Raw genomic sequence first — 54,390 nt, 5'->3', positions numbered from 1 at the left:
AGTGCGAACGTCAGCCGGCTTTCAAGGCGGCTGGCGGGGCAGGGTGCGGGTCGAGGCGCGCCGGGGAACGCGTCGGAGGGAATAAATGCGGGGCGATGCGCTGCCGCCCGGACCCGCAATTTTAAGCCCAGGCCTTGTCGCCGGCCATGACGGCTCAGGGCCGGCTCTCTGGTGCGAGCGCAGGCCTCAGGAACAGGGCGCCGCAGGCGGCCGCACCCAGCGCACACAGCGCCGCGGCAAACACCACGAAGCGAAACGCCCTGATCAGCGCCTCGGCCGAAGCGCCTTGCATCTGCCCGCCCAACGCCAGGGAAAAGACCACGCCCAACATGGCCACGGCCAGCAAACTCGCCACGCGCGCCACTGCATTGTTCACGCCCGAAGCAATGCCGGCATGCGACGAAGGCACGGCGTTCATCACGGTGGTGGTGAGCGGCGCCACAGCAATCGTCATGCCCAGGCCCAGCACCACCATGGCAGGAAAAAAACCCGCCCAATACGACCACCCCACGCTCGGCAGCGCCATCAGCGCCAGGCCAGCCGCTGCGATCACCGGGCCCCAGGTGAGCATGAACCTGGCGCCAAAGCGATGCATGGCCTTGCCGGCCGTTGATGACAGCAAACCCAAAATGATGGAAAAAGGCAGCAGCGTGGCGCCCGCTGCGGTAGCCGAATAACTGAAGGCGCGGATCAGCACAAAGGGCAGGAAAAACAGCACACCGGCCAGTGCAAAGTAAAGCAGCAATGTCAGCAGGTTGGCCCCCACAAAATCGCGCGACTTGAAAAGAGCCGGGGGCATCATGGGCGCATGCACCCGCGCCTGCGCCACGCCAAAAGCCGCCAGCGCGGCGACGCCGCACACCATGGGCCACAGCACGCTCGCGTGGCCCCATCCACGCCCGGGCGCCAGCGTCAGCCCATAGGTCAGGGTGCCCAGGCCAACGGCCACCAGCAGCACACCCAGCCAATCGAAATGCCGCGGCGCATCCGGGTCGCGGCTGTCAGGCACCGCATAGACGGCCAGCCAGATGGTGGCCACTGCCAGGGGCACATTGAGGAAAAAGATGGCACGCCACGACACGGCATCCACCAGCCAGCCGCCCAGCACCGGCCCCGCCGCCCCCGTGATGGCCGCCCACGCCGCCCAGGTGCCGATCGCCTTGCCACGCGCTTCGCCCTCGAAGACGTTGCCAATGATGGCCAGGCTGGCTGGCACCAGCAAGGCCGCGCCCACGCCCTGCAGCGCCCGCATGGCAATCAGTGCCTGCGTGCCGGAGGCCAGCCCGCAGGCCGCAGAGGCGGTGGTAAAGATGGCAATGCCGATGATGAAAATGGTTCGCCGCCCGTACCGGTCGCCGAGTGAGCCGCCCACCAGCAACAGGGATCCCAGCGCCAGCAGGTAGGCATTGATCACCCACTGCATGGCGGCCAGGTTGGCGCCTGCGCTGCCGGCAAAGTCGCGCTGGATGGCGGGCAGGGCGATGTTGACGACCGAGCCGTCAATAAAGGCCATGGAAGAGCCGAGGATGGTGGCGGCCAGGGCATGGCCTTTTCGGGGCGTTGGCGGCCCGGTGCAGGCGGGCTGTGCCTTGATGATTCCTTCATCGCAGGGGCATTGCACATTGGCCGGCATGAGTTATTTTCACTGCTTGGGGTGGTTCAGGCAAGGCATGGGGCCGCGTGGGCCGTTTTTCACGAGATGAGCCGGCGGGTCGAGCGACATGAAGGTGTCATGTCGCTCGTGCAGGATAAGCGTTCTTTCCGGCATTTTCCTGCGCCAGCTTTTAACGCACCATGATTCGCACCCACCCCATTTCCGCCAAGGAAGCTTCCATCATTGCCATTGGCGCGCTAGACAATCTGGTGATTGATCTTGTGAAGGCGAGTTGTCTCAGGATGTCACCTGCGTTCCTGGACTGGATCGCCGATGAGGCTACGCCGCTGGTGGAGCGGTGTGTGGCGCGCTCATTCAGCAAGCCGCGGTTTGTAGACAGCCTTCGGATGGGTGACCCGAGAATTGCACTGAGCCGCTGGGTTCGCCATTGGGTATGTCCATGGATAGTGGCCAACTTCGACGAACTGGCCGTGTACCTGCCAGAGTTTGCAGAAAGTCGCCCTGCAGGCTTGCCGCTTGGGGCAGCCGGGCCTGTGCATTCTTCGTCCAAAGCCCTGATGTCTCATCGCGCACATCCCCTGTTGAGCCCACAGCTGCGCAGCGCCAGCGCGGCATAGACCGGCAGGATCCATACCCCGGCGAATAGCGCCGCCTTTGTGCTTTGGGGAACTCACTGTGTTGCCGGCCATGCGCGTCAGCGTTGCTTCGGGTCAGCCGAAATGGCGCGCGCGGTCGGTTTGGAGCGATCGCTACGCCTCACTCCTGCACGGTCCACTGAGGATTCCACACGACCTCCCACAGATGCCGGTCAGGGTCTTGAAAGTAGCCGGCGTAGCCGCCCCAGAAGGTATCGTGAGCCTCCTTGACGATCGCGGCACCGGCCGTTCTGGCCTGTTGCATGACGGCGTCCACCTCGGCTTTCGAGGCCACGTTGTGCCCGAGCGTGAATTCGGTAGGGCTCAGGTTCCTGGGCGCGATGCCGGCGTCATGGGCAATCTCCTTGCGCGGCCAGATGGCCAGCTTCAGGCCCGCCTGCAATTCAAAAAAGGCCACGGCGCCATGCTCAAACTCAGTGCCCACGATGCCTTGGGTCGGGAACCCCAGGCCGTCGCGGTAAAACCGGAGTGACCTTTCCAGATCATCAACGCCAATCGTGATCACTGTGATGCGTGGCTTCATGCGGCAATTTTCCCTCATCCCCCGAAAACATGGCAACACGGCGAAAATCATGAGGCTTGGGGCTGGCCAGGCATTGATTAATCACAAAATCATCTAATCAGCCTATTTAATATTCTTTTGAGTTTTGTTTGATTTCCTTTAAATTCACACCTTGTTCAAAAAAGAGCCCAATACGTTTCCACAAAAAACGAGAGGCCATAAGCGGTTTACATGATCGAGCTCAAGGGTATTTTCCAAACATACAAGGGTCCTGCAGGCCCGGTCGAGGCGCTCAAGGGCGTCGATCTTCAAATTCAGCCAGGCGAGGTGTTCGGCATCATTGGTCGCAGCGGCGCGGGCAAGAGCTCCCTGGTGCGCGTGATCAACCTGCTGAACCGGCCCACCGCCGGGCTGGTAGCGGTGGGCGGGCGCGAACTGACCACGCTGGATGACGACGCGCTGCGTGTCGCGCGGCGCGACATTGGCATGGTGTTCCAGCATTTCAACCTGCTGTCGTCGCGCACGGTGTATGACAACGTGGCCTTGCCGCTGGAGATCGCCGGCCTTTCCGCGCAGGAAATCAAGAGCCGCGTCCAGCCTTTGCTGGAACTGGTGGGCCTGACGGCGCTGGCAGGCCGCTATCCCGCGCAGATCAGCGGCGGCCAAAAGCAGCGGGTGGGCATTGCGCGAGCGCTGGCCAACCGGCCCAAGGTGCTGCTGTCTGACGAAGCCACCTCGGCACTCGACCCGGAAACCACACGCTCCATTCTTGGCCTGCTCAGGCAGATCAACAAGGAATTCGGCCTCACGATTGTGCTGATCACGCATCAGATGCAGGTGATCAAGCAGGTGGCTGACCGCGTGGCGGTGATTGACGCCGGGCGTATTGTCGAAAGCGGCCCGGTGATTGAGGTGTTCACGCGTCCGCAGCACGAGACCACGCGCAGCCTGATTGCCGAGATCGTGCCGCAGGAGCTGCCCGACAGCGTGCTGGCGCGCATTCGCACGCTGATGAATGCCGAGCATCCCGAAGAAGGCCAGTTGCTGCGCCTGGCGTTTGCCGGCGACGAGTCGGACCGGCCCCTGCTGTCCGACGTGATTCGCCGCTTCGGCATCGATCTGTCCATCGTGCATGGCCAGGTCGACGAGATTCAGGGCAAGCCCTTTGGCACCCTGGCGGTGTTTGCACGCGGTGCGCGTGAGCAGCTCAATGCGGCGGTCGCCCATTTGCGCGGGGCCGGCGTGCATGTCGACCAGGTCAACAACCTGGCAACGGTGGAGGCTTAAGCCATGTTTGATAATTTTTCGCAAGCCCTGGTTGAGCTGTTCGTCACCTCGCTGTGGGAGACCCTCGTCATGGTCGGTATTTCGGGCCTGGTCGGCGCGCTGCTGGGCATTCCGCTGGGGGTGTTCCTGCGGCTGACGGACCAGGGCGGCGTGCTGCAAAGCCCGGTGTTCAACCGCGTGGTGGGCGGCATCGTGAACGCCGTGCGTTCCACGCCCTTCATCATCCTGCTGGTGGCCATCATTCCGCTGACCCGTTTGCTGACCGGCTCGTCCATCGGCACGGCGGCGGCCGTGGTGCCGCTCACGATTGCCGCGGCGCCCTTCATGGCGCGGCTGGTGGAAGCCTCCCTGCGCGAGGTGGATCACGGGCTGATCGAAGCGGCCCAGGCCATGGGCGCCACCACGCGGCAGATCGTGCTGAAGGTGCTGCTGCCCGAAGCGCTGCCCGGCATTGTGGCGGGGCTGACGATTTCCTTTGTCAGCCTGACCGGTTATTCGGCCATGGCCGGCGCCATTGGCGGCGGCGGGCTGGGCGATCTGGGCATTCGCTACGGTTACCAGCGCTTCCTGCCTGAAGTGATGCTGGCCGTGGTGCTGGTGCTGATCCTGTTTGTGCAGGCCGTGCAAAGCCTGGGCGACTGGGCCGTGCGGCGCCTCAGCCACCGTTAAAACGCTATTGATTTGTGAGCTACTGGCGCTTGACCATCAAGCGCCGGGAGCCGATTTGATCCTGAGTCCGGCCCCTGAGGCGGCCGAAACTGAACAACGTGGCGCTGGCGCCGAATTCTTGAACCCGAGATCCATTCCGGATCGATTATTTTTTTGTAAAGGAAGCATCCCATGAACAAACGCAATGCCCTCAAAAGCGCCATCGCACTGGCCATCGCCGTGCAAGCGGGCCTCGTACTGGCCCAGGACAAGCCCATCAAGGTCGGTGTGACGGGCGGCCCGCACGCGCAGATTTTCGAGCAAGTGAAGAAAGTCGCCGCCAGGGACGGCCTGCAGATCCAGGTGATCGAGTTCAGTGATTACGTGCAGCCCAACGCCGCCCTGGCGGCCGGTGACCTGGACGCCAACGCCTACCAGCACAAGCCTTACCTCGATGCCCAGATCAAGGATCGCGGCTACAAGCTCACCTCGGTGGGCTACACCGTCAACTTCCCCATGGGCCTGTATTCCAAGAAGGTCAAGAGCCTGAGCGAGCTCAAGGAAGGCGCGCGCTTTGGCTTGCCCAACGACCCCACCAACGGCGGCCGCGCGCTGCTGTTGTTGCAGGACAAGGGCCTGATCAAGCTGAAGGAGGGCGCTGGCCTGAAGGCCACGCCACTCGATGTGGTGCAAAACCCCAAGAAGCTGAAGTTTGTGGAACTGGACGCAGCCCAGTTGCCGCGCTCACTCGACGACCTTGACGCCTCGGCGGTCAACACCAACTTCGCCATTTCCGCTGGCCTGAATCCTGTCAAGGATGCCATCGCCCTGGAGAATCCGAAGGGACCCTACGTCAACCTGATCGCCGTGCGCGAAGCCGACAAGGACAAGCCTTGGGTGGCCAAGCTGGTCAAGGCCTACCATTCCGAAGAAATCCGCAAGTTCATCCAGACCGAGTTCAAGGGCTCGGTGCTGCCAGGCTTCTAAGCGGCGGCGTGCGGCTGGCCTGAAAAGGGCGGCCGCTCTACCCGCGCTGCACGGGGCCATTCAAGCCGGCAACGGCCGCGTGGTATTCATGGGCGCAGCCGGAACTCTGCGCAAGGCGCATCGGCTTGCCAGCTCAGGAAATCACCCAGCGGTCCGCGGCGGCCCGGATGTGGGCCCGCATCGCCGACTCGGCGGCCAGAGGGTCGCGTAGCGACAGACAGCGCAAGATCTGCTCGTGTTCGGCCAGCGCGGCGCCCCAAGTCGGTTGCGCCTCCAGACGATTGCGCATGTGGGAGGCCAGGGGGCTGCGCCGTTCGTCGAACAGGGTGCCGACCAGGCTTACCAGCACCGAGTTGCCGCTCATTTCGGCGATGCAAATGTGGAACTGCCGGTCATGGTCCAGAACGTCGCGCCCTTGGGCAATGTCCTCCCGCATCGCATCGATAGCCTCCTGAACCCGCGCCAGACCTTCACGGGTGACGTTGGCAGAGGCCAGGGACGCGACCGCGCCTTCGACCGCGCTGCGCGCCTGCATCAACTCGGCCGGACTCTCGCCCATCGCCACGGCCAGGCCGGGTCGCCGCAGCGCGCGGCTGCAGACATAGACGCCGGACCCCATGCGAATCTCGACGCTGCCTTCGATTTCCAGCGCAATCAATGCCTCGCGCAGCGAGGGACGCGATACGCCCAATTGATGCGCCAGATCCCGTTCCGGGGGCAGGCGGCTACCGGTGGGGTAGTCGCCGCGCTGGATCAGTGCACGGACCCGATCGGCAATTTGCTGGTAAAGACGACGCGTTTCGACCAGCCGGCTGGGGTCCATGTTTTCCGTGATTTCCGTCATGCAGAGCACCTTTCAAGAAAGCGGGTGTTCAGATCTCTGTTTATTTGGCCTGACCGCATTGGCCTGACCGTCATCATGAATCCGCTGATCGTTCAGACTCTACATTACAGCGATTCTTGCCAATATTGTCGGTATCACCTATAGAAATGGCCTTTTAAGAAAATAAAAGTCCGGCATGCTTCCAATGTCGTCGGGTTTATTAGGGTTTCTACGGTAAGGCCAATCTTTGAATTGTTGCAAAATTGGCCTTACCAAAAATATCGCAGGTAAGGGGCGCCGGTGCAGACCCAGGCCCCGCCCGCGAGCGGAGAACCCACTTGCACTATTCCCTTGATTTCAGCGCACCGCTGGCTTACTGGCCGGACTTGCTGGCTGGCGCCTGGACCACGCTGGCCCTGTCGCTGTCGGCCACGGTTTTCGGCTTTCTGCTGGGCGTTTTTTGCGCCCTCACGAAGACCGGGCGTTCGGTCTGGCTGGCCCGTGTCGCAAGCGGCTATGTCGAGCTGATTCGCAACACGCCACTGCTGGTTCAGATCTTTATCGTCTATTTCGGTGTTTCCTCCCTGGGCCTGCCGGTGGGCGCCTTCACGGCCGCCACCATCGCGCTGGTCATCAACGTGGGCGCCTACACCAGCGAGATCGTGCGCGCCGGCATCGACTCCATTCCGCGCGGCCAGCTGGAGGCGGCCGAGTGCATCGCGCTGTCGCGCTGGCAGACCTTGCGCCATGTGGTTTTGCCGCCGGCCATAGAGCGCGTTTACCCGGCCCTCACCAGCCAGTACGTGCTGCTGATGCTGGCTTCTTCCATCTGCTCGCAGATTTCGGCCGAGGAGCTGACCGCCGTCGCCAACCGCATCCAGTCGGACACCTTCCGCTCGGTCGAAACCTATCTGATCGTGGCCGTGGCCTACCTGCTGATGTCCCTGGTGATGCGCGCCGTTTTCTGGCTGGTTGCGCAGCTCGCCTTCCCCCGGCGGCGGCGCCTGGGTACACCTCTGTAAGGGAAAGCATACGATGGGATTCCTGAATCTTGCGCATTTGAAGTTTTTGTTCGACGGCCTGCTCTGGACCGTGGGGCTGTCCGTGCTGGCCTTCGTGGGCGGCGGCCTGCTGGGCTTTGTCGTCGCGCTGGCACGTCTTTACGGTTCGCGTGCCACGCGCACGCTGATGTCGCTCTACATCAAGTTGATCCAGGGCCTGCCGCTGCTGGTGCTGCTGCCGCTGGCCTACTTCGGCCTGCCGTCCATCGGGATCGATGTGCAGCCCCTCACGGCGGCGGCTCTGGCGCTTTCCATTTATGTCTCGGCCTACCTGGGTGAAATCTGGCGCGGCTGCATCGAATCGGTGCCGCGTACCCAGTTTGAGGCCGCGGAGTGCCTGGCCCTGAAATGGCATCAGCAGATGCTGCATGTGATCCTGCCGCAGGCGGTGAAGATCGCGACGCCGCCCACCGTGGGCTTCATGGTGCAAATCGTCAAGAACACCTCGCTGGCTTCGGCCATCGGCTTTGTCGAGCTGGCACGCGCGGGCCAGATCATCAACAACTCGACCTTCGAGCCCTTTGTCATTTTCGTCATCGTCGCCGCGCTTTATTTCGCGTTGTGTTATCCGCTGTCCGTGCTGAGCCGCCGCCTTGAGAGGAGTTTTAATGTTGCCAATCGTTGAAGTCGAGAACGTTTTCAAGAGCTTTGGTTCGACCCGGGTGCTGGAGGATGTGTCCTTCTCTGTCAGCAAGGGTTCGGTGGTCGCCATCATTGGCCGCAGCGGATCGGGCAAGAGCACCGCGCTGCGCTGCATTGACCGGCTGGAAATCGTGGACAGCGGCCGCATCCGCGTGGCCGAGCATGAGGTGACCTCGTCCGGTCTGGATCTGCACCAGCTGCGCCGCGATGTCGGCATCGTGTTCCAGAGCTACAACCTGTTCCCGCACCTGACGGTCGAGGAAAACATCATGCTGGCGCCGCGCCTGGTGCAAAAGACCCGCCGTAGCGCGGCCCGCGAGAGCGCCATGCAGGTGCTCACGCAAGTCGGCCTGGCCGACAAGGCGACCTGCTACCCGTCGCAGCTCTCGGGCGGCCAGCAGCAGCGCGTGGCCATTGCACGCTCGCTGGCCATGGCGCCGCAGCTCATGCTTTTTGACGAGGTGACCTCGGCGCTGGATCCCCAGCTGACCGGCGAGGTCTTGCGCGTCATGGAAGGCCTGGCTACGGACGGCATGACCATGATTCTGGTGACGCACGAGATGGCGTTTGCGCGCAAGGTCGCCGACGAGATCATCTTCATGCACCAGGGCCGGGTCTGGGAGCGCGGCCCCGCCGAGATCCTGGACGCGCCAGCCACCGCCGAATTGCGCGACTTCATTGGCAATGGCCTCTAAAGCCGCGCGGCAATTTCCCACCCCAAGCACTTTTATTTCAACTGGAGACTTATCGATGAAACAGACTTCCCTTTTCCTGCGCGGTGTTCTGGCTTCGGCCGTCCTGTTTGCTTTTGCCAGCGGCGCCGCCCACGCGGACTTGCTCAAGGACATCCGTGAAGCCAAGAAGATCCGTATCGCCGTGGACACCGGCTCGCCGCCTTATGGTTTTGTCAACGACGCGCTCAAGCCCGTCGGCTCCGACGTCGAAACCGCCCAGCTGCTGGCCCAGGATCTGGGGGTGGCGCTGGAAATGGTGCAAACCACCAGCCCCAACCGCATTCCCTTTCTGCAGACCGGCAAGGCCGACATCGTCGTGGCTTCGCTGTCGGTGACGCCGGAGCGCGAGAAGGTCATTGATTTCTCCACGCCCTATGCCCAGATTCTGGCCGTGGTCGCCGGTCCCAAGGCCGCGGCCATCAAGAACTTCGACGACCTCAACGGCAAGCGCGTTGCCACCACCCGCGGCTCCAACAACGACCGCGTCGCCACGCAGGGCGCCAAGGGCGCGCAAATGGTCCGCTATGACGATGACGCCACCTTGGTGACCGCCGCCGTGAGCGGCCAGGCCGACATCGTCGCCACCTCGCCCGCCATCGTGAACGCGGTGCTCGCCAAGTCGCCGCAAAAAGACCTGGTCACCAAGTTCGTCATGCAGACCGTGCCGCTGGGCATTGGCGTGCGCAAGAACGAGCCCGAGTTCAAGACCTGGCTCAATGACTGGGTCACCAAGAACACCCAGAACGGCAAGCTGACCGCCATCTACAAGAAGTACCACGGCGGCTGATGCCTGGCCCTGTACGCCCGTTTTTCACCGCCTCCTTTTTTTGAAATCCTGCGAGAACCGACATGCTGACTGTGATCTGTGACACCCCTGGAACCCTGCGCGCGGAACAGCGCGAGCGCCCCGCGCGCGGCGACGGCGAAGTGCTGCTGCGCGTGCGGCGTGTCGGCGTCTGCGGCACCGACCTGCATATCTACACCGGCAACCAGCCGTTTCTGCAGTACCCGCGTGTCATGGGTCACGAGCTGTCGGGCGTGATCGAGGAGGCGGTGCCGGGGGGGCGTCTGGCGGCCGGCGATGAGGTCTATGTGATGCCTTATCTGTCCTGCGGAAAATGCGTGGCATGCCGACAGGGCAAGACCAATTGCTGCGTCAACATCCAGGTGCTGGGCGTGCACCGCGATGGCGCTTTCACCGAATACCTGTCGCTGCCCGAAGAGTTCGTGCACAAGGCCGAAGGCGTGACGCTGGACCAGGCCGCAATGATCGAATTCCTGGCCATTGGTGCGCATGCCGTGCGTCGCGGCGACGTGCAAGCCGGCCAGCGCGTGCTGGTGGTCGGTGCCGGGCCGATAGGAATGGCGGCCATGGTGTTTGCCCGGCTGCGCGGTGCGGTGGTGACGGCGCTGGACTCGCGCCGGGACCGGCTTGATTTTTGCCAGCGCGAACTGGGCGTTGCCGGCGCGGTCGCGCTGGGCACCGATGACGAAGCGCAACTCAGCGCCGCCACCGGCGGCGAGTTTTTTGACCTGGTCTTCGATGCCACGGGCAATGCCAAGGCCATCGAGCGCGGCTTCCAGTTTGTGGCCCACGGCGGCAAATACGTGCTGATCTCGGTGGTGCGCGACACCATTACCTTTTCCGACCCCGAATTTCACAAGCGCGAGACCACCCTGCTGGGCAGCCGCAATGCGACGGCCGAAGACTTTGAGACCGTGCTCGCCGCGATGCGCGCCGGCAAGGTTCCCACCACGGCGCTGAACACCCACAGGCTCAAGCTCGCCGATGTGCCGGCCGACTTCGTGCAGTTGCTCAATCCCGGCGCGGGCGTGGTCAAGGCCATCGTCGAGGTTTGAGCACCATGTCCCAGCCCATACTCCAGTTTGGCACCAGCCGTTTTCTGCAGGCTCATGTCGACCTGTTTGTCTCCGAGGCGCTGGCCCATGAGGGCGGCGCCGGTGCGGCCCTGGGCGGCATCACCGTGGTGCAGAGCACGAGCAGCCCCGACAGTACGGCCCGCGTCGCGGCGCTGGCCGGGGGCGCCGGCTACCCGGTGCGCATACGCGGGCTGGCGGCCGGCGAACGCATGGACCGGACCGTGCAATGCACGGCGGTGCGCGAGGCGCTGCAGGCCGGCACGCACTGGCCGCAACTGCGCCAGGCCGTCGCGCAGGATGTGCAGGTCATTGTCTCCAACACCGCCGACCGTGGTTACCAGCTCGACGAGGCCGATGAGGCCGAAGGCGCTGCGCTGCTGGCGCCTGGCCACGCGGCGCCGGCCAGTTTCCCGGCCAAGCTGCTGGTGTTGCTGCATGGCCGCTGGCAGCAGCGCCCCGACGCGCCGCTGACCCTGCTGCCCTGCGAACTGATAGAGCGCAATGGCGATGTGCTGCGTGACCTGGTCATTTCGCTGGCGCGGCGCTGGGGCCTTGCCGAGGCCTTCGCGCACTGGCTGCAAGCGCATTGCGTCTGGGCCAATTCACTGGTCGACCGCATCGTTTCGGAAGCGCTGCAGCCCGTGGGCGCGGTCGCCGAGCCCTATGCGCTGTGGGCCATAGAGCGCCAGGCCGGGCTGCTGCTGCCGTGCAGCCATCCGGCCATCGTGCTGACCGACGATCTGGCCCACCATGAACGCCTCAAGCTGTTTTTGCTGAATGCCGGCCACACCTACCTGGCCGAACGCTGGCAAGCGCTGGGCCGGCCGGCCGGGCAGACCGTGCGCGAGGCCATGGCCGATGCGGTGCAGCGCGCCGAACTGGAAGCCCTGTGGGCCGAGGAGATCGTGCCGGTCTTCGAGTCGCTGGGCCAGCGCGCCGACGCCGAGTTGTACCTGGTGCAGCTGCGCGAGCGATTTGAAAACCCCTTCCTGAACCATCGCATCGCCGACATCGCGCAAAACCATGCGCAGAAAAAGCAGCGCCGCCTGGGCCCCGTGCTGGCCCTTGCGCAGGAGCGCGGGCTTGAGCTTGCACAGCCTCGCCTGCGGGCCGCGCTGACGGCCGCCTGAGCCCGGCCGGAGTTTTTCATTTATTCATTCTTTTGCCATGACTTCTTCCTTGCCAACGCCGTCCGCCATCCAACTGTCCGCCGATGACAACGTCGCGGTGGCGCGTCAAACCCTCGAGGCCGGCACGCAAATAACGGTGGGCGCGGTCTCCCTGGGTATCCAGCAAACGATTCCCTCGGGCCACAAGCTGGCGCTGCAGGCCATCGCCGCGGGCTCCGTCGTGCGCAAGTACGGCCAGCCCATAGGCGTGGCCAGCACCGACATCGCGGCAGGGGACCATGTTCATGTGCATAACGTTGGCATGGTCTCGTCGGGGGGTGACTTGGCGGTCGGCGCGGCCTTTCGGCCCCAGCCTGCGCCGGATGCGTCGCTGAGTTTTCAGGGCTTTGTGCGCCCGGACGGGCGTGTGGCCACACGCAACTACCTGGGGGTGATCTCCAGCGTGAACTGCTCGGCGACCGTTTGCCGCCATATCGCTGATGCCTTCCGCGGCGATGCGCTGGCCGAGTTTCCCAACGTGGACGGCGTGGTGGCGATTACCCACGGCAGCGGCTGCGGCATGGGCGGCAATGGCGAAGGGCTGGAGCTGCTGCAGCGCACCCTGCGCGGCTATGCCGACCATCCCAACTTTGCCGGCGTGCTGATCATCGGCCTGGGCTGCGAGGTCAACCAGATCGCGCCGCTGGTCGAAACCCTGCGCGCCCGCGAACCGGGGCTGTTCGCCACGCTGACCATCCAGGAGCAGGGCGGCACGCGCGAAACCATAGAGCAGGGCAAGACCTTGCTGCAGGGCATGCTGGCAAGCGCCAACCAGGCGCGGCGCGTTCCGGTGCCCTTGCGCCACCTGGTCGTGGGCCTGCAGTGCGGCGGCTCGGACGGCTACTCCGGCATCAGCGCCAACCCGGCGCTGGGCGCGGCGGTGGATTTGCTGGTGCGCCACGGCGGCACCGCCATCCTGTCGGAAACGCCGGAGATCTACGGGGCCGAGCATTTGCTGACCCACCGCGCCGTGTCGCCCGCCGTGGCCGACAAGCTGATGCAGCGCCTGCAATGGTGGGAGCGCTATGCCGCGCTGCACGGCGGCGACCTGAACAACAACCCATCACCGGGCAACAAGGCGGGCGGCATCACCACCATCCTGGAAAAGTCGCTGGGTGCCGTGGCCAAGGCCGGCAGCAGCGGCCTGATGGACGTGCTCGAGTACGCCGAGCCGGTGCGCGCGCAAGGCCTGGTGTTCATGGACACGCCGGGCTACGACCCGGTGTCGGCCACGGGCCAGGTCGCTGGCGGCGCCAACCTGATCTGCTTCACCACCGGGCGCGGTTCCACCTATGGCTGCAAACCCACACCGTCCCTGAAGCTTGCCACCAACACGCCGATGTTCCAGCGCATGCAGCTGGACATGGACTTCGACTGCGGCGGCATCGTGGACGGTAGCAGCAGCATTGCCGAGGCCGGCGAAGCGCTGTTTCATTTGATGATTGCGACGGCCTCCGGCGCCGCCAGCAAAAGCGAGCAGAACGGCCTGGGCGACAACGAGTTCCTGCCCTGGCAGCTTGGGGCGGTGATGTGAGCATGAAGCCCTTTACCTCTACCTTTATCCCAGCCTTCGACGTGCTCACCGTGGGTGAGCCCATGGCCCTGTTTGCCGCCACGCGGCCCGGCGCGCTGTCCACAGTGGCCGACTACCACCGCGTCACGGCGGGGGCCGAACTCAATGTGGCGACCGGACTGGCCCGGCTGGACCTGCGCGTGGGCTACATCAGCCGTGTCGGCAAGGATTCATTCGGGCAGTTTCTTCTTGACGAGATGGCACGCGAGGGCATTGACTGCCGCCATGTGGCGATGGACGAGCTGCACCCCACCGGCTTCATGCTGAAGACCCGCAGCGCGGACGGCAGCGATCCGCAGGTCGAGTATTTCAGGCGCGGCTCCGCCGCCAGCCATCTGGGCCTGGCGGATTTGCCCAGCGCGGAGGCGGGCGGCGGCTTTCCAGCCCGTCACCTGCACCTCACCGGCATCACGCCGGCCCTGTCGGCGGCCACCCGCGAACTGGTCTTCACGCTGGCCAGGCAGGCCCGCGCGGCCGGCGCCTCCATCTCCTTCGATCCCAATCTGCGGCCGCGCCTGTGGCCCTCCCAGTCCGAGATGGTCGAGTGCCTGAACGCCCTCGCCGCCGAGACCGCCGGCACCGTGCTGCCTGGCCTGGCCGAAGGGCGGTTGCTGACGGGGCGCGACAGTGCCGAAGGCATCGCCGACTTTTACCTTGCCCTGGGGGCGCAGCAGGTGGTCGTCAAGCTTGGCCCGCAGGGCGCTTACTTCGCCGACCGTGCGGGCCGTCATGGCACCGTGGCGGCAGCCGCCGTGGCCCAGGTGGTCGATACCGTGGGGGCGGGAGATGGTTTCGCGGCGGGGGTGATTAGCGCTCTGCTCGAGGGCTTGCCCTTGGCCGCTGCCGTGGCCAGGGGCAACGCCATAGGCGCGCGGGTGGTCCAGTTTCCCGGCGATTCCGACGGCCTGCCCACGCGCCGGCAACTGTCCCTTCTTGTCGGCGATGGCATCCCCGCCTTTGAGGGATAACGGAACAATCGACTTGCTTCAGTCCTGAATCGTGTGCTGCCCCAGCGCCAGGCCTGCTCCTTGTTCAATCGTGTCCAATAGGGACATGGAACATTTGAACGATACCGAACAGCGCCTGACCGATCTGGAAATCAAGGCCAGCTTCACCGAAGACCTGGTGGACCAGCTCAACCAGGTGATCATCCGCCAGCAGCAGCAAATCGACAGGCTGGTTCGTGAGGTCGGTCAGCTTAGGCAGCAGATTCCGGACGCGGGGACTGGCGCGCTGGCCAGGCCAGGCGACGACTTGCCGCCGCATTATTGACCGGGCCAAATGGCTTTGCAGAACCCAGGATCTAGAAGGAAAAATGGCCGTAGCCCGCATGTATCGGGCGCAAGAAGCTATCAAAAAAGGAGCGACAGACAGGTCGAGCTGGCCCCGGCTGTCGGGCCCGGTGTTAGTGGCTGAGCACCCGTTGCGCCTACCAGGCCCTGTATGCGGGTGTTTTTTGTGCGCTGGTAAAAGTTTGGCACGGTTTCAAGGGGCTCTGCATAATGGGCGCTCCGTTTCCTTCATCAATTCCCTGATCGTTTTTTTGATCACCTTCTGGAGAATTTCATGGCCCGATACAACATCGCTGTCGTCGTTGGCAGTCTTCGCAAGGATTCCTTCAACAAAAAGCTCGGCAAAGCACTTGAAAAGCTGTTTCCGGCCGAATTCAGCTTTACCCATGTGCGTATTGACGACTTGCCGCTGTACAACCAGGACGATGACGGCAACCCTTCCGAGCAGGTGAAGCGCCTCAAGGGCGAGATCGCGGCGGCGCAGGGTTTGTTGTTTATCACGCCCGAATACAACCGCTCGCTTCCCGGCGTGCTGAAAAATGCCATTGACCATGCTTCTCGCCCCTACGGCCAGAACGCATGGGCGGGCAAGCCCGCGGGGGTGATCGGCATCTCCGTCGGCGCCATTGGCACGGCACTGGCCCAGCAGCACCTGCGCAACATACTGGCTTACCTCGATGTGCCGGCACTGGGCCAGCCAGAGGCTTTTATTCAGGCCAAAGAGGGGGTTTTCAATCCGGACGGCAGCGCTGGGGATGGCATCAAGAAGTTTTTGCAGGGCTGGGTGGACCAGTACGTGAACTGGGTGAAAACGCACGTGGGTTAATGGGAGCCCATTGGCAGGCTCGCTCGATCACGCAAAAAAAGCCCGCGGTTGCGGGCTTTTTTTATGGGCGCAGGCTGTGAAGCCTGCTGCTCCTTCTCTCAGGCTGCCAGGGCAGCTTGAGGCTGGTTGGCAGCGGTCTGGGTCTGGGCCGTGATTTCAACTTCGGCGGCTGCCAGGGCTGCGGTTTTGGCGGCTTCGCCCATGGCCAGGCCTTCGGCGCGCACAAAGCGCACGTCGGTGATGCCGAAGAAACCGAAGACGGTCTTCAGGTAGCTTTCCTGGTGTTCCATGGCATTGCCGGCATCGCTGGTCGAGTAGACACCGCCGCGGGTGGAAGCCACGATGACGGTCTTGCCGCCGGCCAGGCCCACGGGGCCTTTTTCGGTGTATTTGAAGGTGCGGCCGACCTGTGCCACGCGGTCAATCCAGGCTTTCAGCTGACTGGGGATGGCGAAGTTGTACAGCGGTGCGCCGACCACGATCACGTCAGAAGCCATGAACTGGGACACCAGGGCTTCGGAAATGGCGTTTTCGCGCTTTTGCTCTTCGCTGAGTTCTGCGCCGGCCGGTGCACGAAAACCCAGGGACTCCGCCGAGAGGTGGCTGGGGGTGTCGGCGGCCAGGTCCAGGTAGCTGATTTCGGTGTCGGGTTTGGCGGCGCGCCATGAGGCGACGATCTGGGCCGTGAGCTGGCGCGAAACCGAGTTGCCGCCAAGAATGCTGGAGTCGATGTGAAGAAGCTTGTTCATGTGAGTTCCTTAAGTTGTGAATCAGGTTGTTTGGCCGTGTTCACCATGAATCGCAGCCATGGGATAGATTGTGCGGGTGAGTCGATTGATTGATAAGTCCGTAAAATCGCGATAGATTGTTCTATGAGTGAGACAGTTGCCATGATTTTGGAGGCTCCGTGCAAGACTTGAACGACATGCTGTACTTCGCCGAGGTGGTGGAGCGGGGCGGTTTTGCCGCCGCCGGGCGCTCGCTGGGCCTGCCCAAATCGCGCCTGTCGCGCCGTGTCGCCGAGCTGGAAGAGCGGCTGGGGGTGCGGCTGCTGCAGCGCACCACGCGCAAGCTGTCGCTGACGGAGGTCGGTGAGATTTACCTGCGCCACTGCAGCGCCATGCGCGATGAAGCCCTGGCCGCTGCGGAAGCGGTGGCGCAGATGCAGGTGGAGCCACGCGGCACGCTGCGCATCACCTGCCCGGTGACCCTGGCGCAAAGCACGCTGGGTTACCTGATTCCCCGCTACATGGCGCTCTATCCCCATGTCAAGGTCGACATGCGGGTGACCAACCGGGTGGTGGACCTGGTGGAAGAGGGCATAGACATCGCGCTGCGGGTGCGGCCCACGCTGGACGACAGCGGCAGTCTGGTGGTCAAAAACCTCGGTTCTGGCGGCAGCCACCTGCTGGCCAGCCCGGCGCTGCTGGCCCGCCAGGGCCGGCCTGAAAAGCTTGAAGACCTGGCGCGGCTGGACACCGTGGCCATGTCATGGGTGGATGGCCGTTCGTCCTGGTCCCTGGTCGGGCCCGGCGGCCAGGAATTTTTGTTGCAGCACCAGCCACGCTATGTGGCCGACGACCTGCAGACGCTGAAGCTGGCGATGTTGGCCGGCACAGGCATGGGCTTCTTGCCCGACTCGCTCAGCGCCGCCGAGCAGCAGGCCCAGCTGCTGGTGCCCGTGCTGCCCGGCTGGGCGCCCAAGCCGGGCGTGGCCCACGCCGTGTTTCCCTCGCGCCGCGGGCAGGTGCCGGCGGTGCGCAGCTTTCTGGACTTTCTGGGCAAGCACATGCGGGGCGAGCAACTGGTCGATCACGCATCCTGAGTCCCGGCATTGCGCTGAGTCCTGGCATTGCAAATACCTTGGGGGCTTGTTTGAGCAGCCCAAGGTGCCGTATTTTTATGAAAATATGCCTCAAGCCCTTGAAGGATAAGCGCAGGAAGCTATCAAAAACAGAGCGATGCCTGGGCCCGCTCTGGCGTGATGGCCGGCACAAGCAAGGGGCGGAGCGACATCCTGCCCAGGCCCTTTTACCCCGCATATTCAATTAGCGCCATAAATTAAGAGCGATATATTCTTTTGAGTTTTAACGCCGGCTCCCCACAATGCATGGCTCCAAACAACTCAAAGGAACACAGCATGGCGACTCTCAGACTCGGCGACATTGCCCCCGACTTCACCCAGTACTCCACCGCAGGCAAGATTTCCTTTCACCAGTGGGCAGGTGACTCCTGGGTCGTGCTGTTTTCCCACCCCGCTGATTTCACGCCGGTTTGCACCACCGAGCTGGGCAAAACCGCGGCGCTGGGCGGCGAGTTTGCCAAGCGCCATGTCAAGCCCATTGCCATCAGCGTGGACCCGCTGGAGTCGCACGGCAAGTGGGTCAATGACATCAACGAAACGCAAAACACCACGGTGAATTTCCCCATCCTGGCCGATGCCGACCGCAAGGTGGCCGACCTGTACGACATGATTCACCCGAACGCCTTGAGCACCGGCGCCACGGCCACGGTGCGCAGCGTCTTCATCATCGACCCGAACAAGGTCATCCGCACCACCTTTACCTACCCCGCCAGCACCGGCCGCAACTTCGACGAGATCCTGCGCGTGATCGACTCGCTGCAGCTGACCGACGGCTACAAGGTGGCGACGCCCGTGAACTGGAAAGACGGCGACGACGTGATCATCGTGCCCAGCCTGCAGGACCCGGCCGAACTCGCCCAGCGCTTTCCCAAGGGTTTCAAGGCCGTCAAGCCTTACCTGCGCATCACGCCCCAGCCGAACAAGTAAATGGCCCCCACGCTTTTCGCTTCGCGTAATGCGCTGCCCCCCGAGGGGGCCGCTGCGCCTGCGGCCCGGCAAAGCCGGTTCCGCGGCCCCGGCTTGCAAACGGCACTGCCGTTGGTCGCAATGGAGCATGGCGTGGCTCACTTGCTTGAAACTCGCTGAGGACCACCATTTTGCGCTTCATCATTGTTCCCGGCTGGCGCGACTCCGGCCCCGGCCACTGGCAAAGCCTGTGGACCGAGCGCCTGAGCGGCGCCGTGCGCGTGCAGCAAGACGACTGGATCACCCCCAGCCGCAAGGCCTGGGTGTCCACCATCGCCCGCACCATCCTGCAGCAAGGCGAACCGGTGGTGGTGGTGGCGCACAGCCTGGGCTGCATTGCCACCACGCATTTGCCGCCTGAGGCGGCCGCGCGGATTCAGGGCGCCCTGCTGGTGGCCCCGGCCGACCCGGAACGCCGCGCCGTGCTGAGCGACTTCGCGCCCGTGCCTTACCAGAAGCTGCCTTACCGCAACGTGCTGGTGGCCAGCAGCAACGACCCTTTCTGCCCGGTGCGCCTGGCGGGCGCCTATGCCCGCGCCTGGGGCAGCGAGTTCGTGCGCATGCAGGACGCCGGCCACATCAACATCGAGTCGGGCCATGGCGAATGGCCGCTGGGCCTGGCCCTGCTGCAGTCCCTGGCCGGCGATGTTCCACTGAGGGCCGCTGGCCCCGACGCTGCATCGTCTTCAACCTCCGTTTTTTCCTCACCTTTTGGATCCCTGGAAATCGCATGACCTCAAAACTCAAACTCGCGCTGGCAAGCCTGGCTCTGGCCGCAGGCGGTATCGCTTCGGCACAAACCCTGCTCAACGGCTCGTACGACGTGGCGCGCGAGTTTTACAAAGACTACAACGCCGCCTTCATCGCCCATTACAAGAAGACCACCGGCAAGGACATCAAGATCGACCAGTCGCATGCGGGCTCCAGCGCCGTCGCGCGCTCCGTGGCCGACGGCCTGGACGCCGACGTGGTGACCATGAACACCTCCACCGATGTGGAGTTCCTCGCCCGCGCCGGCGTGGTCGCCAAGGACTGGGCCAAGCGCTTCCCCGACAATGCCTCGCCCACCACCTCCACCATGCTGTTCCTGGTGCGCAACGGCAACCCCAAGCACATCAAGGACTGGGATGACCTGACCAAGCCCGGCATCCAGGTGGTGGTGGTCAACCCCAAGACCGGCGGCAACGGCCGCTACGCCTACCTGGCCGCCTGGGGCTATGCCAAGAAGAAGGGCGCCAGCGACGCGCAGGCCGCCGAGTTCGTCGGCAAGCTCTACAAAAACGTGCCGGTGCTGGGCAAGGGCGGCCGCGACGCGACCACCGTCTTCCTGCAGCGCAACATCGGCGACGTGCTGATCACCTTCGAGTCGGAAGTGCTGTCGGTGAACAAGGAGTTTGGCGAGGGCAAGGTCGATGCGGTCTACCCCTCCATCAGCATCCTGGCTGAAAACCCGGTCGCCGTGGTCGAACGCACCGTGGCCAAGAAGGGCACGGCCGACCTGGCCAAGGCCTACCTGAACTACCTCTACTCGGACGAAGGCCAGGAAATTGCCGCCCGCCATGCGCTGCGCCCGCGTTCGCAGGCGGTGCTGAAAAAATACGCCGCCACCTTCAAGCCGCTGCAGCTGTTCACGGTGCAGGAGCTGTTTGGCAGCCTCGATGAAGCGCAAAAAATCCACTTCAATGACGGCGGCCAGTTCGACAAGCTCTACACCGTCAAGTAAGCCATGAGCGCCTTATCTTCTACCCAGCCACCCACCGCGGTGGCGGCGGGAGCGCGCGGCGGTGGCAAGCGATCGGCCAAACGCGTGCTGCCGGGTTTCAGGCTCACGCTGGGCTACACGGTCCTGTACCTGAGCCTGATCGTGCTGATTCCGCTGTCGGCGCTGTTCTTCAAGACCTTCACGCTCAGCTGGGAGCAGTTTGTGACGGCTGTCACGTCGCCCCGCGTGCTGGCCTCTTACCGCCTCACTTTCGGCGCCTCCCTGTTTGCGGCCGTGGTGAATCTGGTGTTTGGCCTGCTGCTGGCCTGGGTGCTGGTGCGCTACAGGTTTCCGGGTAAGAAAATCGTCGATGCGCTGGTGGACCTGCCGTTTGCGCTGCCGACCGCCGTGGCCGGCATTTCGCTCACGGCCTTGCTGGCCGGCAACGGCTGGATAGGCCAGTATCTGGAGCCCATGGGCATCAAGCTGGCCTTCACGCCGGCCGGCGTGGTGATTGCGCTGATCTTCATCGGCCTGCCATTCGTGGTGCGCACGGTGCAGCCGGTGCTGGAAGACGCGGAAAAAGAACTTGAAGAAGCAGCCACTTCGCTGGGCGCCACGCGCCTGCAGATTTTCACCAGGGTGATCCTGCCGGCCATCACGCCTGCCTTGCTGACCGGCTTTGCCATGGCCTTTGCACGCGCCATCGGTGAATACGGCTCGGTGATTTTCATTGCCGGCAACATGCCCATGATTTCTGAAATCACGCCGCTCATCATCATCGGCAAGCTGGAGCAGTACGACTACGCCGGCGCCACCGCCGTGGCTGTGGTGATGCTGGTGCTGTCCTTCATCCTGCTGCTGGTCATCAATGCGCTGCAAGCCTGGCAGCGCCGCAACGCGGGAGCACCAGCATGAACGATAAACAGGCCCCCACGCTTGTGGCTACGCCGCTCTTCGAGAACGCTACGCGTGCCTCCGGCGTTGCGCTGCCCCTTGCCGACGAAAAAGGGGCTGTGCTTGCTCGGGGCGGCCCTTCGCGGCGCACTCCTTCACAGCCCGTTCGCCGCGTCACGGCCGGAACGACGGAAGCACCGTGGGTGCGCTACACGCTGATCACAGTGGCTCTTGTATTCGTGTTCTTGTTTCTCGTGCTGCCGCTGGCCGCCGTGTTCACCGAAGCCTTGCGCAAGGGCTTTGGCGCTTACATCGCCGCGCTGCAGGAGCCCGACGCCTGGTCGGCGATCAAGCTCACGCTGATTGCGGCGCTGATTGCCGTGCCGCTCAACCTGGTGTTTGGCGTGGCCGCGGCCTGGGCCATTGCCAAGTACGAGTTTCGCGGCAAGTCGTTTTTGACCACGCTGGTGGACCTGCCGTTCTCCGTCTCGCCCGTGGTGGCCGGCCTGATTTATGTGCTGCTGTTCGGCGCGCAGGGCTGGCTGGGCCCGTGGCTGCAGGCGCATGACATCAAGATCATTTTTGCCGTGCCCGGCATTGTGTTGGCCACCGTGTTTGTGACCTTTCCCTTCATCGCTCGCGAACTGATTCCGCTGATGCAGGCGCAGGGCAATGACGAAGAGCAGGCCGCGATTGTGCTGGGCGCCAGCGGCTGGCAGACCTTCTGGCATGTCACGCTGCCCAACATCAAGTGGGGCCTGATCTACGGCGTGATCCTGTGCAATGCGCGGGCCATGGGCGAGTTTGGCGCGGTGTCTGTGGTCTCCGGCCACATCCGCGGGCAGACCAACACCTTGCCGCTGCATGTGGAAATTCTCTACAACGAATACCAGTCGGTGGCCGCGTTTGCCGTGGCCTCGCTGCTGGCCATCCTGGCATTGGTCACCCTGGCCATCAAGTCGGTGGCCGAATGGCGCCACGAAGCAGACATGAAAGCCGCGGCCGATTTGCCGCCCGAGCGGCCTTCTCTTATCCCCTCTCCCGCTGGGAGAGGGCGAGGGTGAGGGCGGACCCCGTCTCCTGAACGCAGACCCTCACCCCAACCCTCTCCCAAGGGGAGAGGGAGCAAGACGAAAGAAACACCATGAGCATCGAAATCCGCAACGTCAGCAAACATTTTGGCGACTTCCAGGCGCTGGGCGACGTGAGCCTGGACATTGAATCGGGTGAGCTGGTCGCCTTGCTCGGCCCCTCGGGCTGCGGCAAGACCACGCTGCTGCGCATCATTGCCGGCCTGGAAACGCCAGACCGCGGCAGCATCCTCTTCAGCGGCGAAGACACCACCGACGTGCATGTGCGCGAGCGCCAGGTCGGCTTCGTCTTCCAGCACTACGCGCTGTTTCGCCACATGACGGTGTTTGAAAATGTGGCTTTCGGCCTGCGCGTCAAACCGCGGGCCTCGCGCCCCAGCGAAGCGCAGATCAGGGAAAAAGTGCATTCGCTGCTGAGCCTGGTGCAGCTCGACTGGCTGGCCGACCGCTTTCCGTCGCAGCTCTCGGGCGGCCAGCGCCAGCGCATTGCGCTGGCTAGAGCCCTGGCGGTGGAGCCCAAGGTGCTGCTGCTCGACGAGCCCTTTGGCGCGCTGGATGCCAAGGTCCGCAAGGAACTGCGCCGCTGGCTGCGCCGCCTGCACGACGACCTGCATGTGACCAGCATTTTTGTCACGCACGACCAGGAAGAAGCGCTGGAAGTGGCCGACCGCGTGGTGCTGATGAACCAGGGCAAGGTCGAGCAGATCGGCTCGCCGCAACAGGTGTGGGACCATCCGGCCAGCCCGTTTGTCTATGGCTTTCTGGGCGATGTGAACCTGTTCCATGGCCGCGCCCACGAAGGCGAAGTGCATCTTGAAGGCCTGCGCATCGATTCCCCCGAGCACGCCGACGCGCAGGACGCCAAGGCCTTTGCCTATGTGCGTCCGCATGATCTGGAGGTGCAGCGTTATTCGCCCGGTGCCGAAGGCATAGTCGCGCACCTGGAGCGCGCCATCGTGATCGGCCCGATCGCGCGGCTGGAGCTGGTGCCGGCGGAAGGCTACGAGCAGAAGGGCAATGCGTCGGGCGACTCCATCATCGAAGCTCAAATGCCTTCGCAGCAGTTCAAGGAGATGGGTTTGCGCGAAGGCGACATGCTGGTGGTGACGCCGCGCAAGGCCAGGGTGTTTGTGGAGGGTTGACGCCTGAATTAGTCCGCGTCACCACGAGCTACGCCCCTAAGGCGCCGCACATGTAGCCTACTTCGCTCGCCTTGGCCTTGCCTTTCCGGCGGGTGTATTGAGGGCGACCGCGGCACGGATGAGCGCCTGGAATGCGCTCGAGTCGACCTCTTCCCCCTCATGGATGTCGATCGCGCGCCTTGCGTTCCCGTCGAGGCTCGCGTTGAAGAGCTTGGCCGGGTCCTTCAACGAAGCCCCCTTGGCGAAGGTCAGCTTCACTTTTTCCTTGTAAGACTCGCCGGTGCAGATGATCCCGTCGTGAGACCAGACGGGAGTGCCCATCCACTTCCACTCCTCCACGATGTCCGGGTCTGCCTCTTTGATGAGCTTGCGCATCCTGCTCAAGGTCTGCCCGCGCCAGTCCCCGAGCTCCGCGATTCTTTTGTCAATCAGCTCAGATGCCGACTGGCCCTCGGTCGAATCCGACTTTTTCATGTTCTCCTCTTTTCTTGCAGGCTTTTGTTTTCGGATTAGCTTGGCGCCAAAAAACTTGGCATCATTGGTAACACCTGTCGCAGGTGTTCCGGAGATGCCTGGCCGGGCGCATATCCCGGCCAGCGGCGCAAGTGGCACCTACGATTATCCAGCAGCCTGCCCGCTAAAGCAGCACCTGACCCGCTACTTCCGTCCGCAGTTCTCCATGGCAAATCGCAACAGCGCCGCACTGCTCTCCAGCCCAAAGCGCTGCCGGATATTCGCCCGGTGCGCATCCACCGTGCGCGAGTCGATGTCCAATGCGCGGGCAATCGCCTTGCTGGTCAGCCCCTGGGCCACCAGCGCCAGCACCTCGGTTTCGCGGACGGTCAGCGCGGGCTGCTGCTGGCGCCGGTCCAGCGCGCGCTTTAACCCGGCGGGGAAGTGGGTGGCGCCGCCCATCACGGCTTCGATGGCCTTGACCAGTTCGCCGGCTTCGGACTCCTTGACCACAAAGCCTTGCGCGCCGGCATCGAAGGCCTGCAGCATGTGCTCGTCCTGCGTGGAGGCGGTGAACACCACGTAGCGGATGGCGGGCTGGCGCTGGCTCAGCTGCTCAATCAACTGGATGCCGCTGGTGGGCTGCATCTGCAGGTCGGTCAGCACGATGTCGGGCTGGGTCTGCTCGGCCTGCACCAGGGCTTCTTCGGCGCTGCCGGCCTGGGCCACGACCTGCATGGGCGGGCCGTAGGCGTCGAGCAGGACGCTCAGGCTGTTCCGCACGATGGGGTGGTCGTCAACGATCAGCAGGCGAATGGAGGCAGGGGTGGGCATGGTATTCAGGCTTTCAGCACGGCGCCAGGCATGTGGGCGCGGAGCAGGGTGGCGCCGGGGGCGGAAGCCAGGCTGAAGCTGCCACCCAGCATCTCGATGCGCTCGCGCATATTCGTCAGGCCCAGGCCGGAGCGGGCCTGGCGCAGCGTGGCCGGCACGTCGAGGCCGGCGCCGTCGTCGCGCAGCTGCAGCGCCAGCCCGCTATCGCCGTAGGACAGCTGCAGTTGCACATGCTGCGCGCCGGCGTGCTTTTCGATATTGCCCAGGGCTTCCTGCGCCACCCGGAACACGGCGGTGGCCACGGCTTCGGGGATGGGCGGCAGGCTGGCAACCTGGGTTTCGACCTGGATGCCGCTGCGCTCGCCAAACTCGCGGGCGATCTGCGCCAGCGCGCTGGCCAGGCCCACGTCGTCCAGCAGGGTGGGACGCAGGTCGTGCGAGATGCGGCGCACGTCGCGCACCAGGCCTTGCAGCATGGCTACGCCCTGGCGCAGCGTGGGGGCCGCATCGGCGTTGCCGCGCTCCAGCTGCAGCAGGGCCGACTCGGCGACAAATTTCACCGACAACAACTGCTGGCTGATGCCGTCGTGCAGCTCGCGGGCCACGCGCGAGCGCTCGTCTTCCTGCGAATGCACCACTTTTTGCGCCATGGCGCGCAGCTTGGTGTCGGCGGCGCGCTGCTCGTACAGGTTCAGCGCCAGGCCACCGCCAGCCACCAGCAGCAGCGCGGCCGAGGCGATGAGCAGAATCTGCTGGCGCGTCTGCTGCACGGCCTGGGCGGTGGAGCGGGTGATCAGCGCCTGGGTTTCCTGCAGGTGGTCGAGGTACAGGCCGGTGCCCATGACCCAGCCCCATTCGGGCACCAGCTCCACGTAGCCGAGCTTGCGCTCATCACGCCCGGTGGAGGGGCGGTTCCACATGTAGTCGACAAAACCGCCACCGGCCTGGGCCTGGCGTACCAGTTGCTGGATGATGGGCGCGCCCGCGCTGTCGCGCAACTCCCACTGGCTGTGGCCTTCAAGGTCGGGCAGGCGCGGGTGCATCAGGCTGTTGCCTTGCAGGTCGTAGACGAAGAAGTAGTTGTCGTTGCCAAAGTCCATGCGGCGCAGCAGTTCCAGCGCCTGTTGCCGGGCCTGTGGATCGTGGCCAGTCTGCTCGTACAGCCGGGCCACGGCGCGGCGCCCGATCTGCACAAAGTGCTGCAGCTCGTCCTTGCGCGCCTGCAGCAGGATGGGCTGCATGGCGGCGATCTGCGCCTGCGCCAGCCGGTCGGATTGCTGGCGCACCACCCAGACCACGGCGGCGATCGCCAGCAGCAGCGGCACGGCCGCCAGCAGCAGCACCATCGCCCGTAAATGCAATCTGAAACCTTGTTCGCCCATCGGGCGATTTTGCCCCATGGCCGCTACGGGAAAACCATTACGTAATGACACGGCGGCCGCCCCGCAAGCACACAGATGCGGCGCCGTGCGGTGCGCTGCACACTGCCGGTTCCCCCCTCCATTCCACCCAAAAAGCAAAGAGACAATGGACACCTTCACCAAAAACCCCCTGGCCCGCACGGCCCTGTGGGCGCTGATCGCCCTCGGCGGCGCTGGCGCCCTGGCCACCATCGCATTGCACCGCGGCGAAACCGTCAACGCCCTGTGGGTGGTGGTGGCGGCGCTGGCGGTCTACCTGATCGCCTACCGCTTCTACAGCCAGTTCATCGCCAGGCATGTGCTGTCGCTGGACGCGAAGCGCGCCACGCCAGCGATGCGCCACAACGACGGGCTGGACTATGTGCCGACCAACAAGTTTGTGCTGTTCGGCCACCACTTTGCGGCGATTGCCGGTGCCGGTCCATTGGTCGGTCCGGTGCTGGCCGCGCAGATGGGCTACCTGCCGGGCATGCTGTGGATACTGGCCGGCGTGGTGTTTGCCGGGGCGGTGCAGGACTTCATCGTGCTGTTCATTTCCACCCGGCGCGACGGCCGCTCGCTGGGCGACCTGATCAAGTCCGAACTCGGGCCGATACCCGGCGTGATCGCCTTGTTCGGCACCTTCATGATCATGGTCATCATCCTGGCGGTGCTGGCGCTGATCGTGGTCAAGGCGCTGGCCGACAGCCCCTGGGGCACGTTCACCGTGGCGGCCACCATTCCGCTGGCGCTGTTTATGGGCGTCTACACCCGCTACATCCGCCCGGGGCGCATCGGCGAGGTGTCGGTGATCGGCGTGGTGTTCCTCATCCTCTCCATCGTCATGGGCGGCCAGGTGGCGCAGAGCGCCGAGTGGGCGCCGCTGTTCACCTTTGACGGCAAGCAGCTGACCTGGATGCTGATCGGCTACGGCTTCATCGCCTCCGTACTGCCGGTGTGGCTGCTGCTGGCGCCGCGCGACTACCTGTCGACCTTCCTGAAGATCGGCGCCATCGTGGCGCTGGCCATCGGTATCGTGCTGGTGGCGCCGGACCTGAAGATGCCCTCCACCACGCGCTTCATCGACGGCAGCGGCCCGGTGTGGGCCGGCGGCCTGTTTCCCTTCCTGTTCATCACCATCGCCTGCGGCGCGGTGTCGGGCTTCCATGCGCTGATCTCCTCCGGCACCACGCCGAAGCTGATCGAGAACGAGAGCCACGCCCGCTTCATCGGCTACGGCGCGATGCTGATGGAATCCTTCGTCGCCATCATGGCGCTGGTGGCCGCGTCCATCATCGAGCCCGGCGTGTACTTCGCCATGAACAGTCCGCTGGCCGTGCTTGGCCCGACGGCCGAAAGCGCCGCGCAGGTCATCTCGCAATGGGGCTTTGTGGTGACTCCCGACATGCTGCTGCAGACCGCCAAGGACGTGGGCGAGCACACCATCATCGCCCGCGCCGGTGGCGCGCCCACGCTGGCCGTGGGCATGGCGCAAATCTTCTCGCAGATGCTGGGCGGCAAGGCCATGATGGGCTTCTGGTACCACTTCGCCATCCTGTTCGAGGCCTTGTTCATCCTGACCGCGGTGGACGCCGGCACCCGCGCCGGCCGCTTCATGCTGCAGGATTTGCTGGGCACCTTCGTGCCGGCGCTCAAGCGCACCGATTCATGGATCAGCAACGGCCTGGCCACCGGCCTGTGCGTGGCGGCCTGGGGCTACTTCCTGTACCAGGGCGTGGTCGATCCGCTGGGCGGCATCAACACGCTGTGGCCGCTGTTCGGCATCTCCAACCAGATGCTGGCCAGCGTGGCGCTGGTCCTGGGCACCGTGGTGCTGTTCAAGATGAAGCGCGAGCGCTTCGCCTGGGTGACGCTGTTGCCCACCGCCTGGTTGCTGGCCTGCACCATGACGGCCGGCTGGCAGAAGGTGTTCCACGAGAACCCGAAGATCGGCTTCCTGGCCCACGCCCACAAATACCAGGCTGCCCTGGACAAGGGTGAGCTGCTGGCGCCCGCCAAGGCCCTGGGCCAGATGCAGCGCATCGTCTTCAACGACTACCTGGATGCCGGCCTGTGCGTGTTCTTCATGTTTGTGGTGCTCAGCGTGCTGGTGTTCGGCATCCGCGCCTGCCTGGTGGCCCGGCGCAGCCACAAGCCGACGGTACAGGAGGCCGGCGGCCCCTTGCTTACCGCCTGAGGCCGCTATGCTGAAAGAAATAGCCAGCCTCGGCCAATCTGTCGGCAGCTACCTGGGCCAGACCGCCCGGCTGATGGTCGGCGTGCCCAACTACGGCACCTATGTGGCGCACCAGCGCCGCGAGCACCCGGACCAGCCGGTGATGAGCTACGAGGCCTTCTTCCGCGAACGCCAGGAAGCGCGCTACGGCGACAAGGGACGGGTGGGGCGCTGCTGTTGAGGGGGAGTCCATATACGAGGGGTTAGGCACCCTACAAGCCGACCATTCGATTCCAGTCATTCACATACATCTCAATACGCTGGAACTCTGCTGGGAGCAAATAGCGGTTGTGCGCAATGAAGTTTCTCGCGCGTTCAAGTTCATCCAAACGCTGCTTCAACCAGTGCTGCGAACTGATCAGATCGGAGAAGTCGTCCCAATTCGCAATGATGATGTCCGACAAGTGGCCGAATTGAACAAAGCTCAGCGGGTCCTTGGTATGTCCCTCTAGCCAAGAGTTGTCCTTCGCATCCTTCTGCCTCGTGGTCGCGAACTCCTGAACCTTTCGAGGAACCTTCTGCGTCCACCAATCCTCTCCGTGACGCTCTCGAAGTCGCTGAGTCACCAGTTCTCGTACGGAGTTCTCGAAGCAATACAGCAGGGCATAAAGCCGTGCCATTCTCAACGCTTCACCCCGCAGGTCCACTCCAAAGGGCGCTAGTTGATCGGCAAAGAGCGTCCGTTCCGATGCCTCCGTGTCGGCACCGACACGGATTCCGGCCAGTCTGAATCGATCAGCCTCCGCCTCAAACATCAATCCACGGAATAGCCAGTCGCGGAGGTCGCGAGAGTCAATCATTGAGAAGATGCTCCCGCAGGGACTTGAAGATCGCGTTGTAGACCTCTATGTCCTTCGTCGCAGGTAGATGCACTTCAATGTTGTAGCGAAGGCCGCTGAAGCCGTGCGGCAGTTCGAGCGAGCGCTGCGCCTTCGGAGGACTGGGCTCGGGTACCGTCGGGGCCGGAGGTATGGCGGCTTCGGCCGCCTTGGATGTGTGCCTTGCCGATGAGCTGAGGTCTGCGAGCTTCAGTAGCGCAAAGAAGGTAGCAGCCTGGCGCTCCGCGACAAGGTCAGTGACGTTGTGCGTGGACTTGAAGCGTCCAATGACGGCCTGGCGATCGGCCTCCGAAGGATGCTCGTTGATGTGAAAGAGATCTTCGTACGTTTCTCGAATCGCTTCGCCGAGTACGCGTCGGGATTGAGACTTGTCGCGATACTGGTGGTAGCGCTTCGTAGGGGATCCGTCTGCAGCGAGAAATTTAAGGTCCTTGAGCACGGGTAGTGCTGCTTGATCGTTGCTGCTCGTGAATCCGATGCCCTTTAGATGCGCCATGGTGAACTTGTCGGGCGCAGCGCCGTCGATGATCTTTTGGAAGATCGATGGCAGATTCTTGTTGCTGACCATGTAGCGTGTTGTGAGCATCGATCCTCCGAAGTGCGTGTTTTAGGGTGCCTAACTTTGATATATCCCGCAAAACTGCGGAATAACATGGCGCGTTGCGGAATAACACGGCGCGCAGAATTCGAGAAAACTGTTTGCTGTCATGGGGTTAGATCGCTGTTCTGCATGAATGCGACGGTCTATTGGTTTTGCCAAAGTCACCGCCCAGTGTTTTTCGCGCTTCCCCTTGCTGGGTAAGTTGCGAGACGTCTTCGCCAGCAGGCACTATGCCTGAAAAAGGGCCAAAACCGACCATTCGGTGCGTGGTTTTCATCCTTTGACCTGGCTTGATGCCTCTTCACAACATGCGCCTTTTGCAAAAAGAGGCGTGCACAAGTTGGCTGACCAGGGTGCTTGCATCAATCCGTTCGTCCCACCCGGGAACTTCTCGCCATCTAAACTCACGAACCATCGCACAATCTTGATGGAGGTTTGATAAAAGGATGACGATGTTTTTGACTTATTTCGATGCCGTGCCGCGCCGCGTGCTGGCGCTGGTGTCTCTGGCCTGTGTGGCCATGCTGGCTTTTGGCTTGTACTTGCAGCATGTGGTGGGCCTGGAGCCTTGCCCCATGTGCATCGTGCAGCGTTATGCGCTGCTGCTGGTGGCGATTGTGGCGGGCATCACCGCCTTGGCCAGGAGCAAAGGCGTGCTGATCACGGGTTCGAGTCTGCTGGTGCTGATGGCCGGCTTTGGCGCTTTCGTGGCGGCGCGCCAGAGCTTTTTGCAGTGGTATCCGCCTGAAGTGGCTTCTTGTGGCCGCGACTTTTACGGAATGATCGAAACCTTTCCGCTCAAGCGCGCCATCCCCATGATCTTCAAGGGCAGCGGCGACTGCACCAAGATCGACTGGACCTTTCTGGGCGGCTCGATCGCCAACTGGTCTTTCCTGTGCTTTGTGGCGATTGGTCTCGTGGGGCTGGTCCTGATCGCCCGGCTGACACGCCAGCGCTGAGCGCAACGCTTTCTCATCAAGCGCCGGGTTGGCTGCACCCTGGCGCTTTTTCTTTTTTCCCAATGAAATCAGTCCCTTGAAGGGGGAGGGCGGCGCACGCCCGAGCGGGGCGAAGGGGTCATTGCACGGGCTTGAATCAGGCAATATACTGTGTTTACATCCAGTTATTTGACTGGATGTTTTACCCGATTGAGCCCACCCCATGCTTTCCCCGATTCCTGTGAACCGAGCCTTGCCGGACCTTGCGCATGTCTGGCGCGCGGGTGAGCTGGGCAGTACAAGCCTGCAGACGGTGGACACGGGTTACGCGGCGCTCAACGATGTGTTGCCCGGTGGCGGCTGGCCGCAGGGGGCGTTGATTGAGGTGCTGCAGCCGCAAGCCGGCCTGCATGAGTGGGGTTTGATCGCGCCGGCGCTGGCAGCCACGCAGCTTGCGTCGCCTGACCAACTGGTGGTGCTGGTGGGCGCGCCTTACCTGCCTTTTGGCCCGGCGCTGGGCGCGCGCCAGCTCAACATGCAGCGCCTGCTGTTGGTGCAGGCCAAAGGAGGGGATGGGCCTGCGCTGCTCTGGGCCACGCGCGAAGCCTTGCAGTGTGCCGACGTGGCCGCCGTGCTGGCCTGGCTGCCCGAGGTTCGCAGTGCCCATTTGCGCCGCCTGCAGATGGCCGCCCAGGCGCACCACAAGCTGCTGTTTGTGTTTCGCGCCCTCAGTGCCCAGCAGGAGTCGTCGCCCGCGCCGCTGCGTTTGCTGCTCGAAGGCACGGAGGGTGAGGCTGGCAATCTGTTGCTCCATGTGCTCAAGCGCCGGGGCCCGCCGCTGGCTTTGCCGGTGCTGCTGGACACCCGTCCGGCCCGACTGGCGGCGCTGCTGGCGGCCAGCCGGGAGCGCGTGCGGCGTCAGCGCGAAGAGGCCGGCGCCTTGCCGCTGGCGGCGGTGTTTTCTTCGGTTTCAACGCGAGAGGTCCACCATGCGCTGGATCGCACTGCAAGCCTGCATTCCCACTGAGCCCGGACCGGCGCCCATGGACGCGGCGGCAGCGCAGCGGGCGCTGGCCAGCCTGGCGCTGGGCTTGACGCCGCGTGTGGCCCTGGTCGACGAAGCCGTGCTGATGGAGGTGGCCGGCAGCCTGCGCCTGTTTGGCGGCCTGAGCCGGCTGGCGCAGCTGCTGGAGCGGCGTGCGGCGCAGTTTTTTGAGTCAAATCAGCTGCCAGCCCAGATCAGCCGGGCGCAAGGTGCTACATCTTTAATAGCGCTTGGGCGCTTGCGACTGCGTGCTGCGGGCATCGTGGGAAAGCGCGTGGCCGACCTGCCCATGAACACCCTCAGCGCCGCGCGCCCGCACCTGGGCGTGCTCGAACGTATCGGCTGCCGCAGCTGGGACGACCTGCTGCGCCTGCCGCGCGACGGCGTGGCCAGGCGCTTTGGCGCACCGCTGCTGCAGGCGCTGGACCGCGCGCGCGGTCAGGTGCCAGATAGCTACGAATGGCTGCTGCTGCCCGAGTGTTTCGATGAAAAGCTGGAACTGGATGCGCTGATCATCCATGCGCCGGCGCTCATGGCCGGGGTCGAGCGGTTGCTGCTGCATTTGCAGGCCTGGCTGCTGGGCCGCCAAAGCGGGCTCAGCGCCTTGAAGCTGGTCTGGCACCTGGACAAGCGGCGCGATGTCGCGCCCACCGGCGAGCTGCTGATACGCACGGCCCAGCCCGCCCAGGATTTGCGCCATGTGGCGCGCCTGATCGCCGAACATCTGGCGCAGCAGCGTTTGCCGGCCCCGGTCCATGCCTTGAGCCTGCAGTCGCTTGAAACCGAAAAGCTGCTCGATTCAGCCGCCGCCACCGGCAGCCTGCTGATGGAGGCGAGGCAGCAGGGTGACAGTGCGGTGGAGCTGATAGAACGCTTGAGCGCACGCCTGGGTGAGGCGCAGGTGCAAGCCTGGCAGCCCTGTGCCGACCACCGGCCCGAGCAGATGCAGCGCTGGATCAGCGCGCAAGGTGCTCTTAAGTTGATAGCTGGTAGCGCCCATCCTGAAAGGGCTACAGGCCAAAATGACATCAAACATGAAGCCCTGTACCCGAGCTGGCTGCTGCCCGAGCCGCTGCGCTTGCAGACGGTGGGCGACAGCCCGGTCTACCAGGGCCGGCTGCTGCGGCTGGCCGGGCCGCAGCGCCTGGAGGTGACGGGCTGGCTCGCGTCGGCGGACCAGGCTGGCGCCAGGCCCGCCGCCATTCGTGACTACTTTATTTACCGCAGCCAGCAGGCCGGCCTGCTGTGGATTTACCGCGAGCGCCTGTCAGTCAAGTCCGTGACGTCGCAGACATCGGTAAGGGCGCCGCAGGCGGGTGCCGGCCACGCCTGGTATTTGCACGGCTTTTTTGCCTGAAAGCCCAGCATGTTCAGCGGCCCGCTTCCCGACTATGCCGAGCTGCATGCGCTCAGCAATTTCAGCTTCCAGCGCGGCGCCTCGCATGCCGAAGAGCTGGTCGAGCGCGCCGCAGGCCTGGGCTACCGGGCGCTGGCCATCACCGACGAATGCTCGGTGGCCGGCGTGGTGCGCGCGCATGTCGCGGCGAAGGCGCACGGGCTCAAGCTGCTGCCGGGTGCCGAGTTTTGGGTCGAGGCGGCCTATCCCTTCCGCCTGGTGGTGCTGCCGCATGACGCCGCAGGCTGGGGCAATCTGTGCGAGTTCATCACCGAGGCGCGGCGTGTGGGTGACGCGCATGAGAAAGGCGGCTATCGGGTGGCGCTGGGCGAAACGGATTTTTCAGGGCTGGCCGATTGCGAAATCCTGCTTTGCCCTTCCCAGGGTGCTATCAATGTAGAAGCGCTTTGCGCCCATGCCGATTGGGCTAGAGGCCTTTTTGACTCAAAAATAGAACAGAGAAGCTGGCTCGCCGTCGAGTTGTTGCAGGGCCTGGACGATGCGCTGCGCCTGCAGCAACTGCAGGCGGTCGCACTGCGCACCGGCATCCGCCTGGTGGCCGCCGGCAGCGTGCTGATGCATGTGCGCTCGCGCAAGCCCCTGCACGATGTGATGACCGCCATCCGCCTGGGCAAGACCGTGCATGAATGCGGCTTTGCCCTGCAGGCCAATGCCGAGGCGCATTTGCGGCCGCGCATGCGCCTTAGCGAGATTTACCCGGCGGCACTGCTGCGCGCCACGCTGGAGGTGGCGGCGCGCTGCCGCTTCAGCCTTGACGAGATCCGCAATCTGTACCGCTATCCGCAAGAGGACATGGTGCCTGCGGCCGAAACACCCGCACGGTGGCTCAGGCGGCTGACCTGGCAGGGGGCGCAAAAACGTTATTCGGGCCGCATTCCCCGGAAAATCAGGACGCAGCTCGCGTTTGAACTGGCACTGATCGAAGAGCTTGAATACGAGATGTACTTCATCACCGTGCACGACATCGTGCGCTTTGCCAGGGGCGAGGGGATTCTCTGCCAGGGCCGTGGTTCGGCGGCCAATTCGGCGGTCTGCTTTTGCCTGGGCGTGACGGCCGTCAACCCGGTGGAAAGCAAGCTGCTGTTTGAGCGTTTCATCAGCCGCGAACGCAGCGAGCCGCCCGACATTGATGTGGACTTCGAGCACCAGCGGCGCGAAGAAGTCATCCAGTACATCTATGAAAAATACGGCCACGACCGCGCCGCCATTGCCGCCACCGTGATCAGCTACCAGCCGCGCAGCGCCCTGCGCGATGTGGGCAAGGCGCTGGGCATGGCGCCCGAACTGATAGCGCAGTTGGCCAAGGAGCATTTCTGGTTTGACGGCAGCGATGCGCTGGCAGAAAAACTTGAAGAGGCCGGCCTTCAGTCGCCGGCCGGCCCGCTCCTGCAGTGGCTGGACCTGACCGTGCAGCTCATCGACTTCCCGCGCCACCTGAGCCAGCATGTCGGCGGCTTTGTGCTGACGCAGGGCCAGCTGACGCGCCTGGTGCCGGTGCAGCCTGCCGCCATGGAGGCGCGCCGCATCATCCAGTGGGACAAGGACGACCTGGACGCCATGGGCCTGCTCAAGGTGGACGTGCTGGCGCTGGGCATGCTGTCGGCCATCCGGCGCTGCCTGGATCTGGTGAATCAGACGCGAGGCCGCCATCTGGAAATGCATCAGATTCCATCGGACGATGCGCCCACTTACGACATGATTTGCGCGGCGGATACCGTGGGCGTGTTCCAGATCGAAAGCCGGGCGCAGATGTCCATGTTGCCGCGCCTGCAGCCGCGCAACTATTACGACCTGGTGGTGGAGGTGGCCATCGTGCGGCCCGGGCCTATCCAGGGCGGCATGGTGCACCCTTACCTGAAGCATCGCGAAATCATCAGGAACGGAGGGGAGATCAAACCCGAATACCCGGCACTCAATCCTGCATTGGACCGCACGCTGGGCATTCCCATTTTTCAGGAGCAGGTGATGCAGATCGCCATGATCGCCGCCGACTTCACGCCCGGCGAGGCGGACGACTTGCGCCGTTCCATGGCAGCCTGGAAGCGCAAGGGCGGCGTGGAGCGTTTTCATGGCCGGCTGGTCAATGCCATGATCAAGAACGGCTACAGCGCCGAATTTTCAGAGCGCATCTTCAGCCAGATTCTTGGTTTTGGCGACTACGGCTTTCCCGAAAGCCATGCCGCCAGCTTTGCCAAACTGGTCTATGTGAGCTGCTGGCTCAAATGCCGTGAGCCCGCCTGCTTCCTGGCGGCGCTGCTCAATTCGCAGCCCATGGGGTTTTACTCACCCTCGCAACTGGTGCAGGATGCGCGCCGGCACGGCGTGGAGGTGCGCGCCGTCGATGTCATGCATAGCGAATGGGACTGCACGCTGGAGACCGCCTTTGAAACCGCCAGCTTGCCGCAATACCCCGGCATCCATACCGACCAGCCCGCGGTACGACTGGGTTTGCGCCTGGTGGCCGGCCTGTCTGAAAAAACGGCCCGGCGCCTGGCGGACGCGCGGGCGCAAGCGCCGTTCACTTCCACGGAAGACCTGGTTTTGCGCGCGCAGCTGGGGTCGCCGGACATCAACGCGCTGGCCGCCGCCGATGCGCTGCGCCCCCTGGCCGGTCACCGGCGCCAGCAGGTTTGGGAGGCGTCGGCCATCAAGCCGGCTCCGCTGCTGTTAAAGGCCGTGCCCACGCATGAAGCCGCGCTGGTGTTACCCGAGACGCCCGAGGGCGAAAACATCCTGTTCGACTACCAGTCCACCGGCCTGACCCTGCGCCGCCATCCGCTGGCCTTGCTCAGGCCGCGCCTGGCTCGCCAAGGCTTGCTCAGCGCGGGCGAACTGAATGCGTTGCCCGACGGAGAGCAGGTGGCGGCCTGCGGCATTGTCACCGTGCGCCAACAGCCGCAAACCGCCAAGGGAACGGTCTTCATCACCCTGGAAGACGAGACCGGGCCGGTCAATGTGATTGTCTGGAAATCACTGCGCGAGGCGCAGCGGGCCGAGGTGTTGCATGCCCGGCTGCTGGCGGTGTACGGCAGATGGCAGCGCAGTGAGGAAAGCGGAACCGAAAAAGGCTATGGCGCCGTCCGTAACCTGGTGGCGCACCGGCTGGAAGACCTGACGCCGCTGCTGGGGCGACTCGGCACATCCAGCCGCGATTTTCATTAGGGCGCGGGGGTTGCCGCGGTGTCCTGGATTTTTCCCCGCCCGTGAATCATCAATGCCCGGTCAATGCGTGTTCGCGCCGGGCCTCTTCCAGCAGCGTGCGGACTTCGTCGTCGCTGCTCTGCAGGAAGTTCTCGTACCAGAGGCCGACGGCACGAAACGGCCGTGGCGTCGCGACGCAGATGACTTCGTCGGCCTCATCCCGCAGTTCCTGGCAGGTTTCCTCGGCGCCCACCGGCACCGCCACCGCCAGATGCAGCGGGTGCTGCTGGCGAGTGGCCAGCACGGCCGCGCGCATGGTCGAGCCCGTGGCCAGCCCGTCATCCACCACGATCACAGTGCGGCCACCGATGTCAATTGCTGCGCATCGGCTGCGGTAGAGCTGCTCGCGCCGCGCCAGCTCGGCCTGTTCGCGTGCGCTGACCGTGGCCAGGTCCTCGGGCGAGACCGTGAGGCCGGGCAGGCGATTCATCACGCACACGCCGCCGCTGGCAATCGCGCCCATGGCGTATTCCTCATGGCCCGGAAAGCCGAGCTTGCGCACCACGACCACATCCAGCGGGGCCTGCAGCGCGTGTGCCACCTCAAAACCCACGGCCACGCCGCCGCGCGGCAGGGCGAGCACGAGCAGGCCGGGACGGTTGCGGTAGTGTTCGAGCTTTTCGGCGAGGATGCGGCCGGCTTGGCGGCGGTCCTGAAAGGGCAGAGGGACGTCCCTCATGATGGGTGCTCCACGTGCTTTCTGCCGCGCACCAGATGGGCCGTGAACCACGAGGCTGCCAGCTCGGCCACCTGTTCCAGTGCTCCGTGCTCTTCAAACAGGTGCGTGGCCCCGGGAACCACGGCGATCTGCTTGTCGCAGCGCAGCTGCTGGTAGGCCTCTTCGTTGAGTGCTATCACGCCGTGGTCGGCGCCTCCCACGATGAGCAGGGTGGGGGCGGTGACGGCAGCCAGCACGACAGGCCCAGCCAGGTCGGGGCGGCCACCGCGCGAAACCACGGCGGCGATGCGCGCGTCCAGCCGGGCCGCGGCGATCAGCGCTGCGGCACTGCCGGTACTGGCGCCGAAGTAGCCGATGGGCGCATGCTGCAGCTCAGGTTGCGCCGCCGCCCAAAGGGTGGCGTCCTGAATGCGGCGCGTCAGCAGCGCCATGTCAAAGCGGTGTTCGCTGGTGTGCTGGTCGACCTGCTCCTCCTGCGCCGTGAGCAGGTCAAACAGCAGGGTGGCCATGCCGGCTTGCTGCAGCTTTTGTGCGACCTGCCGGTTGCGGGCGCTATGCCGGCCGCTGCCGCTGCCGTGGGCGAACAGCACCAGGCCACAAAAACCTGCAGGCAAGGCCAGGTCGCCATAAAGCCAGGCATCGCCGGCAGGAATGCGGACTTCGCGAAGGGTCGGAGCCGTGTGAACGCTATGCATGATGTTCACCTCCAAGGTGAAGTTTAGCGCTGCGGCGTACGTGTGTGTCAGATAGTTCCGGTTTCGGTACAGGACGGCGCCAAGGGACCGTTATTGATGATAAAAACCGGCCGCAGCCCAGGCATTGCAGGCATCAATAGCTATAAAAACAGGAGCAAAAGCCTGCCGCTTGCCCGAAGCTCAGGTGGTGGCGCGGCGGTAAAACCCCAGCGAGCCGGCCAGCGCCAGCAGGGCACTGCCGCACAGCCGGTCCATCCAGCGCGTGGCAGGGGCTTTGAGCAGGCGGACCGCATGCGCCCCGATCAAGGCGTAGCCGAACATGACCGAAAAATCGATGCCTGCGAACACCCGTGAAATGGCCAGGTATTGCGGCGCTTGCGCGGCCGCCGGGTCAATGAAGCAGGGTGGTCAAGGTCATGGCGCCGCTCCGCAGCCGTGGGGTTTGAACACGCGTTCGTTCGACGGCGGGTATTTGGCGAGCAGCTCTGCCGGTCGTCGCGGCCTCACGGTGAACTCCCCGCCGCAGTTGGGGCAGACACCCTTGAGCCGGGTGTTCACGCAATCGACGCAAAAGGTGCATTCAAAGGTGCAGATGCGCGCATCAGGCGACTCGTTGGGCAAGTCACGGTTGCAGCATTCGCAGTTGGGGCGGAGTTGAAGCATGGTGGTAGTTCCCCTTTTGATAGACCGGCTGACCGCCGAAATTCAGCCCAGCTTTTTCACCAGCACCTGGCTCTTGCGGTCCCAGTTGTACTTGCGCTTGCGGGCTTCCGGCAGCCAGTCCGGGTCGACCGGCACAAAGCCGCGCTTGATGAACCAGTGCATGGTGCGCGTGGTCAGTACAAATATGCTTTGCAGGCCGGCGGCGCGGGCGCGCTGCTCTATGCGCTTGAGGATTTTCTCGCCGTCGCCCTGGCCCTGGCTTTGCGGCGAGACGGTGAGGGCGGCCATTTCGGCGGTCTTGGCTTCGGGGTAAGGGTAGAGTGCCGCACAGGCAAAGATCACGCCGTCGTGCTCGACGATGGTGTAGTTGGCGGCGTCGCGTTCGATCTCGGTGCGGCTGCGTTTGACCAGCGTGCCGTCCTTTTCGAACGGTTCGATCAGCTGCAGGATGCCGCCCACGTCGTCCTCCGTGGCTTCACGCAGTTCTTCGAGTTTTTCGTCGACCACCATGGTGCCTATGCCGTCGTGCACATAAATTTCCAGCAGCAGCGCGCCATCGACCGAAAACGGGATGATGTGGCTGCGCTCCACGCCGGCCTTGCAGGCCTTCACGCAGTGCTGCAGGTAAAAGGCCGTGTCGCTCGGGCGCTGTCCCGCCGGTACCTGGGCCAGCAGCTTCTCGGCCGCCGCCAGCGGCAGTTCGGTGTCTATGGGGTTGTCGTCGCTCGCGGGCTCATCCGGCTTGATGCGTATGCCAGGAACCTCGGTGACGAAAATCAGCTTGTCGGCCTGCAGCGCAATCGACACGCTGGTCGCCACTTCTTCCATGGTCAGGTTGAAGGCCTCACCGGTGGGGGAAAAACCGAAGGGCGAAATCAGCACCATCGCGCCGAAGTCCAGTGTGCGCGAAATGCCCGCCACATCGACCTTGCGCACCAGGCCCGAATGCTGGAAATCCACGCCATCGACAATGCCCACCGGCCGCGCGGTGATGAAGTTGCCGGAGATCACGCGCACGGTGGAGCCGGCCATGGGGGTGTTGGGCAGCCCCTGGCTGAATGCGGCTTCGATTTCATAACGCAGCTGGCCGGCGGCCTCCTGTGCGCAGTCCAGCGCCACCTCGTCGGTGATGCGGATGCCGTGCGAGTACTTCGCGGCGTGCCCCTTGGCCTTCAACTGCTCGTTCACCTGCGGGCGAAAGCCGTGCACCAGCACGACCTTCACACCCATGCTCTGGATCATGGCCAGGTCCTGCGCCAGGTGCGCCAGCTTGCCCGCGGCAATCGCTTCGCCGCAAATGGCCACCACAAAGGTCTGGTTACGGAACTTGTGGATGTAGGGCGCCACCGAGCGGAACCAGGGGACAAAGGTGAAATTGAAGACGGCAGACATGGGCGCGCTTTCGGGGGTCAGGAAGGGATCGGCAAAAATAGCGGAGGCCGGGTAATCCGCAGGTCCGTCATGGGGCGGAGCTGCCTTCCCGGCAAAAAGAAAAATTTGCAATGAGTGTAAGGGAGGAAGTCCAGTGGCCTTGGCCGGATAGGACATTTGGCGCCCCATTGCGTTATGTCGGCCGGGCAGGTATGGTTTAGCTCCATGGAACAATTTGTAACAGGTTTTTGGGGCGGTTTTTTCGGGACGATCACATTGATGCTGGCCGGCTCGGTGTTCGCTTTCACACGTGGCGTGCGCCGGGTGGCGCTCAATGCGGCCTTGTCGGCCCTCGCATCGGGCTTTTTTGTCGTGGCTTATCTGGGCTGGTTGCGGTTTGCAAGCGCCGACACGCTGGCGCGCTTTCTGGGACAGCTGGCCTGCGTGGTTTCCGCGCTGCTGACCTATCTGTTGTTTTCCCTCCTTGGTCTCCTGCGCCGGCCCAAAACCCGGCGTTGCACCATCACGGCGCTGGCGGCGATTGCCGTCGTGACGATGGTGGCTGGATGGTTTCTTCAACCGTTGCAGGCGCTGGCGTTGGGCACGGCGACCGCCTGCCTGCTGGGCCTGCTGGCACTGGCCCTGAGCTTGCGCAGTGCCTTGCGGGGTGACCGGCTGGCCTGGGTGGCCGTCTCGGGCGTGTTTTTCATGCTGCTGGCCCTGGCCGGGCTCAGCTGGATTGCGCTGGACCGGGCCCATGTGCCCTGGCAGGTGCACGTGGCGAGCGCCATCGCCGGAACCATTTACCTGACCATGATGGCGTCGGTGTTGTGGAGCCGCTATGCCTACCTGATAGAGCTGAACCAGGTGATGGCCTACGGGCCCAGCTATGACCCGGTCACCCGCATGCGCTCACACAACGAAACCGGGCATATGGTGGGTGCGGCCTTCAAGCGTTACCGCGACGAGCCCGTGCCGCTGGGGGTCATCGTGCTCTCCATCGCCAACCTGTATGTGCTTGAAAAGCTCTACGGCCTGCCGGCGGTGAACCACGCGCTCTTTGTGTGTGCTGCGCGGTTGCGGCGGGTGGTGCCGGCCGATGTGGAAATGGGCCGTCTGGCCAACGACAGTTTTTTGCTCCTGGTGCATCGCTGCCATGACAGCGGCCGGCTGATTCAGCTGGCGCGCACGGTCCAGGCACGCCTGTCCAAATCCGTGGTGCTCAATACCCGCATGGAGGCCGGGTCGCTGGGCAAGCAGCAAACCCGGTGGGCCGCGGATGTCGGGACGGGTGTACTGAAGGTGAGCAAGATTGATGCGCGTGCAGCCACTTCGGTGGCCCTGGGACGCGGCATGTCGCGCACCGCGTGGAGCTACCCCAGCCGCGTCGCCTGGTATGACGAAACCAGCGGAGAAATTGTCGACTTGCCCGTGGCAAGCGCCTGATACGACCCTATTCCCTTTTTATTCATCTTTAAACCATGGCCAGGCGGCGCCCGGGCCGGTGAGAACGCCGATAATCAGCAGCTTTGACTGCTAGTTCGTCCTTGTCTGCTTCCTTGTCTCCTCTGGCCATCACCTTCCCCGATTCGCTGCCCGTTTCCGGCAAGCGCGATGACATCACTGCGGCGCTCACGGCGCATCAGGTCATCATCGTCTGCGGCGAAACCGGCTCGGGCAAAACCACCCAACTGCCCAAGATCGCCCTGGCCATGGGGCGCGGCAAGCTCAACTACCCGGCCGGCCAGGGCAAGCTGATCGGCCACACCCAGCCGCGCCGCATTGCTGCCTCCAGCGTGGCCAAGCGCATTGCCGAAGAACTGAAAACACCGCTGGGCGAGGTGGTGGGCTACAAGGTGCGCTTTCAGGATCGGCTGAGCCGCGACGCCTCGGTCAAGCTCATGACCGACGGCATCTTGCTGGCCGAAACGCAGACCGACCCGCTGCTGCGGGCCTATGACACCCTCATCATCGACGAGGCCCACGAGCGCAGCCTGAACATCGACTTTCTGCTGGGCTATCTGCGCCAGCTGCTGCCGCGCCGGCCCGACCTGAAGGTGGTCATCACATCGGCCACCATCGATGCGCAGCGCTTTGCCGATTACTTTGCGTCAAGCGCGCCGCCGCCGGGCCGCCCCAAGTCGGGCGCAGCCCCCTCGGGGGGCAGCGACGACGCGCAGCGCGGAGCGTGGGGGCCCATGGTTCCGGCGCCTGTGATCATGGTGTCCGGCCGGATGTTTCCGGTCGAGCAGCGCTGGCGTCCTTTTGAGGAGTCGCGCGATTACGACTTGAACGACGCGATTGCCGATGGCGTTGATGAGCTCTGGCAAAGCCCGCACAGCGCCGGCGACATCCTGATTTTTCTGCCCGGCGAGCGCGAGATTCGCGAAGCCGCCGATCATTTGCGCAAGCACCTGGCGCACCAGCCCCTGACCCGCAATGCCGAAGTGCTGCCGCTGTTTGCGCGCCTGAGCCAGGCAGAACAGGACCGCATTTTTGACGGCCACACCGGGCGGCGCATTGTGCTGGCCACCAATGTGGCCGAGACCTCGCTCACCGTGCCGGGCATCCGCTATGTGATCGACACCGGCACCGCGCGCGTGAAGCGCTACAGCTTTCGCAACAAGGTCGAGCAGCTGATGGTGGAGCCGATCTCGCAGGCGGCAGCCAACCAGCGCGCCGGCCGCTGCGGGCGCGTGGCCGACGGCATCTGCATACGCCTGTATGACGAGCAGGACTTCCTGGGCAGGGCGCGCTTTACCGACCCGGAAATCCTGCGCAGCTCGCTGGCCTCAGTGATCTTGCGCATGAAGGCGCTGCACCTGGGCGCCGTCGAGGAATTCGCCTTCATCGAGCCGCCGCAGCGCCGCGCCATTGCCGATGGCTACCAACTGCTCGCCGAGCTGGGCGCGGTGGACGACGACAACGAGCTCACGCCCGTGGGCCGCACGCTGGCCAAACTGCCGCTGGACCCGCGCGTGGGCCGCATGATCCTGGAGGCCAAGGACCGCCAGGCGCTGGATGAAGTGCTGGTGATTGCCAGCGCCCTCAGCGTGCAGGACGTGCGCGACCGGCCCATGGACAAGCAGGCGCAGGCCGACCAGCAGCATGCCAAGTTCGACGACGAGAAGAGCGAGTTCAGCGGCTACCTGAAGCTCTGGAAGTGGTTGGGTGACAGCCGTGGCGGCCATGGGGCGGAGCACAAATTGTCGAACCGGCAATACGAAAGCCTGCTGCGCGAGAACTACGTCAACGTCCGCCGCGTGCGCGAGTGGCGCGATATCCATTCGCAGCTGCACACCGTGGTCGGCGAGCAGGGCTGGCATCTGAATGACAGGCCTGCCAGCTACGAGCAACTGCATTTGTCCATGCTCTGCGGCCTGCTGGGCAATATCGGCTGCAAGAGCGACGAGGAAGACTGGTATCTGGGCGCGCGCGGCATCAGGTTTTACCGCCACCCCGGTGCGCGCCTGAACAAGAAGCCGGGCCGCTGGATTGTGGCGGCCGAGCTGGTCGAAACCACGCGCCTTTTTGGCCGCGGCCTGGCCAACATCGAGCCGCAGTGGCTGGAGCAGGCGGGTGGCCATCTTTTAAAGAAGCAGCTGCTGGATCCGCACTGGGAAAAAAAGGCGGCGCAAGTCACGGCGCTGGAGCGGGCCACGCTGTATGGCCTGGTGGTCTACAACGGCAGGCGCGTCAATTTTGGCCGGGTGGACCCGGTGACGGCGCGGGAAATCTTCATTCGTGAAGCGCTGGTGGCCGGCCACTGGGACAGCAAGCTGCCGTTTCTGGCCGCCAATGAAAAATTGATTGCCCAGGTGCAGGACCTGGAGCACAAGGCGCGCCGGCAGGACGTGCTGGTGGACGAAGAGCTGATCTACGCCTTTTACGACCAGCAATTGCCGGCCGACATTTGCAGCGGCGCGAGTTGCGAGCGCTGGTACAAGGACGAAGTCAAAAATCAGCCCAGGCTTTTGCTGCTGAGCCGCGAAGAGCTGATGCGCCACGAGGCCGCCGGCATCACCACGCAGGCCTTTCCCAAGACCTTGCGCCTGGGCGGCGTGGACTGCGCGGTGACTTATCTGCACGAGCCTGGCGATGCCCGCGACGGCGTGACCGTGGAGGTGCCGATTTTTGCCCTGAACCAGGTCAACGACGAGCGCTGCGAGTGGCTGGTGCCTGGCATGCTCAAGGACAAGGTGCAGGCGCTGATCAAGACGCTGCACCAGCGGCCGCGCTCCCGGCTCGTGCCCTTGCCCGACACCGCGACGCGCATGGCCGAGCAGCTGAACGAGCCGCAGGTCTTCGGCAGCGGTTCGCTGACGGACGCGGTGCTCAAGCTGGTGCGCGATGCGACCTCGCTGGACGTCAAGCGCGCCGACATGAAGCTGGACATGCTGCCGCCGCACCTGTTCATGAACTTCCGCGTGGTGGACGAACATGGGCGCCAGCTGGGCACCGGCCGCAACCTGGGCGCGCTCAAGGGCGAGCTGGGTTCGCAGGCGCGCGGCGCTTTCCAGGCGCTGGCCGGCTTGAAAAATCTGGGCAGCCCGAGCAGCGGCGCGCCGAAAAACGATGTTGCGACGCAAGGTTCTGCATCAAATCGGCCTCCCGCCCAGGCGGGGCGGGCGCAGCCAGCTCCTGAAAAGGTAGCGGCCAAAATACCGGAGCGCTACACCAGCTGGAGTTTTGGCGAGTTGCCGGAGCTGATGGAAATCCGCAAGGGCGCGCAGACGCTGATTGGCTTCCCGGCGCTGGTGGACCTGGGCGCCGACGGCGGCGGTGCGGTCACGATAGAGGTGTTTGACGAGCCCGATGTGGCGGCGGCCAGGCACCGTGCGGGCCTGCGCCGCCTCTTTTCCCTGCAGATCAGGGACGCGCTGAAGTACCTTGAAAAGAATTTGCCCGAGCTGCAGAAAATGGCCACGGCCTACATGCTGGTGGGGCGCGCGGCCGACAACTCGGGCGGTGGCACCCTGGAAGAGCTGCGCACGCAAATCATTGACGTCGCGCTGGACCGGGCCTTTTTGCTGGACCCCCTGCCCACCAACGAAGCCGAATTCAAAAAACGGGTGGACGATGGTCGCGGCCGGCTGACCCTGATTGCCAGCGAAGTGGCGCGCCTGGCGGCCGGTATTCTGGTGGAGTTTGCGGTGGCCCAGCGCAAGATCAAGGACAGCAAAAATGCCGCCGAAGCGGCTGCGGATGCCGCACAGCAGTTGCAGCGCCTGGTGCCCAAGAAGTTTTTAACCGCCACGCCCTATGCTCAGCTGCAGCACTTTGCGCGCTACCTCAAGGCCATCACCCTGCGGCTGGAAAAGTGGCGCACCGACCCGGCCCGCGATGCCGCCCGCATGGCCGAGTTGCGGCCGCAGGAGCAGCGCTATTGGCGCCTGGTGGCCGAGCGCAAGGGCGCAGTGGATGCGCGCATGCAGGAATTCCGCTGGCTGCTGGAGGAGTTGCGCGTGAGCTTTTTCGCGCAGGAGCTGCGCACGCCGCAGCCGGTGAGCGTGAAGCGGCTGGAAAAAGCTTGGGCCCAGATTAACAGTTGAAGACAAGCTTTTCAGCGCAGGCTAACAATTGTCCGGAGGACTTGTTATGCCGTAGCTACAAGGCCTGGGCGCAGATCAACAGCTGATTCGGCCCCATAAAAAGCGCCTTGCAACGGCAAGGCCCTGCATCATTCAAGCGGCGGGTTCGGCCTAGATGCGTCCCATCAGCAGCAGCACCAGCAGGATCAGAAGCACCAGCCCGATGCCACCGCTGGGAACATAACCCCAGCTTCGGCTATGCCCCCAAGTCGGCAGGGCGCCGACCAGCATAAGAATAAGAATGATGAGCAGAATGAGCGAAATCGACATGGAAGCACTCCCTGTTATGTCGTTCTATTCTTGTCCCGAGCGGTGGAGAATCAGGCAGGCGGAGCGCCCATCCCACCGTCAGGAGGCACCTACAGTTTGGCCAGACGCTCCAGCGCAGCGTGCAGGGTCTCATCCTTCTTGGCAAAGCAGAAACGCACCACGCGCTGGTCAAAGCCGTCGCCATAAAACGCCGACAGCGGAATGGCCGCCACGCCTATTTCAGTGGTCAGCCATTGGCAGAACTCGGCCTCATTGAGGTCGCTGACGTCCGAAATGTCCACGCACTGGAAGTAACTGCCTTCGCTGGGCAGCAGCTTGAAGCGGGTATTGGCCAGCCCGGCGCGGAACAGGTCGCGCTTGCGCTGGTAGAAAGCCGGCAGATCCACGTAAGGCCGGTCGTCGGCCATATAGGCGGCCAGGCCGTACTGAACCGGCGTGTTGACGGTGAAGACATTGAACTGGTGCACCTTGCGGAACTCGGCGCTCAGCGCAGCCGGCGCGGCGACCGTGCCGACCTTCCAGCCGGTCACATGGTAGGTCTTGCCGAAGCTGCTGACGATGAAGGCACGCGCCGCCAGGCCTGGAAAGCGGGCCGCGCTCTGGTGGACCTGGCCTTTGGCGGCGTCAAACACCATGTGTTCATACACCTCGTCGCTGATCAGCAGCACGTCGGTGGGCGCCAGAATCTCTTGCAGCTTGAGCATGTCGGCCTGGCTCCAGACCGTGGCGCTCGGGTTGTGCGGCGAGTTGATCAGGATCGCCCGCGTACGGGACGTGATGGCCTGCGAAATCTTGTCGAAGTCAGGGCGGAAGGTGCCTGGCGTCAGGGGAACGCGCACCACCGTGCCGCCGGCCAACTCGATATTGGGCACATAGCTGTCGTAGCAGGGCTCCAGCACGATCACTTCATCGCCCGGGTGCACCACGGCCAGGATGGCGGTGATGATGGCCTGCGTGGCGCCGGCTGTGATGGTGATCTCGGTGTGGGGGTTGTAGCTGTGGCCGTGCAGCCTGGCGATCTTGGCGGCCACCGCTTCGCGCAGCACGGGCACACCGGTCATGGGCGGGTACTGGTTCAGGCCACGGGTCATGGCGTCGGTGACGGCATGGACCAGCAGCGGGTCGCACTCGAAGTCCGGAAAGCCCTGACCGAGGTTGACCGCGCCTTTTTCGGCGGCCAGCGTGGACATCACCGTGAAAATGGTGGTGCCGACGGATGGCAGTTTGCTTTCCAGCTTGGGGGTACGTTCGAGGATGGTGGTCATGGTCGCAAGGTGTGGTATTTCTTCAAGCGGCCACCGCGGAACCGGCTTTGCCGGGCCGCTGGTGGCGCCCCCTCGAGGGGGAGGTGGCTGCAGGCCGCTTCGGGGGGGAGCTAAATCTCATAGTCGTTAACGCGGCCGGTCATGGCCTTGGTGATGAGTGTTCTGTCCAGCTTGTCGCTGAGCAGCTCGGCAAATTTATAGACGAAATTGCGCAGGTAGGCGCTGCGCTTGAAGGCCACGCGCGCAATGTTCACGCCAAACAGCGGACCCGCCGGAATGGCCAGCAGATCGCTGTTCGTGCCATCGTCCTTGAGCGCCATCTCCGCAACAATTCCGACGCCAAGGCCCAGACGCACATAGGTCTTGATCACGTCCGAGTCAATGGCTTCAAGGGCAATGCGTGGCTGCAGGTGCCTGGCCGCAAAAGCGTGATCGATCTTGGTGCGCCCCGTAAACGACGGGTGGTAGGTGATCAGTGGTTCCTGGGCCAGGTCTTCCAGGCTGATGTTTTCCTTTTTGGCCAGCGGGTGGTCTATCGGGATGACCAGCATGTGCTGCCATTCGTAGCAGGGCAAGGTCACCAGATCGTCATACTGGGTCAGCGACTCAGTGGCAATGCCGATCTCCGCCACCTCGTCCAGCACCATGCGGGCCACCTGGTCGGGTGAGCCCTGGTGCAGGCTGACGTTGACCTTGGGGAAGGCTTCGCGCAGTTTGGCCACGGGCAGCGGCAGGACATAGCGGGCCTGGGTATGGGTGGTGGCGATGGACAGCGTGCCGCTGTCCTGCGCCGAAAACTGCTCGCCGATGCGCCGCAAATTCCCCACCTCGCGCATGATCAGTTCAATGCTTTTGAGGACATGCGCACCGGGTTCGGTCACGCGCTTGAGGCGTTTGCCGTGCCGCGCAAAAATCTCCACGCCCAGCTCTTCTTCCAGCTCGATGATGGCCTTGGAGACGCCGGGCTGCGAGGTATGCAGGGCGCGAGCCGTTTCGGTGAGGTTCAGGTTGCGGCGTACGGCCTCCTGAACAAAGCGGAATTGGTGAAGGTTCATATCTAATTTAGGCTAATTATTGGCTTTATTATGCCTGTATTGCCCTAAAGAAACGCGTGATGTCTTTCTGCGACATCCGCCGCGTAAAGCGCTACGACAGTGCGATGTCCGCCATCAGTGCGGTCAGTTGATCGTACTCGCCCGCCGTGGGCAGGAGTTCAATCGTGGCGCCGGGGTGGGCGGCCCTGATGGCGTCGATCAGCCGTGGCAAGTCTTCCCTTGCATGCTTGCCAAGTCCAAGAAAGAGAGGGAACACCCTTATCTGACGGGCACCATTAGCTATTAAATCCGTAGCGGCCTCGGGCAGTGAGGGCGAGCAAAGCTCAAGGTAGGCGCAGCAGACGGCCCGGCCGGGCTCGCGGGCGCATATGCGTGCGGCGACGGCTTCAATCGGCGCCCGCCACTGGGGGTCACGCGAGCCGTGGGCGAGCAGAATAATTGCCGGTGCTGTCAATTCGGAAAGCGCCATCTTGGGAATATTGCTTGTGACGGTGAGCCAGCGCCGACCAGCGTCAGCGCTTGAAGACCAGCCAGCCAAACGCGCCCAGCGAAACGGCCATGTACAGCAGGCCCGGTGTGGCGGCCGCCAGCCAGGGTTGCCAGTTGCGCAGATTGCCGATGTAGCCGAACACGTTGTTGAGCAGGAAGAAGCTGATACCTATCATCACGCCCGCAAAAACATAGGCCGAAATACCGCCAGAGCGGAAATGAAGGTAGGCAAAGGGCAGGGCGAGCATCACCATGACCAGGCAGCTGAGCGGGTAAAACACCTTTTTCCAGAACTCGATTTCATAGCGCTGCGCGGTTTGGCCATTGGCGTCCAGATGGCGGATGTAATTGAAGAGGTCGATGGTGGCCATGCGGTCGGGTTTGAGCAGCGCCACCGACACCATTTCCGCGCTGATTTCGGTGGGCCAGCGAAAGCCGTCCACGGTGGCGCGCCTGACCCTGGCCACCTGTTCAGATTTGCCACCAAAACCAGTCGGGACTGCAAACTCCGCGCGCTGGGCCTGCTGAAGCAGCCAGGCGCCGTCGGCGGAAAATACCGCGACCGGCGCCTCGGTGGTGGAAACGATCAAGCCCTTGTTGTTGAATTCGAAAATCTGCACGTCATGCATTTCATTGCCGGATGACAGTGTTTTGACGTTGACCACGAAGCTGTTGTCGGCCTGCTTTTCCTTCAGCCAGGCCCCCGTCTGTCCGATGGTGATCTTGCCCTGGTAGCGCGCCTTGAGGAGTTGCGCGGTGCGCTCACTGACAGGCGCCAGGTAATCGCCCACCGCAAAGCTAAGCACCACAAATAAAGCGCCCAGCGCCAGCAGCAGCTTGAGCGCCCGCCAGGGGCCCAGTCCGCTGGTGCGCAAAATCGTGTATTCGGAACTTTGGGCCAGCCGGGCCATGACAAAAACGGTGCCTATCAGCACCGAGATGGGCAGGAGTTCATACAGGTGGTTGGGTACCAGCAAAGCCACATACAGCAGGGCATGCCGGATCTGGTAGACATCGGCAGCAGCGCTGAGGCCATTGTTTTTGCCCAGATACTGCAACTCATCGACGAAGTCAAAAAAGAAAAACAGGGCGAGAAAACCCAGCGCAACCAGCGCGATGGAGGCCAACACCTCGCCGTAAATCAGGCGGCGTATCGTTTTCATGAGGGGCTCCCGTGTACGCGCACGTCAGGCGGCGGGCGGTGCAGGCGTGCCGCCGGCCTGAAAACCCAGTTGTATTGCCGCTTGAGCAGCCATCCCAGGCCCAGCAGCAGGACGCCCCCATGCAGCGCCAGCAGGAAGTTGCTGAAGCTGATCAGCCCCACGAAAATCCAGCTCTGCCCCAGATTCAGCAGGTTGTTGTAAACCACAAAGGTCAGCAGCACAAAAATCATGTTGCCGCTGCGCCCGCCACGCGGATTCACACTGGCCAGCGCCACCGCCAGAATCACGAAGTTGATGGCTGACAGGGCCAGCCCCACCCGCCATGCCAATTCACTGAGATTGCTTCGCGTGGGGACCTTGGCCAGGGCACGCGTGGACAGCAGTTTGGCTTCCGGCTCGCTTTCGCTGAGGCTGCCCGAGCTGCCGGTTTTGGTGCCGTACTCTTCAAAATCGCTGATTTTGAGGGCGGATTGCCCGATCACGTTTTCAAGCCGTTGTCCATTGGACAGCATCACGAATTGCGTGTCTCCCTGGGTCTCCACGCGGCCCGAGCGTGCCGTGGTGACGGAGTTTTTGCCTTTCTCCGTCGCCGCAATAAACACGTTGTTGCTGGCTTGCCCGCCGGCCAGATCGCGGTCAATGAAAAACACGCGGTTGCCACCGGAGGACTCCTGAAACTGACCGGGCGCCACCCGGTCCAGGTCGCCGCGTTGTTCATAGCGGCTTTGCATGTCCTTGGTTTGCTGGTTGGCCCAGGGCCAGACAAAAAGCGCCATCAGGGTGATGACCAGCAGAACGGGCCAGGCAAACCGAAACAGCGGCCTCAAAAAGCCGGTCAGTCCCTGGCCGCTGGTGAACCAGACCACCATTTCACTGTCGCGGTACATGCGCGACAAAGTGCTGACCATGGCAATGAAGAGAGACAGGGTCAGTATGGTTGGCAGGCGGCCGAGTGCGGAAAATGCCATGAAGAGCATGACATCCTGTGGGCTGATGGAGCCGCGCGAGGCCTGGCCCAGCGTGCGGATCAACACGATGGTCATCACGATGGTGACCAGCACCACCAGCGTCGCCCCGAAACTGCGTGCCAACTCTTTGCGAATCGAAGATTGGAATAACATTGACTGAATATTTGCTTTGCGTTGCTTTATTTTTGTTTTACTTGCCAGACCCTGAATTATGGACTTTGAACTCAAAACACTGACCCGTGCCCGCCTTTGCAGCGAAAAATGTGATGCCCTGCTGGTACTCATACCCCAGGACTTGAGTTCTTCCGGTGACGACCCCTTGTCGGCACTGGCTGCGCTGGCCATCAAGTCTGGCGATCTTGAAACCAAGCCGGGCAAGCTGCTCGGTGCTTATCGCACGGCGGGCATCGCGGCAACCCGGGTTCTGCTGGTGGGGGCGGATGACGGCAGTCCGAAAAATGTTCGTACCGCGGTGAATGCCGCGTTGGGCACCTTGAAGACCAGCAATGTCCGGCGCGTGGTTATCAGCCTCAGCGCGCTGAGTGATCTCCAGGCCGATGCGGTGCATGCCGCCGTGGTGGCTTGCAGCGAAGCCGCCTACAGCTATACGACCACCAAGTCAAAAGCCACTCCGGCAAAACTTCAGCAGATCGTGATCGAGGTCAGCAATACGGCCGCCGTCAAGCCGGGCTTCGATAAAGGCACGGCGTTGGTCAAGGGCATTGAATATGCCAAGGAATGGGCTAACCGGCCGGCCAACTATGCCACCCCCAACTTGCTGGCGGGAGCGGCCAAGGCTTTGGCCAAGTTTTCCAAAATCAAGGTCGAAGTACTCGGTCCCAAAGAGGTGGCCAAACTCGGCATGGGCTCCTTCATGGCCGTGGCCCAAGGTTCGGCAGAGCCTTTGCGCTTTATCGTGCTGCGCTATGACGGCGCGGCCAAGGCCGCGGCGCCCGTGGTGCTGGTCGGTAAAGGCATCACCTTTGACACGGGAGGGATCTCGATCAAGCCTGCGGGCGAAATGGACGAGATGAAGTTTGACATGTGCGGAGCCGCGAGCGTGCTGGGGACTTTCCGGGCGCTGGCCGATCTGCAGCCGGCGCTGAATGTCGTTGGGCTGATCCCCGCCTGCGAAAACATGCCAAGCAGCAGTGCCATCAAGCCAGGTGATGTGGTGACCAGCATGAGCGGGCAAACCATTGAAATCCTGAACACGGATGCCGAAGGGCGGCTGGTGTTGTGCGATGCCTTGACTTATGCCGAGCGCTTCAAGCCCAGTGCGGTGGTTGACATTGCCACGCTCACCGGTGCCTGCGTGGTGGCGCTTGGCGGGGTGCGCAGCGGCCTCTTTTCAAATAATGACTCACTGGCCCAGTCCTTGGCCGAGGCCGGTGAGTCCTCCCTGGATCTGTGCTGGAGAATGCCGCTGGATGAAGATTACGCCGAAGGGCTGAAAACCAATTTTGCCGACGTTGCGAATGTGGCGGGGCGGGCGGGTGGCGCGGTCACTGCGGCCAAGTTCCTGCAGCGTTTTACGGCGAGCTTCCCGTGGGCGCATCTGGATATTGCCGGCACGGCCTGGAAAGGCGGGGCTGCCAAGGGCGCAACGGGCCGCCCCGTGCCTTTGCTGGTGGATTATTTGCTGGGCCAGGTACCGGCGAGCGCTTCCGCGAAGGCGCCATCCACGTCCAGGCCCGCCCGGAAAAGCAAGCCTGCTGCCAAAACCCGGGCATGACCGAGATCGCCTTCCACTTCAATGTGCCTGACAAGCTGTTGTACAGCTGCCGTCTGCTGCGCAAGGCCTACCTCAGCGGCGCACAGGTGGTGGTGACGGCGGCACCCGAGGTTTTGGCTGAGCTCGATCACTTGTTGTGGAGCTTCTCCCCGACGGAGTTTGTGCCGCATTGCCGCGCCGATGCGCAGGAAAACAAGCTGGCGGGCACGCCAGTGCTGCTCACCGAGTCCGTCGCGGCCTGCCCACACCATGGCGTGCTGGTAAATCTTGGGCATGACATACCGGCTGAATTTGAACGGTTTGAGCGCTTGATTGAAGTGGTGACGCTGGCCGATGACGACCGTCTGGCCGCGCGCGATCGCTGGAAGCATTACACCGACAGGGGGTATGCCATGAAGCGGCATGATTTGGCGGCTGGGGCCGGGGCATGAGCCGTCCGCCATTTCCGCCCCGTTTCGTTCCCACATTGACGGAGGTGGTTCGGCCTGCGCCGCCCCCGTCTTCTTCTGCTCCCGTTTTGGGCAAGACCGAAGCCCCTGCGGCCCTTCCCGCCGAACTGGAGGAGCAAATGGTGCAGCGGGTATTGCAACGCATCGACCTGGTTCTGGAGCGCCGTTTGCGGGAGGCCGTGGGGGAGTTGATCCTGGCGCACACCCAAACGCTGGCACCAAGGCTTCGCGAAGAGATTGAACTCGTCGTGCGCCAATCCGTGAGCCAGGCTTTTGCGCAGGAAGAACCTTAAATAACCCACCTGGTCTCCAGGCCGGTGCTTGGGGGCAGGGTTTTCGGCAGGTCCCCACTTGCCTGACTGGGGCGCCAGGCGAACTCAAGACTGCATAAGACACTCATTTATCGGGTAAACCCGTTGATCGAAAAAAACCTAGGGGCGTTGCTATGGTGTGGGCCCGAAAATTGCGTTAAGTTCGGCCCCGTTGAGTAAAAAAATATTCTCAACCTTTTATGGCAATTTCCTAATCGGAGTGTTTTTATGCAAATGAAACTAAAACTGACCGTGGTGGCTCTCGCTGCAGTGACGGGTTTGGCAGTGGCCCAGGATGCAGTGGTCAAAATCGGCCACGTGGGGCCGATGTCCGGTTCGCAGGCGCACTACGGCAAGGACAATGAAAACGGCACGCGGATGGCAATCGATGACCTGAACACACAGAACGTTGTCATTGGCGGCAAAAAGATCAAGTTTGAAATTGTTGCTGAAGACGACGCCGCTGATCCAAAACAGGGCACCGCCGTGGCACAAAAACTGTGCGACGCCAAAGTGTCTGGCGTGGTCGGTCACCTGAATTCGGGCACGACGATTCCGGCATCCAAGGTGTACAACGACTGCGGCATTCCCCACATCACGGGTGCGGCAACCAACCCCAACCTGACCAAGCCGGGCTACAAAACCACCTACCGCATCATCGCCAACGACAACGCCCTGGGCGCCGGTCTGGCTTTTTATGCCGCTGATGCCCTGAAACTGAAGAAAGTGGCGATCATCGATGACCGTACCGCCTACGGCCAAGGTGTTGCTGAAGTGTTCAAAAAGACGGCTCTGACAAAAGGCATGACCGTGGTTGACGAGCAGTTCACCACCGACAAAGCCACTGACTTCATGGCCATCCTGACCGCCGTCAAATCCAAGAACCCCGACGCGGTCTTCTACGGCGGTATGGACGCTCAAGGCGGCCCGATGCTGCGCCAAATGGAACAGCTCGGCATGAGCAACGTCAAATTCTTTGGCGGTGACGGCATCTGCACGGCTGAAATAGCCAAGCTGGCCGGTGGCGCCAAGACCCTTAACAACGTGGTTTGCGCGGAAGGCGGCGCATCGCTGGCCAAAATGCCTGGTGGCGAAGCCTGGAAAAAGCGTTATGACGCCAAGTACCCCGGCCAATTCCAGATTTACAGCCCGTACACCTATGACGCAACCTTCGTGCTGGTTGACGCCATGAAGCGTGCCAATTCAACCGATCCAAAGGTTTACACCCCTGAGTTGATCAAGACCAACTACAAGGGCGTGACCACCACGATCGCGTTCGAACCCAATGGCGAGTTGAAGAACCCGGCCATCACCTTGTATGTCTACAAAGACGGCAAGAAATCTGCCCTGAACTAAGTTCTTCA

At 63.4% G+C, this 54,390-nt stretch carries 52 protein-coding genes and 1 pseudogene; 33 read left to right on the top strand and 20 right to left on the bottom strand.

Features of this window, described 5'->3' with window-relative positions; genetic code table 11:
* Positions 1-154: 154 nt before the first annotated feature.
* Complete coding sequence (locus PJE01S_RS17815; protein WP_068834990.1) at positions 155-1,633, bottom strand: DHA2 family efflux MFS transporter permease subunit; 1,479 nt, start codon at positions 1,631-1,633, stop codon at positions 155-157.
* Positions 1,634-1,794: 161 nt separating this feature from the next.
* Between PJE01S_RS17815 and PJE01S_RS25275 the strand changes: the two genes are divergently transcribed.
* Entirely contained in the window at positions 1,795-2,232 is a 438-nt protein-coding gene (locus PJE01S_RS25275; protein WP_157090381.1) for a hypothetical protein, read from the top strand.
* Between the two features lie 139 nt (positions 2,233-2,371).
* Here the strand turns inward: PJE01S_RS25275 and PJE01S_RS17810 are convergent, their stop codons facing one another.
* Complete coding sequence (locus PJE01S_RS17810; protein WP_068834989.1) at positions 2,372-2,794, bottom strand: VOC family protein; 423 nt, start codon at positions 2,792-2,794, stop codon at positions 2,372-2,374.
* A gap of 210 nt (positions 2,795-3,004) precedes the next feature.
* Here PJE01S_RS17810 and PJE01S_RS17805 point away from each other — a divergent pair, with 210 nt between their 5' ends.
* From PJE01S_RS17805 to PJE01S_RS17795, 3 genes are all read left to right on the top strand, one after another.
* Positions 3,005-4,060, top strand: a complete 1,056-nt coding sequence (locus PJE01S_RS17805) for a methionine ABC transporter ATP-binding protein (RefSeq protein WP_068834988.1) — start codon at positions 3,005-3,007, stop codon at positions 4,058-4,060.
* Between the two features lie 3 nt (positions 4,061-4,063).
* The gene (locus PJE01S_RS17800) at positions 4,064-4,729 is read left to right on the top strand and encodes a methionine ABC transporter permease (RefSeq protein ID WP_068834987.1); all 666 of its coding nucleotides are present in this window, start codon (positions 4,064-4,066) and stop codon (positions 4,727-4,729) included.
* Between the two features lie 171 nt (positions 4,730-4,900).
* On the top strand, positions 4,901-5,695 hold the full coding sequence (locus tag PJE01S_RS17795; RefSeq protein WP_068834986.1) for a MetQ/NlpA family ABC transporter substrate-binding protein: 795 nt from the start codon (positions 4,901-4,903) through the stop codon (positions 5,693-5,695).
* A 133-nt stretch (positions 5,696-5,828) separates the two neighbouring features.
* Here the strand turns inward: PJE01S_RS17795 and PJE01S_RS17790 are convergent, their stop codons facing one another.
* Entirely contained in the window at positions 5,829-6,539 is a 711-nt protein-coding gene (locus PJE01S_RS17790) for a FadR/GntR family transcriptional regulator (protein ID WP_068834985.1), read from the bottom strand.
* Positions 6,540-6,856: 317 nt separating this feature from the next.
* On the opposite strand from PJE01S_RS17790, the gene PJE01S_RS17785 reads away from it, so the two are divergent.
* The 10 genes from PJE01S_RS17785 to PJE01S_RS17740 all read left to right on the top strand — a co-directional run bounded on the left by PJE01S_RS17785 (position 6,857) and on the right by PJE01S_RS17740 (position 15,696).
* Complete coding sequence (locus PJE01S_RS17785) at positions 6,857-7,540, top strand: amino acid ABC transporter permease (RefSeq protein WP_068834984.1); 684 nt, start codon at positions 6,857-6,859, stop codon at positions 7,538-7,540.
* 13 nt (positions 7,541-7,553) lie between these two features.
* Positions 7,554-8,204, top strand: coding sequence for an amino acid ABC transporter permease (locus tag PJE01S_RS17780; protein WP_068834983.1), 651 nt, complete (start codon positions 7,554-7,556; stop codon positions 8,202-8,204).
* Positions 8,188-8,916 carry an amino acid ABC transporter ATP-binding protein gene (locus tag PJE01S_RS17775; RefSeq protein WP_068834982.1) on the top strand — a complete coding sequence of 243 codons (729 nt, stop codon included), beginning with the start codon at positions 8,188-8,190 and terminating at the stop codon, positions 8,914-8,916. The genes PJE01S_RS17780 and PJE01S_RS17775 overlap by 17 nt, the downstream gene beginning before the upstream one ends.
* A gap of 55 nt (positions 8,917-8,971) precedes the next feature.
* Positions 8,972-9,742 carry a transporter substrate-binding domain-containing protein gene (locus tag PJE01S_RS17770; protein WP_068834981.1) on the top strand — a complete coding sequence of 257 codons (771 nt, stop codon included), beginning with the start codon at positions 8,972-8,974 and terminating at the stop codon, positions 9,740-9,742.
* A 62-nt stretch (positions 9,743-9,804) separates the two neighbouring features.
* Positions 9,805-10,815, top strand: a complete 1,011-nt coding sequence (locus tag PJE01S_RS17765) for a zinc-binding alcohol dehydrogenase family protein (protein WP_068834980.1) — start codon at positions 9,805-9,807, stop codon at positions 10,813-10,815.
* A 5-nt stretch (positions 10,816-10,820) separates the two neighbouring features.
* Complete coding sequence (locus PJE01S_RS17760) at positions 10,821-11,966, top strand: mannitol dehydrogenase family protein (RefSeq protein ID WP_068835028.1); 1,146 nt, start codon at positions 10,821-10,823, stop codon at positions 11,964-11,966.
* A 37-nt stretch (positions 11,967-12,003) separates the two neighbouring features.
* Positions 12,004-13,539 carry a UxaA family hydrolase gene (locus tag PJE01S_RS17755; protein ID WP_068834979.1) on the top strand — a complete coding sequence of 512 codons (1,536 nt, stop codon included), beginning with the start codon at positions 12,004-12,006 and terminating at the stop codon, positions 13,537-13,539.
* A 2-nt stretch (positions 13,540-13,541) separates the two neighbouring features.
* Positions 13,542-14,546 (top strand): sugar kinase, encoded by a 1,005-nt coding sequence (locus tag PJE01S_RS17750; RefSeq protein WP_068834978.1) that lies wholly within the window; start codon positions 13,542-13,544, stop codon positions 14,544-14,546.
* Between the two features lie 85 nt (positions 14,547-14,631).
* Positions 14,632-14,850: a SlyX family protein gene (locus tag PJE01S_RS17745; RefSeq protein WP_068834977.1), complete on the top strand. Its 219-nt coding sequence runs from the start codon at positions 14,632-14,634 to the stop codon at positions 14,848-14,850.
* Positions 14,851-15,144: 294 nt separating this feature from the next.
* The gene (locus PJE01S_RS17740) at positions 15,145-15,696 is read left to right on the top strand and encodes an NADPH-dependent FMN reductase (protein WP_068834976.1); all 552 of its coding nucleotides are present in this window, start codon (positions 15,145-15,147) and stop codon (positions 15,694-15,696) included.
* A 98-nt stretch (positions 15,697-15,794) separates the two neighbouring features.
* Here the strand turns inward: PJE01S_RS17740 and PJE01S_RS17735 are convergent, their stop codons facing one another.
* Positions 15,795-16,445, bottom strand: a complete 651-nt coding sequence (locus PJE01S_RS17735) for an FMN-dependent NADH-azoreductase (RefSeq protein ID WP_068834975.1) — start codon at positions 16,443-16,445, stop codon at positions 15,795-15,797.
* Positions 16,446-16,603: 158 nt separating this feature from the next.
* Between PJE01S_RS17735 and PJE01S_RS17730 the strand changes: the two genes are divergently transcribed.
* The 7 genes from PJE01S_RS17730 (at position 16,604) to PJE01S_RS17700 (ending at position 23,358) form a co-directional block, all read left to right on the top strand.
* On the top strand, positions 16,604-17,521 hold the full coding sequence (locus tag PJE01S_RS17730) for a LysR substrate-binding domain-containing protein (RefSeq protein ID WP_068834974.1): 918 nt from the start codon (positions 16,604-16,606) through the stop codon (positions 17,519-17,521).
* 315 nt (positions 17,522-17,836) lie between these two features.
* Positions 17,837-18,487, top strand: a complete 651-nt coding sequence (locus tag PJE01S_RS17725; protein WP_068834973.1) for a peroxiredoxin — start codon at positions 17,837-17,839, stop codon at positions 18,485-18,487.
* Positions 18,488-18,657: 170 nt separating this feature from the next.
* The gene (locus PJE01S_RS17720; RefSeq protein ID WP_068834972.1) at positions 18,658-19,260 is read left to right on the top strand and encodes an RBBP9/YdeN family alpha/beta hydrolase; all 603 of its coding nucleotides are present in this window, start codon (positions 18,658-18,660) and stop codon (positions 19,258-19,260) included.
* Entirely contained in the window at positions 19,257-20,249 is a 993-nt protein-coding gene (locus PJE01S_RS17715) for a sulfate ABC transporter substrate-binding protein (RefSeq protein WP_068834971.1), read from the top strand. Before PJE01S_RS17720 ends, PJE01S_RS17715 begins: the two co-directional genes overlap by 4 nt.
* Before the next feature lie 3 nt (positions 20,250-20,252).
* Positions 20,253-21,146 carry a sulfate ABC transporter permease subunit CysT gene (gene cysT / locus PJE01S_RS17710; RefSeq protein ID WP_068834970.1) on the top strand — a complete coding sequence of 298 codons (894 nt, stop codon included), beginning with the start codon at positions 20,253-20,255 and terminating at the stop codon, positions 21,144-21,146.
* Positions 21,143-22,189 carry a sulfate ABC transporter permease subunit CysW gene (cysW, locus tag PJE01S_RS17705; protein WP_245660834.1) on the top strand — a complete coding sequence of 349 codons (1,047 nt, stop codon included), beginning with the start codon at positions 21,143-21,145 and terminating at the stop codon, positions 22,187-22,189. The genes cysT and cysW overlap by 4 nt, the downstream gene beginning before the upstream one ends.
* A gap of 80 nt (positions 22,190-22,269) precedes the next feature.
* Complete coding sequence (locus PJE01S_RS17700) at positions 22,270-23,358, top strand: sulfate/molybdate ABC transporter ATP-binding protein (RefSeq protein ID WP_068834969.1); 1,089 nt, start codon at positions 22,270-22,272, stop codon at positions 23,356-23,358.
* A 57-nt stretch (positions 23,359-23,415) separates the two neighbouring features.
* Here the strand turns inward: PJE01S_RS17700 and PJE01S_RS17695 are convergent, their stop codons facing one another.
* The 3 genes from PJE01S_RS17695 to PJE01S_RS17685 form a co-directional block, all read right to left on the bottom strand.
* The gene (locus PJE01S_RS17695; RefSeq protein WP_068834968.1) at positions 23,416-23,832 is read right to left on the bottom strand and encodes a DUF1801 domain-containing protein; all 417 of its coding nucleotides are present in this window, start codon (positions 23,830-23,832) and stop codon (positions 23,416-23,418) included.
* A 183-nt stretch (positions 23,833-24,015) separates the two neighbouring features.
* The gene (locus tag PJE01S_RS17690) at positions 24,016-24,645 is read right to left on the bottom strand and encodes a response regulator (protein ID WP_068834967.1); all 630 of its coding nucleotides are present in this window, start codon (positions 24,643-24,645) and stop codon (positions 24,016-24,018) included.
* A 5-nt stretch (positions 24,646-24,650) separates the two neighbouring features.
* Positions 24,651-26,027, bottom strand: a complete 1,377-nt coding sequence (locus PJE01S_RS17685; RefSeq protein WP_218017530.1) for a cache domain-containing protein — start codon at positions 26,025-26,027, stop codon at positions 24,651-24,653.
* Positions 26,028-26,172: 145 nt separating this feature from the next.
* Between PJE01S_RS17685 and PJE01S_RS17680 the strand changes: the two genes are divergently transcribed.
* On the top strand, positions 26,173-28,242 hold the full coding sequence (locus tag PJE01S_RS17680) for a carbon starvation CstA family protein (RefSeq protein ID WP_068834966.1): 2,070 nt from the start codon (positions 26,173-26,175) through the stop codon (positions 28,240-28,242).
* A gap of 7 nt (positions 28,243-28,249) precedes the next feature.
* Positions 28,250-28,462, top strand: a complete 213-nt coding sequence (locus tag PJE01S_RS17675) for a YbdD/YjiX family protein (protein ID WP_068834965.1) — start codon at positions 28,250-28,252, stop codon at positions 28,460-28,462.
* Between the two features lie 31 nt (positions 28,463-28,493).
* Here PJE01S_RS17675 and PJE01S_RS17670 read toward each other — a convergent pair whose 3' ends face one another.
* Together PJE01S_RS17670 and PJE01S_RS17665 are read right to left on the bottom strand one after the other, a co-directional pair.
* The gene (locus tag PJE01S_RS17670) at positions 28,494-29,081 is read right to left on the bottom strand and encodes a Swt1 family HEPN domain-containing protein (protein WP_084389620.1); all 588 of its coding nucleotides are present in this window, start codon (positions 29,079-29,081) and stop codon (positions 28,494-28,496) included.
* On the bottom strand, positions 29,074-29,706 hold the full coding sequence (locus PJE01S_RS17665) for a DUF5343 domain-containing protein (RefSeq protein WP_068834964.1): 633 nt from the start codon (positions 29,704-29,706) through the stop codon (positions 29,074-29,076). The genes PJE01S_RS17670 and PJE01S_RS17665 overlap by 8 nt, the downstream gene beginning before the upstream one ends.
* A gap of 467 nt (positions 29,707-30,173) precedes the next feature.
* Here PJE01S_RS17665 and PJE01S_RS17660 point away from each other — a divergent pair, with 467 nt between their 5' ends.
* The 4 genes from PJE01S_RS17660 to PJE01S_RS17645 all read left to right on the top strand — a co-directional run bounded on the left by PJE01S_RS17660 (position 30,174) and on the right by PJE01S_RS17645 (position 36,283).
* Positions 30,174-30,680, top strand: a complete 507-nt coding sequence (locus PJE01S_RS17660) for a disulfide bond formation protein B (RefSeq protein WP_068835024.1) — start codon at positions 30,174-30,176, stop codon at positions 30,678-30,680.
* A gap of 202 nt (positions 30,681-30,882) precedes the next feature.
* Positions 30,883-31,686 carry a translesion DNA synthesis-associated protein ImuA gene (imuA, locus tag PJE01S_RS17655; protein WP_068834963.1) on the top strand — a complete coding sequence of 268 codons (804 nt, stop codon included), beginning with the start codon at positions 30,883-30,885 and terminating at the stop codon, positions 31,684-31,686.
* Entirely contained in the window at positions 31,649-33,061 is a 1,413-nt protein-coding gene (locus PJE01S_RS17650; RefSeq protein ID WP_068834962.1) for a DNA polymerase Y subunit UmuC family protein, read from the top strand. The genes imuA and PJE01S_RS17650 overlap by 38 nt, the downstream gene beginning before the upstream one ends.
* A gap of 9 nt (positions 33,062-33,070) precedes the next feature.
* Positions 33,071-36,283, top strand: a complete 3,213-nt coding sequence (locus tag PJE01S_RS17645; protein WP_068834961.1) for an error-prone DNA polymerase — start codon at positions 33,071-33,073, stop codon at positions 36,281-36,283.
* Positions 36,284-36,332: 49 nt separating this feature from the next.
* On the opposite strand, the gene PJE01S_RS17640 is transcribed toward PJE01S_RS17645, so the two are convergent.
* The 5 genes and pseudogenes from PJE01S_RS17640 to argA all read right to left on the bottom strand — a co-directional run bounded on the left by PJE01S_RS17640 (position 36,333) and on the right by argA (position 39,751).
* Positions 36,333-37,001, bottom strand: a complete 669-nt coding sequence (locus tag PJE01S_RS17640) for a phosphoribosyltransferase (protein WP_068834960.1) — start codon at positions 36,999-37,001, stop codon at positions 36,333-36,335.
* Positions 36,998-37,696 carry a dienelactone hydrolase family protein gene (locus PJE01S_RS17635; RefSeq protein ID WP_068835023.1) on the bottom strand — a complete coding sequence of 233 codons (699 nt, stop codon included), beginning with the start codon at positions 37,694-37,696 and terminating at the stop codon, positions 36,998-37,000. The genes PJE01S_RS17640 and PJE01S_RS17635 overlap by 4 nt, the downstream gene beginning before the upstream one ends.
* Positions 37,697-37,876: 180 nt before the next feature.
* Positions 37,877-38,101, bottom strand: a pseudogene (locus tag PJE01S_RS17630) (LysE family translocator); the annotation flags it as partial.
* 9 nt (positions 38,102-38,110) lie between these two features.
* The gene (locus PJE01S_RS24640) at positions 38,111-38,359 is read right to left on the bottom strand and encodes a DUF1272 domain-containing protein (protein WP_084389619.1); all 249 of its coding nucleotides are present in this window, start codon (positions 38,357-38,359) and stop codon (positions 38,111-38,113) included.
* Between the two features lie 42 nt (positions 38,360-38,401).
* Positions 38,402-39,751 (bottom strand): amino-acid N-acetyltransferase, encoded by a 1,350-nt coding sequence (gene argA, locus PJE01S_RS17625; RefSeq protein ID WP_068835022.1) that lies wholly within the window; start codon positions 39,749-39,751, stop codon positions 38,402-38,404.
* A 204-nt stretch (positions 39,752-39,955) separates the two neighbouring features.
* Between argA and PJE01S_RS17620 the strand changes: the two genes are divergently transcribed.
* On the top strand, positions 39,956-41,176 hold the full coding sequence (locus PJE01S_RS17620) for a GGDEF domain-containing protein (protein ID WP_068834959.1): 1,221 nt from the start codon (positions 39,956-39,958) through the stop codon (positions 41,174-41,176).
* 113 nt (positions 41,177-41,289) lie between these two features.
* A complete protein-coding gene (gene hrpA, locus PJE01S_RS17615; RefSeq protein ID WP_084389618.1) occupies positions 41,290-45,282 on the top strand; it encodes an ATP-dependent RNA helicase HrpA in 3,993 nt (1,330 codons plus the stop codon).
* A gap of 150 nt (positions 45,283-45,432) precedes the next feature.
* On the opposite strand, the gene PJE01S_RS24635 is transcribed toward hrpA, so the two are convergent.
* The 6 genes from PJE01S_RS24635 to lptF form a co-directional block, all read right to left on the bottom strand.
* Positions 45,433-45,591, bottom strand: coding sequence for a DUF3309 family protein (locus PJE01S_RS24635; protein WP_084389617.1), 159 nt, complete (start codon positions 45,589-45,591; stop codon positions 45,433-45,435).
* 89 nt (positions 45,592-45,680) lie between these two features.
* A complete protein-coding gene (locus PJE01S_RS17610; RefSeq protein ID WP_068834957.1) occupies positions 45,681-46,856 on the bottom strand; it encodes a pyridoxal phosphate-dependent aminotransferase in 1,176 nt (391 codons plus the stop codon).
* Positions 46,857-46,966: 110 nt separating this feature from the next.
* The gene (locus PJE01S_RS17605; protein ID WP_068834956.1) at positions 46,967-47,911 is read right to left on the bottom strand and encodes a CysB family HTH-type transcriptional regulator; all 945 of its coding nucleotides are present in this window, start codon (positions 47,909-47,911) and stop codon (positions 46,967-46,969) included.
* 91 nt (positions 47,912-48,002) lie between these two features.
* On the bottom strand, positions 48,003-48,380 hold the full coding sequence (locus PJE01S_RS17600) for a sirohydrochlorin chelatase (RefSeq protein ID WP_068834955.1): 378 nt from the start codon (positions 48,378-48,380) through the stop codon (positions 48,003-48,005).
* A 43-nt stretch (positions 48,381-48,423) separates the two neighbouring features.
* Entirely contained in the window at positions 48,424-49,563 is a 1,140-nt protein-coding gene (gene lptG / locus PJE01S_RS17595; RefSeq protein WP_068834954.1) for an LPS export ABC transporter permease LptG, read from the bottom strand.
* Positions 49,560-50,684: an LPS export ABC transporter permease LptF gene (gene lptF, locus PJE01S_RS17590; RefSeq protein ID WP_068834953.1), complete on the bottom strand. Its 1,125-nt coding sequence runs from the start codon at positions 50,682-50,684 to the stop codon at positions 49,560-49,562. Before lptF ends, lptG begins: the two co-directional genes overlap by 4 nt.
* Positions 50,685-50,742: 58 nt before the next feature.
* Between lptF and PJE01S_RS17585 the strand changes: the two genes are divergently transcribed.
* The 4 genes from PJE01S_RS17585 (at position 50,743) to PJE01S_RS17570 (ending at position 54,382) form a co-directional block, all read left to right on the top strand.
* On the top strand, positions 50,743-52,266 hold the full coding sequence (locus tag PJE01S_RS17585) for a leucyl aminopeptidase (RefSeq protein WP_068834952.1): 1,524 nt from the start codon (positions 50,743-50,745) through the stop codon (positions 52,264-52,266).
* On the top strand, positions 52,263-52,697 hold the full coding sequence (locus PJE01S_RS17580) for a DNA polymerase III subunit chi (protein ID WP_068834951.1): 435 nt from the start codon (positions 52,263-52,265) through the stop codon (positions 52,695-52,697). Before PJE01S_RS17585 ends, PJE01S_RS17580 begins: the two co-directional genes overlap by 4 nt.
* On the top strand, positions 52,694-53,008 hold the full coding sequence (locus PJE01S_RS17575) for a hypothetical protein (RefSeq protein WP_068834950.1): 315 nt from the start codon (positions 52,694-52,696) through the stop codon (positions 53,006-53,008). The genes PJE01S_RS17580 and PJE01S_RS17575 overlap by 4 nt, the downstream gene beginning before the upstream one ends.
* 246 nt (positions 53,009-53,254) lie before the next feature.
* Positions 53,255-54,382, top strand: a complete 1,128-nt coding sequence (locus PJE01S_RS17570) for a branched-chain amino acid ABC transporter substrate-binding protein (protein ID WP_068834949.1) — start codon at positions 53,255-53,257, stop codon at positions 54,380-54,382.
* The last annotated feature ends 8 nt before the right edge of the window (positions 54,383-54,390 follow it).

The organism is Polaromonas jejuensis NBRC 106434 (assembly GCF_001598235.1).
GTDB lineage: Bacteria > Pseudomonadota > Gammaproteobacteria > Burkholderiales > Burkholderiaceae_C > Polaromonas > Polaromonas jejuensis.
This window is presented reverse-complemented; position numbering and strand designations above follow the sequence as displayed.

What these genes read in the sequence shown, in the direction of transcription:
- PJE01S_RS17815 (WP_068834990.1), bottom strand. Translation starts at nt 1,633, where the DNA reads ATGCCGGCCAATGTGCAATGCCCCTGCGATGAAGGAATCATCAAGGCA.
- PJE01S_RS25275 (WP_157090381.1), top strand. Translation starts at nt 1,795, where the DNA reads ATGATTCGCACCCACCCCATTTCCGCCAAGGAAGCTTCCATCATTGCC.
- PJE01S_RS17810 (WP_068834989.1), bottom strand. Translation starts at nt 2,794, where the DNA reads ATGAAGCCACGCATCACAGTGATCACGATTGGCGTTGATGATCTGGAA.
- PJE01S_RS17805 (WP_068834988.1), top strand. Translation starts at nt 3,005, where the DNA reads ATGATCGAGCTCAAGGGTATTTTCCAAACATACAAGGGTCCTGCAGGC.
- PJE01S_RS17800 (WP_068834987.1), top strand. Translation starts at nt 4,064, where the DNA reads ATGTTTGATAATTTTTCGCAAGCCCTGGTTGAGCTGTTCGTCACCTCG.
- PJE01S_RS17795 (WP_068834986.1), top strand. Translation starts at nt 4,901, where the DNA reads ATGAACAAACGCAATGCCCTCAAAAGCGCCATCGCACTGGCCATCGCC.
- PJE01S_RS17790 (WP_068834985.1), bottom strand. Translation starts at nt 6,539, where the DNA reads ATGACGGAAATCACGGAAAACATGGACCCCAGCCGGCTGGTCGAAACG.
- PJE01S_RS17780 (WP_068834983.1), top strand. Translation starts at nt 7,554, where the DNA reads ATGGGATTCCTGAATCTTGCGCATTTGAAGTTTTTGTTCGACGGCCTG.
- PJE01S_RS17775 (WP_068834982.1), top strand. Translation starts at nt 8,188, where the DNA reads ATGTTGCCAATCGTTGAAGTCGAGAACGTTTTCAAGAGCTTTGGTTCG.
- PJE01S_RS17770 (WP_068834981.1), top strand. Translation starts at nt 8,972, where the DNA reads ATGAAACAGACTTCCCTTTTCCTGCGCGGTGTTCTGGCTTCGGCCGTC.
- PJE01S_RS17765 (WP_068834980.1), top strand. Translation starts at nt 9,805, where the DNA reads ATGCTGACTGTGATCTGTGACACCCCTGGAACCCTGCGCGCGGAACAG.
- PJE01S_RS17760 (WP_068835028.1), top strand. Translation starts at nt 10,821, where the DNA reads ATGTCCCAGCCCATACTCCAGTTTGGCACCAGCCGTTTTCTGCAGGCT.
- PJE01S_RS17755 (WP_068834979.1), top strand. Translation starts at nt 12,004, where the DNA reads ATGACTTCTTCCTTGCCAACGCCGTCCGCCATCCAACTGTCCGCCGAT.
- PJE01S_RS17750 (WP_068834978.1), top strand. Translation starts at nt 13,542, where the DNA reads ATGAAGCCCTTTACCTCTACCTTTATCCCAGCCTTCGACGTGCTCACC.
- PJE01S_RS17745 (WP_068834977.1), top strand. Translation starts at nt 14,632, where the DNA reads ATGGAACATTTGAACGATACCGAACAGCGCCTGACCGATCTGGAAATC.
- PJE01S_RS17740 (WP_068834976.1), top strand. Translation starts at nt 15,145, where the DNA reads ATGGCCCGATACAACATCGCTGTCGTCGTTGGCAGTCTTCGCAAGGAT.
- PJE01S_RS17735 (WP_068834975.1), bottom strand. Translation starts at nt 16,445, where the DNA reads ATGAACAAGCTTCTTCACATCGACTCCAGCATTCTTGGCGGCAACTCG.
- PJE01S_RS17725 (WP_068834973.1), top strand. Translation starts at nt 17,837, where the DNA reads ATGGCGACTCTCAGACTCGGCGACATTGCCCCCGACTTCACCCAGTAC.
- PJE01S_RS17715 (WP_068834971.1), top strand. Translation starts at nt 19,257, where the DNA reads ATGACCTCAAAACTCAAACTCGCGCTGGCAAGCCTGGCTCTGGCCGCA.
- cysT (WP_068834970.1), top strand. Translation starts at nt 20,253, where the DNA reads ATGAGCGCCTTATCTTCTACCCAGCCACCCACCGCGGTGGCGGCGGGA.
- cysW (WP_245660834.1), top strand. Translation starts at nt 21,143, where the DNA reads ATGAACGATAAACAGGCCCCCACGCTTGTGGCTACGCCGCTCTTCGAG.
- PJE01S_RS17700 (WP_068834969.1), top strand. Translation starts at nt 22,270, where the DNA reads ATGAGCATCGAAATCCGCAACGTCAGCAAACATTTTGGCGACTTCCAG.
- PJE01S_RS17695 (WP_068834968.1), bottom strand. Translation starts at nt 23,832, where the DNA reads ATGAAAAAGTCGGATTCGACCGAGGGCCAGTCGGCATCTGAGCTGATT.
- PJE01S_RS17690 (WP_068834967.1), bottom strand. Translation starts at nt 24,645, where the DNA reads ATGCCCACCCCTGCCTCCATTCGCCTGCTGATCGTTGACGACCACCCC.
- PJE01S_RS17685 (WP_218017530.1), bottom strand. Translation starts at nt 26,027, where the DNA reads ATGGGCGAACAAGGTTTCAGATTGCATTTACGGGCGATGGTGCTGCTG.
- PJE01S_RS17680 (WP_068834966.1), top strand. Translation starts at nt 26,173, where the DNA reads ATGGACACCTTCACCAAAAACCCCCTGGCCCGCACGGCCCTGTGGGCG.
- PJE01S_RS17675 (WP_068834965.1), top strand. Translation starts at nt 28,250, where the DNA reads ATGCTGAAAGAAATAGCCAGCCTCGGCCAATCTGTCGGCAGCTACCTG.
- PJE01S_RS17670 (WP_084389620.1), bottom strand. Translation starts at nt 29,081, where the DNA reads ATGATTGACTCTCGCGACCTCCGCGACTGGCTATTCCGTGGATTGATG.
- PJE01S_RS17665 (WP_068834964.1), bottom strand. Translation starts at nt 29,706, where the DNA reads ATGCTCACAACACGCTACATGGTCAGCAACAAGAATCTGCCATCGATC.
- PJE01S_RS17660 (WP_068835024.1), top strand. Translation starts at nt 30,174, where the DNA reads ATGTTTTTGACTTATTTCGATGCCGTGCCGCGCCGCGTGCTGGCGCTG.
- imuA (WP_068834963.1), top strand. Translation starts at nt 30,883, where the DNA reads ATGCTTTCCCCGATTCCTGTGAACCGAGCCTTGCCGGACCTTGCGCAT.
- PJE01S_RS17650 (WP_068834962.1), top strand. Translation starts at nt 31,649, where the DNA reads ATGCGCTGGATCGCACTGCAAGCCTGCATTCCCACTGAGCCCGGACCG.
- PJE01S_RS17645 (WP_068834961.1), top strand. Translation starts at nt 33,071, where the DNA reads ATGTTCAGCGGCCCGCTTCCCGACTATGCCGAGCTGCATGCGCTCAGC.
- PJE01S_RS17640 (WP_068834960.1), bottom strand. Translation starts at nt 37,001, where the DNA reads ATGAGGGACGTCCCTCTGCCCTTTCAGGACCGCCGCCAAGCCGGCCGC.
- PJE01S_RS17635 (WP_068835023.1), bottom strand. Translation starts at nt 37,696, where the DNA reads ATGCATAGCGTTCACACGGCTCCGACCCTTCGCGAAGTCCGCATTCCT.
- PJE01S_RS24640 (WP_084389619.1), bottom strand. Translation starts at nt 38,359, where the DNA reads ATGCTTCAACTCCGCCCCAACTGCGAATGCTGCAACCGTGACTTGCCC.
- argA (WP_068835022.1), bottom strand. Translation starts at nt 39,751, where the DNA reads ATGTCTGCCGTCTTCAATTTCACCTTTGTCCCCTGGTTCCGCTCGGTG.
- PJE01S_RS17620 (WP_068834959.1), top strand. Translation starts at nt 39,956, where the DNA reads ATGGAACAATTTGTAACAGGTTTTTGGGGCGGTTTTTTCGGGACGATC.
- PJE01S_RS24635 (WP_084389617.1), bottom strand. Translation starts at nt 45,591, where the DNA reads ATGTCGATTTCGCTCATTCTGCTCATCATTCTTATTCTTATGCTGGTC.
- PJE01S_RS17610 (WP_068834957.1), bottom strand. Translation starts at nt 46,856, where the DNA reads ATGACCACCATCCTCGAACGTACCCCCAAGCTGGAAAGCAAACTGCCA.
- PJE01S_RS17605 (WP_068834956.1), bottom strand. Translation starts at nt 47,911, where the DNA reads ATGAACCTTCACCAATTCCGCTTTGTTCAGGAGGCCGTACGCCGCAAC.
- PJE01S_RS17600 (WP_068834955.1), bottom strand. Translation starts at nt 48,380, where the DNA reads ATGGCGCTTTCCGAATTGACAGCACCGGCAATTATTCTGCTCGCCCAC.
- lptG (WP_068834954.1), bottom strand. Translation starts at nt 49,563, where the DNA reads ATGAAAACGATACGCCGCCTGATTTACGGCGAGGTGTTGGCCTCCATC.
- lptF (WP_068834953.1), bottom strand. Translation starts at nt 50,684, where the DNA reads ATGTTATTCCAATCTTCGATTCGCAAAGAGTTGGCACGCAGTTTCGGG.
- PJE01S_RS17585 (WP_068834952.1), top strand. Translation starts at nt 50,743, where the DNA reads ATGGACTTTGAACTCAAAACACTGACCCGTGCCCGCCTTTGCAGCGAA.
- PJE01S_RS17580 (WP_068834951.1), top strand. Translation starts at nt 52,263, where the DNA reads ATGACCGAGATCGCCTTCCACTTCAATGTGCCTGACAAGCTGTTGTAC.
- PJE01S_RS17575 (WP_068834950.1), top strand. Translation starts at nt 52,694, where the DNA reads ATGAGCCGTCCGCCATTTCCGCCCCGTTTCGTTCCCACATTGACGGAG.
- PJE01S_RS17570 (WP_068834949.1), top strand. Translation starts at nt 53,255, where the DNA reads ATGCAAATGAAACTAAAACTGACCGTGGTGGCTCTCGCTGCAGTGACG.